Source organism: Enterococcus nangangensis (assembly GCF_005405245.1).
Lineage (GTDB): Bacteria > Bacillota > Bacilli > Lactobacillales > Enterococcaceae > Enterococcus_J > Enterococcus_J nangangensis.
Map to the genome: position 1 here is coordinate 57672 of NZ_BJDR01000004.1, position 40559 is coordinate 98230.

Sequence of the window (40559 nt, forward strand, 5' to 3'; positions counted from 1 at the left end):
ATATTGCAAACTGGTCACCCATTGTCCTTCAAAAAAACGGGCTTTAGGAATGCGGGCTTCTAAGCGCAGTCCAACTTTTTCCATCACGCGGGCGGAATTGACATTTAATTCCAGACAGTCGGCATAGACGTGGACTAAACGTAAGGTGTTAAAGCTGAGGTCTAAAAGAGCGTGGCAGGCTTCTGGCATGATTCCTTGACCCCAATAGTCAGCATTTAAAGCGTAGCCGATTTCAGCTTGGCGATTTTCTTTGACGCGCAAGTCGATGGTGCCGATTAATTGATTCGTTTCTTTAAGGGCAATGGCAAATTTCCCTAAAGGTTCTTTGCCAAAATAATCAGCAGTTCGTTCTAGCGTGTCTGTCAAACTTTCATGAGGTGGAAAAATAAAGCGCGTGTTACTGGTACTCTTAGCGTAACGATAAATGTCGGGGGCATCCCCTAACGTCACCGGGCGCAAAATAAGGCGCTGCGTTTCTAGATGACTATGTTGGGCTAACAAATAATTTATTTTCATGGGGGAAAAAATTTCTTCCATCTTGTTCACAACCTTTTAGATAATTTTTATCAGCATAGACTAAATTTATTTTTTTGACAACTGCTAGTGTCAGGTAACTTTTTCAACTTTTTTTCCCCTATGCTATAATAATGAGTGTAACCGATGATTAAAGGAGGTGGTCTTTTGAGCGAGGATGTCACACAACGGGTCTTACAAGGGATAAACGGTGCGCCGCAACTAAAAGTCGACGAAAAAAATCGTTACCTGAGTAACTTTAAAGAGCGGGTCATTTTTACCGTAGCCAATCAAGAGTTAAGCAATGGTCGAGTCACCAAGCTGGTGGCCCAAGAAGTTGCGCAATATCCAGACGGTCAGTTTTATTTCAATGGGCAAATGTCTAGCGAGCTACAAGGGACGTGGATTGCGCTTGCCACCACTCACCACCGTCCTTTCACCATTATTAATAATCACGTTTCTTCAGAGGCGACAGCGTTAGGTGTGGTCTATGCTGGTTTGACCGCCATAGATTTACCTACAGTTGCCCTCTTAGAAAAATATCCAGTGGAAACTCCGCCGACAAAAAAAGATTCGGTTAAAGAAGACGAAAGTTTTTGGTCACGCTTATTCCACTAAGGAGGAATTAGAATGGATAAAATTGCTTTACGGAGAGATTTAGCCACGGCCTTGACCCTCCACATTCATCTTTTGCAAGAGGTAGAAGAAATCTCAGAGGAAAACATGGAAGCTTTCACCTTTATGATGCGGAGCTTTGGTTTTATGTTGGACCGCGCACCAGCTGTCTTGTATGAAGAAAAAGATGAAGATGATCTCAACTACATGATGTTCCAGTACTATAGTTTGTTAACTGAGCTGAAGTACAATATTTTAATGAGCTTTCCTTACGCGACTTTAAATGGTCGCCGCTTGTTGGAACTGGCTGAAGATTTCCCTACCACCTACGAAAAAGAATTAAAAAATTGGTGGGAAGAAAAGACTGGTCTACACATTGAAGAAACAAAACAAACTATTTTAATTGAAGATTTTTCTTATTAAACAGTACAAATGACTCGTCTTCCCACTTACGGGAGGCGAGTTTTTTTGTCTTGACACTTTTTAGAGACAATGTGAAATAGTTATTTTAAAAATTATTTATTCCGCCGTTTGTTAAGTAAGACGTTTAATCTACAGGCCTTGATTTTCTCATGATAATCTCACAATGTTCGGAATTTATCCCCTTACATTTTTCTCACAAAAATTATTCAGCGATTCACATGGAACAGCTTTCTTTAAGAATTATGAGTATCTCCGGCTGATTCTCTTCAATTTTTTATAATCTCCTTTTAAGATTGTAGGGTATAATATATTCAGTTACTAAATTTTTATGGCGGAGGTCTAGAGTTTAGTAATTTTTTCCAAAAAAATTTGATAATTGGGGTCGTCGTATGATTGAAGTAAACAACTTACAAAAGGTCTATGAAAATGGCTTTGAAGCGTTAAAATCCGTAAACTTTTCCATTGAAAAAGGGGATTTAGTTTGTCTATTGGGTCCTAGTGGTTGCGGCAAGTCGACTATTTTAAATTTAATTGCCGGACTTTTAACGCCTAGTGCTGGCGATATTAAGTTTGCCGGAGAATCCATCGTCAAAACGGAACCAAAAGATCGCAACATCGGCTTTGTTTTCCAAAACTATGCCTTGTATCCACATATGTCAGTGGAACAAAACGTCATGTTTCCTTTAACTGTCGGCAATAAAAAAGTGCCGAAAGAACAAGCGCGGGCTGCCGCTGATAAATTTATGCGCCTCACTAACATCGAGGACTTGAAAGATAAAAAGCCAGGCACTTTATCTGGTGGGCAACAACAACGGGTGGCTATCACGCGGGCACTAGTGCAAAATCCACAAGTTCTTTTACTAGATGAACCTTTAAGTAACTTAGATGCACGTTTGCGTTTACGGATTCGGGAAGAAATTCGCCGTTTAGTCAAAGAAGTGGGCATTACCACGATCTTCGTAACCCACGACCAAGAAGAGGCTTTGTCCATCAGTGATAAAATCATCTTGTTAAATGAAGGGGTCATTCAACAAAACGACGATCCACAAAATTTATATTTAGAGCCAGCCAACTTATTCGTAGCCCAATTTATTGGCAATCCAATTATTAATATCTTGCCAATGCGCTTGGAAAAGGGCGTCTTCCATCACGATAACATCGCCATCCCGCAAGAACGTTTTGTCACGGAGCGCTTTAAAGCCGAAGTAAAAGACGGCAACTATTTCTTAGGGATTCGTCCGGAAGATGTTTTACCAGTAGACGGCATTGGGGCCTTTGCGGCTGTGATTGACGGTGTCGAATTAATCGGACGAGAACGAATTTTAAAATTCGACCTAGGAATTGAACACATGAAAGCCATCGTCAGTGTGGAAGACGCCATCGAAGAAGGGGCTAACTTAAACTTTGACCTGGCGTATCATAAAGCCTTCCTCTTTGACGAAAGCGGAAAGCGAGTCTACTAAGATGAAACGAAGCTATAATCCAGAAAATCAACCGAAAGCGTGGCTCTTCCTTCTTCCCGCGTTAATCGTGATTGCGATTTTTAGTATTTATCCCCTCTTCCGCTCCTTGTACATGAGTTTTTTGCGGGGACCATTGATTAATCAAAGTTGGACAGGGATTGATAACTACAAGCAAGTATTGCAAGATCCCGTCTTTTATAAAGCCATGGGAAACACCGCCCTCTTTGCTTTTACCGTGGTACCCATTGCCTTAATTATTTCCATCGCCTTAGCGTGGATTATTTTTGAAAAAGTAAAACACAAAAGTTTTTTTGAAACGATTTTCTTCATGCCTTATGTCACCAGTACCATTGCCATCGGGATTGTCTTCCGTTACTTCTTTAACGGCTCCTATGGTTTAATCAACTATGCTTTAGGTTTTCTAGGAATTGCGCCGATTAACTGGTTAGATAACGTCCACATGAGCATGACCACTTTAATTATCTTTGGTGTTTGGTCTAGTCTCGCTTTCAACATTATTATTTTGTTAGGGGGCTTTCGGAACATTGATCCTGAGCATTACAAAATTGCTAAAATGTTTGGCGCTAAAGACGGCGAAATTTTTTGGCGCATTACTTTCCCCCAACTAATTCCCACCATTACTTTCTTATTACTAGTCAACATCATTAGTTCCTTTAAAGTGTATACACAAGTGTACGCCTTGTTTAACGGCCAACCAGGGTTAGCTAAAAGTGCCACCACTGCGGTGTACTACATTTACGACAAGTTCATCGTTTCCGGCCGTCCCGGGATTGCCATGGCGGCTACCGTTATCTTATTCTTAGTCATCTTAGTCATTACCTTTATTCAAAATAAAATCATGAAGAAATTGGGGGATTACTAAAATGAAAAAAGTACTCACCATTGTGGCTTATATCTTTTTAATTTTATTAGCCATCATTACTGTCTTTCCTTTCATTTACATGATTTTAGCTGGCCTCATGACCTTCCGGGAAGCGACTAGCATTCCGCCAACTTTGATTCCAGCCAGCTTCCAATGGCAAAACTACACTGAAGTCTTCAGTAAAGCACCTTTCTTACAATACTTCATTAACACCGTGGCTGTTTCTGCCATTACCACGATTGCGACGCTAATTACTTCTCTACTAGCGGCGTTTGCTTTAACGAGCTTGAACTTTAAGTTTAAAGGCGTGGTGATTGCCATCATGATTTCTTTATTGATGGTGCCTTACGAATCCATCATCTTTACCAATTACAACACGATTTCTAAAATGGGCCTTTTAAACTCTTACCCGGCGTTAATTATTCCTTTCTTAACTAGTATCTTTTATATTTACTACTTAAACACGTACCTAAGAAGCATCTCTTCCACCTTTTATAAAGCCGCTAAAATTGACGGCGCTAGTGATTTAGAATACATTCGCAAGATTTTGATTCCTATGTCAAAACCTGCTTTAGTAACGGTGGGAATTTTAACTTTCATTTCCAGTTGGAATTCTTTCTTGTGGCCGTTACTAGTCACCAACGAAAAGAAATACCGTTTATTAAACAATGGGTTATCGGCCTTCACCACCGAAAGTGGCAACGATGTCCACTTACAATTAGCTGCAGCGACGTTAACCGTTATTCCTATTTTGATTATCTATTTAGTCTTTAGAAAAGAAATTATTCGAGGAGTGGCAAAAAATGGTCTCAAAGGGTAAAACTAGCGTTACTTTTCATAGTGGCGTTTTAACCATCGGCGGTACCGTCGTAGAAATTGCTTACGAAGATGCCCATATCTTTTTCGACTTTGGTACCGAGTTTCGACCAGAATTAAATTTACCAAATGACGACTTACAGACTTTAGTCGACAATCGTCTGGTGCCCCAACTGAAAAATATTTATGATCCGCGCCTCAGCTATACCTATGAAGGCGACGAAGAAAAAACGTTTGCCCATACGGCCGTCTTCTTGTCCCACGCGCATTTAGATCATTCTCGCATGGTGAACTACTTAGATCCTGCGATTCCCATGTATACCATGGCAGAAACGGCAGCCATCTTACGCTCTTTAAATCGCAATGGCGACTTTTTAATTCCGAGTCCTTTTGAAAAACAAAATTTCGTCCGGGAAATGATTGGCTTAAAAGCCCATGACGTCGTTCAGGTGGGGAAAATTTCCATTGAAATCTTCCCTGTCGACCACGATGCTTATGGGGCGGCAGCGTTAATTATTCAAACACCAGATACGCAAATTACTTACACCGGTGACTTGCGCTTACACGGCTATGATGCAGAAGATACTTTAAATTTTTGTGTCGCTGCCCGCCATACGGATTGCTTAATTATGGAAGGCGTTAGCATTAGCTTCCCTGAGCGGGAAAAAGATGACGCGACCCCAGAAATTGCTAGTGAACAAGACTTGATTGCTAAAATGAAAGAAATCGTCTTAGCTAATCCTGAGCGCCAATTGACCTTTAACGGTTATCCCGCCAACGTCAAACGCTTTTTAGAAATTGTTCGCAACATCCCCCGCCAAGTAGTTTTAGAAGCCAATATGGCGGCGCTTTTGAAAGAAGTTTTTCAAGTGGATGTTCCTTACTATTATGCGAATCCTCAACAAGCGCCAATCCCGCTTTTAGATGCGACATTGGCACTGCCTTATCCTACGCTATTAGCAGACACGAACAAATATTTCTGGCAAGTAGTGGACCATTTTGAAAACTTGCAGACTGGGGGACTTTACATCCATAGCGATGCCCAACCCCTCGGGGACTTTGATCCCCACTACCAAATTTTTCTCGACTTGTTAGCGGCACACAGCATCGAATTCGTGCGGCTAGCTTGCTCCGGTCATGCGGTACCCAACGATTTAAATAAAATCGTCGCTTTGATCGAGCCTAAACTTTTGATTCCAATCCATTCGTACCATCCAGAACTTTTGGAGAATCCGTTTGGTGAAAGAATACTTCCGCAACGCGGAGAAAAAATACTTTTTTAAAGGAGAGTCAAAATGAAGTTCAAAAAATTGGCAGGTCTTATGTTGGTTGCCTCTGCTGCCCTAGCCTTAGGTGCATGTGGAAATTCCAAAGATTCAGATAAAGGGAGCGCAGATAAGAGTGATATCGTTACGGATGTAACAGAAGATACCACAATTACTTTCTGGCATGCCATGAACGGCGCGCAAGAAGAAGCGTTAACAAAATTAACGGACGATTTCATGGCCGCTAATCCCAAAATCAAAGTAGAATTGCAAAACCAAGGTTCCTACGGCGATATGCAAGCCAAAATTACTTCGACAATGCAATCACCAAAAGATTTACCAACGATTACCCAAGCTTACCCAGGTTGGTTATGGGATGCTTCCCAAGGAGATTTGTTAGTTGATCTTGGGGAATACATGGATAACGATAAAATTGGTTGGGGCGACCAAGCTCCTATCAAAGAAGATTTATTAGCTGGCGCCCAAATTGAAGGCACACAATATGGTATGCCTTTCAACAAATCAACAGAAGCACTATTCTACAACCAAGATATTTTGACTGAATATGGCGTTGAAGTGCCAACAAACTTAGATGAATTAAAAGAAGCTTCAAAAACTATTTACGAAAAATCTGACGGTAAAGTAACTGGTGTTGGTTTTGACTCCTTAAATAACTACTACGTTATCGGCTTGAAAAACCAAGACGAAGACTTTACAAAAGATTTAGATATCGCTGACGATGCTTCTAAAGAAGTCATCAACTACTACGCTGAAGGCGTCAAAGACGGTTACTTCCGGATTGCCGGTTCTGATGGCTACCTTTCTGGTCCATTTGCCAACGGTCAAGTGGCAATGTTTGTAGGTTCTACCGCTGGTGAATCTTATGTGGCTAAAGATGCAACGTTTGAATACGGTGTTGCTCCTCGTCCAGAAAAAATTAACATCCAACAAGGTACTGATCTTTACATGTTCACTTCCGCCGATGCTAACCAACGGACAGCAGCTTACTTGTTAATGAAATACTTAACTTCTGAAGATGCACAATTATACTGGGCGCAAAACACTGGTTACATGCCTGTTTTAGATAAAGTTATCGAATCTGATGCTTATCAAAAATCTGAAAACACTAAAATCCCTGCTATCTTAGCAGAAAACACCGAGCATTTAACTTCTATTCCGGTGAAACAAAACGCTGACGCTGCTTATAACGAAATGAAAGCCATCATGGAAAACATTTTATCTAACCCAACACAAGATGTAGATAAAATGATTGAAGATGGCAAAGCTTCCCTAGACAGCGCTTGGAATCAATAAGCTTGAACTAAGGAAAAACCGTTGGCTACTCGCCAACGGTTTTTTATTTTGCCAGCCTTTGGTAAAATGAAAGTGAAACCTAAAGAAGTGAGGAAGACCAATGGAATTAAAAATTTTAGCTACGAGTGATATGCACGGTTACTTAAATCCTACTAACTTTGCAGAAAGAAATTTATCTTTACCTTTTGGCACGACACGCGTTGCCAGTTTATTTAAAGCAGTGCGGCAAAAAGCTACTGGTCCAGTTGTTGCTATTGAAAATGGCGACTTTATTCAAGGCTCCCCCTTAAGTTATTACGTCGCCAAAATGCCCCACCATGAAGTGAACACTTTAACCCAAGTCATTAATCGACTGCACTACGACTGTGGAATTATCGGCAATCACGAGTTTAACTATGGCTTACCGTATTTAAAAGCGGCTTTAAAGAGCTACCAACATCCTGTAGTCTGCGCTAATTTATTAAACGATCAAGGCGAACCTTTCTTTGGTCAGCCTTATTATCTATTAGAAAAAGAAGGCGTGAAAATTGCCGTCTTAGGTCTGACTACCCAATACATTCCCCATTGGGAACAACCTGCCACAATTCAAGGGATTACCTTTGAAAGCATCGTCACGTGTGCGAAACGTTACGTCCCTCAATTGCGAAAACTAGCGGATGTGGTGATTGTCGCCTACCATGGGGGCTTTGAACGCGACTTAAACGACGGCGAGCCTACCGAAGCATTAACTGGCGAAAACGAAGGCTACGCGTTACTGAAAGAAGTACCTGGAATTGACGCTTTAGTTACTGGACACCAACATCGGGAAATTGCTACCAAACTTTTTGGCGTGCCGGTAATTCAACCAGGCTACCGCGGTGCTTTTGTAGGAGAAATTACCTTACAACTAAAAAAAACAGCGCAAGGGTACGCCGTAACGGATAGTTCTAGCCAATTGTTAGCCACCAAAGACTACGCGCCAGATGCTGAACTAGTGGCAAGTATCGCAGAACTAAGTAGCGAGGTAGAAACTTGGTTAGATCAACCTTGCGGAAAAGTTGAAGGTGACATGTTGATTCACGACCCGATGGCCGCTCGTTTAACGGAACATCCTTACATTGAGTTGATTAATAAAGTCCAAATGGCAGCTTCAGGTGCCAAAATTTCCGGTGCAGCCCTTTTCAACAATGAAGGACGCGGCTTTAATCCCACCATCACCATGCGAGATATTATCACCAACTATATTTATCCGAACACTTTGGCGGTCCTAAAAATTTCTGGGGCCGATTTAAAAGCTGCCCTAGAAAAAACCGCCACCTTCTTAAGCTTAGTAGATGGACAAGTCATCTTCAATCCCCGCTACGTCAATCCGAAGCCCCAATACTATAACTATGACATGTATGAAGGCATCGAGTATACTATCGATTTACGCTTGCCAGAAGGTCAACGAGTTACGCGCTTAATGTTTGACAGCGCCCCAGTAGAGCCCACTGCCAGCTATGAAGTAGTCATGAATCAATACCGTGGCGTTGGTGGGGGCAACTACGCAATGTTTTCCCCAACTAAAATCGTCAAAGAAATCCAAGTCGATATGACGGAATTGATTGCCGAATACTTGAAAAAACACCCCGTAATCGAAGCTACCGTCAATAACAATTTCACTATTTTATTTTAAAATAAATCTTTGGAGGCTCCTATGAAAACACAAATTCTCAAGCGCCATTTGCGCGGCATTCCGTTATTGGAAGTTTTTCCAGAAGCTGCATTAAGTCAACCTTTACCCTTGATTATTTACTACCACGGCTGGCAATCGCAAAAAGAATTAGTGTTAACTCAAGGCCGCAAGTTAGCCCAACAAGGCTTTCGCGTTTTATTGCCAGATAGTTTGAATCACGGGGCCCGCCGTCAAAAAGCCTCGCAGGTTCCTAGCTTAACTTTCTTTCAAAGCATTCAAGGCAACTTGGCGGAATTTCCTTTACTGGTGGCCGAGTATCAACGACGCGGTTTAATTTTGAATAACTGGCTTGGTGTCGGTGGTGTCTCCATGGGAGGAATTACCACCAGCATGCTCTTAACGGCTCATCCTGAGATTAAAGCCGGCGCTTGTCTTATGGGCAGTCCTCAACCATGGAAATACTTAGAACGCATTCAAGAGCGCGCCCAAGCCGAAAAATTATCTTTAGGCGCTGACTATCCGCAATTAGTCAGTTGGCTTAAATATTACGACTTAAGTATGGCACCAGAAAAAATTAACGGTCGCCCCTTCTACCTTTGGCATGGCACCAAAGACCAACGAATTCCCTATATCGATGTAGCTAGCTTCTATCAAGCGATTAAGAATGAACCTTACGCTAAGCGCACAATTTTTGTTACTGGCGAAGGCCAAGACCACTTAGTCGAACCAGATTTGATGACTGATACAGCTGATTTTTTTACCCACGCATATGAGCTTTAAAGACGCGTAGCGGAAGAATGGGGAAAAGATTGCACGACTTCCAGTAAAAGAAAGAACGATGCAAAATCTTTTGCGAGATTTTGCATCGTTCTTTTTTTAGAAGAGAAACTTGCTCAACTCAATCTTTTAAAATGCCCATTAAAATAAATGTAGAAAAATGTACTGCATTTTTTATAATTTTTGGGGTAGCCTATATGAGGTGCGACACAAAATCCCCAGAAGTGAAAATATTGCACATCTGATTTCAATCCACGCACCTCATGCGAGGTGCGACTTTCATTCTGTTGCTCCAGCTCCTCAATTTCATCAATTTCAATCCACGCACCTCATGCGAGGTGCGACTTGTAACGTGCGTGTATATCTTATTTGTAATCTTGATTTCAATCCACGCACCTCATGCGAGGTGCGACAGGAACCAATGAGCCAATGAGATTAATCACTTTTATTTCAATCCACGCACCTCATGCGAGGTGCGACGAGGAGTTCCTGGAGGATGAGAACAATCTGATTGATTTCAATCCACGCACCTCATGCGAGGTGCGACTCTAATTATTTTAAGCTGCAAAATTATGATGTTATTTCAATCCACGCACCTCATGCGAGGTGCGACTTAGTCAACGTGTGGATTACGCTAGAAAGGTTTTATTTCAATCCACGCACCTCATGCGAGGTGCGACGAACGAGCCATAATTGATGTGGCTTGTAGCATGATTTCAATCCACGCACCTCATGCGAGGTGCGACTATGGCTTAACTGTTCATAAATCTCAAGGAAGTATTTCAATCCACGCACCTCATGCGAGGTGCGACAAGGAGGAAGCGGAATGAAGAATAAAGAGTGGTTATTTCAATCCACGCACCTCATGCGAGGTGCGACAATGACGAAAGCAGAAGAAATACTTATTGATATTATTTCAATCCACGCACCTCATGCGAGGTGCGACCTTAATGCTGACAACTACGATTTTTTAAGCAAAATATTTCAATCCACGCACCTCATGCGAGGTGCGACGGGCCGAATACAGCGACACCAGTCCGACGGGCACATTTCAATCCACGCACCTCATGCGAGGTGCGACAAAAGCAATGCAAGACTTTAACAATGATTACGTGATTTCAATCCACGCACCTCATGCGAGGTGCGACGTGTTCACGCTTTGCTTAAATTTTTCTACTTTTTTAATTTCAATCCACGCACCTCATGCGAGGTGCGACAGTAACGCTCGCCTTTGGCTTTGATTTCCTTTTTAGTATTTCAATCCACGCACCTCATGCGAGGTGCGACATACTTTATATTTATTTTTAAACCCTCCCTGAAAAATTTCAATCCACGCACCTCATGCGAGGTGTGTGGTTACTAGCATGTGAACACAGTTTATTATCCTCGTCACTTGCTTGTGAACGCAAATCGGTACTCATTGTAACAATGTCATTTGACTTCTTCGCATTCTTTCGTTTCGGTTTAAACTTACCGCCATTTTGGCTGTCTGTCAATCCTGTTTTGTATATGAAGACGAGTTTGTATGGGTCAATCGTGCCATCTTCTTCGACACCACCCACAATTACTTTTTCGACAATACTTTCAAAAACATAGCGGTCAAATTCATCAAGGACTTGGTTATTTTGCAACGTCTTTCTAAATTCAGCCAATCGCTTTTTCATGGTATATTCGTTATCCAAGGAATTTTCTAAAGATGTACGTTCCTTTAACAATTCATCTAGCTTCAAGGTTATTTCAGTGAATTTCATCTCATAAGTTTCTTTGTCGATTTTTTCATCTAATCTCATATCAACGAGATTATTTTTTTTCTTATCTAAGGTCGCAATCTTCTTTTGAATTTTATTGAATTGCTTCTCGACACTACTTTCATTCAGTGTTTCATCTAGCTTTTTCAAGAAATCTTCCATTATATCCTTATTGCCATTGCACAACTGGCGATAGCTTTCAACAAAGGCTTTCTCTATGGCTTCTTCTGGGATTCCCTTACTATGAGGACAGTGTTTCTTTCCTTTTTTAGTAGCTACAACACATTGCCAAATATCTTTTTTATATTGGCTACTACTGTGCCATTTTCTTCGTGTGAGTGTTCCACCACAAAATCCACATTCCAGCATACAACTAAAGGCATATTTACGACTATACTTTTGCCGTTTTAAAGTACCATCATTTGAAGCTTGTAATCCTCTTGGAATACTACGCTTCTTTAGTATCTCTTGAGCTTTCTCAAAAACTTCTTCTGTGATAATTGGTTCATGATGATTTCTCAAATAGAACTGGTCTTCTTCGCCATAATTTGCAAGTCGGCGTTTAGAGATAGGATCAACTGTAAATGTCTTACCCAGTAATATATCTCCCTTGTACTTTTCATTTTTGATAATTCCTAAAACCGTTGATTCAGCCCAGTTACTACTACCACGCTTTGTTTTATATCCAAGATTCTCAAGCTCTCTACCAATGACACTTCCGCCTGCTCCCTCGATATATCTATTAAAAATATATTTTACGATTACAGCTTCTTCTTCATTGACAGTGATACTTTTATCCTCTGGGTGATAATCATAACCAAGGCAACCTTGAAATCCAACCAACTCGCCACGGCTCATCTTCATTTTCAAACCCTTTTTAACATTGGCAGATATGTTTTCTACTTCCTGTTGTGCCACTGAACTTAGAACTACAAGTAGTAATTCACCATCCATAGTTAAGGTATTGATTTTTTCATCTTCAAAATAAACCGCAATATTCCTTTCCTTTAACATACGAACGTATTTCAATGTATCAAGTGTATTCCTAGCAAACCTTGAAATAGACTTAGTTATCACCATATCAAGTTCGCCATTCATACAATCGTTAATCAGCCGTTGAAAGTCTGTCCGCTTGTCAACTTGTGTTCCTGTGATAGCTTCATCAGCATAAATATCAGCAAATACCCAATCCTTATTCTTCTTGATTAATTTTGTATAATAGGTAACCTGTGATTTATAACTGTTTAGCTGGTCTTCAGAATCGGTACTAACACGGCAATAAGCTCCTACTCTTAATAATTGTAGACTATGGGTTTTGTTTCTATCTGTTATTGTACGATTCGCTTTAATAATTTCTATTTCTGTCATGTACTTTCACCTCTCTTTTTGTATTCCTTTTATAGTGTTTATTGTAATGCGAATCAAGATACAATTCAAGTAGTAATATTAGAAACAATTCCATAGTCCTTTTTTATTCGTTGTTCCATCTTCTGATATTCTTTATCGCTTATTAGACCATTTTTGTAAAGCTGTTTTAACATAGCCAATTGCATACTATATTCTAACAACTGCATTTTCATAAATCAGCTCCTTTCATTTCAGTAGTCTTCATACATAGCCAGATGGTCTAGGAAAACCCACAGGAATTTCACCTCTGCTCAAACTTGGAGTAGCTACCCAATGCGGTGAAGCGTTCAAGGTAGGAGTATCATTATGGCAATCTATAAATCACGGCTACTTCAATTTCCAAGATTGAAGATTGTAGGTCAAATAGATATCGCTCGTTCAAGAGAAGTCATGGCGCTTTTGCTTACACAGCTTGTTACAGATTGAATGTGTCTGGCTATGCTATTCAGTTGTCAAAGAACGAATCGGCGTTTATTTGCCTATCAAGGATCACAATGGTTTGTGGAACTTGATAGACAAATAATTTTTAAGAGTTCCCCATGCACCAACGCATTTTCTCGATACATGGGGAGGAGATAATTGTTAAATCAGCTCAAAATTTAGAATCGCCATAATTAGCTTGGTTTCCAATGCCCGTTTGATTTCTGACTCTACATGAATGTAGGGATTGCCAAATTCATCAAATAAGGTTTTCTGCGAGAGTTTAATCATGTAGTGTTCAAAGTGTTTTAAAATCTGGTTCATAGCTATAACATCGCCTTGAACCGCCAGCACAATGATTGGGAATGGTAATACGTTCTGCTTATTCATTTGTGTGTTCCTCCATAAATTTCCGTAATTCGTCCAAAGCATTTTCCTTGTGATAATGCACGGTACTTTGAGCAAGATTCATCATTGAAGCAATATCCATTTCTTTCATATCCAGAAAATACGAAAGCAGGATAATGTCTTGCCGTCTTTTTGAAAGTGATTCAATTGCCTGTGCAATCAGAATATTTTCAATCGGTATCTCGTAATCAAACACTCTAAAAAAGATACATTCGGCTTCGTAATTATCCAGACTACATAGCTTTACTAAATCATCTGGTGTCAGTGCTTCTAAAGAAATGAAGCGGTTTTGCCAGCGTCGATTATCTTCATAAATGGTTCTCGCTTGATTCCGCAGGACTGTTTTACAGAAGCTATCAAATTGATGTTCGATAGTCTTTTCATAATCAGAAGTATTCGCCATAAGATTCACCCCCTTTCCGCTTTGCAAAGGCGAGCTATCCTTTGCTCACTCCTATCACTGACGGGAGGGGGTAAAATATCGAAAAATCAGAAAAAAAATTCAAAAAAAATACACATTCGATCCTTGCGGAAAAAATGTGTATCTGAAACTTGTATTCAGTTTTAATTTTAATCACTTCACACATAGGCATAATGGCTCCTCCTTGCTGCCACTACACCAATAACTGCGTGTCTAGTTTTATGTCCATCAATCAAAAAAAGCCGATAATTGGAAGTTTGTTTCAACTCCTTAATTATCGGCTCTGCGTCTTAGCGTCTGGCTCTTTTATGATTGTTGTAGCTAATTTTTTTATGTTTATCATAGTTTCTTGTTTGCATTTAGGACAAAATATGGGAAGGTTGTTTATGATAGTATCCTCACATATTTTGATTCTCGTTTTGCTCTTACATATTGGACAAAGAATCCATTCTTGCTTTACCAATAATCTACCTCCCATTTCCTACGTTCTGCACTAATGCTCAAACGCAACATCCTTTGTTCATCAGCAAATTCTAAACTACTTTATTAAGCTTAATAAATAAGGTATTATTGCTACCGTAAATACACCTATCGGCAAAATATACTTTCTTGGGTTTTTCCACACCTCCTGTTTTGTCTGCCAAGAGCGAATTGGATATTTCCTTTCTAACAACAAAGTTATGACTGTTTCAAATATTACAAGGACTGTCCCTGTTACAATAACGACGATACTTAGTTTTCCCATAGCCGCAAAGAGCAGTAGGGCAAAGGAATTTGCAATGGCAAAGTAAGTCATTACAAACAAACCATAAATGCCATACATCAAATGACTGCACTGCGGAAGCATTTTTTCGTGCCGCGAAAGATATTTATCCCCTGAAAACATTGTTGATACTGGTGTATTTACGGCAACAATACACCAAACCATATTTGATAAAATTGGTGTTTCTTTAGACATCGCCATAAAAACGCTTGCAAATATAAATACAAACACTGTATTTATCAATGTACTTTTCTCGCGCAAAAGCACAATAAAAAAATAGTTCATTTGACGCAAGCGATTATTTCTAACTTTGCCCTCTCTATTCACGGCAAGATTTTTGGGATTTGCTTTCAATAGGCAAACTGTACCGATTAAAAATATGCATAACAACACCCAAAAATTAAGAACATGATTTCGTGATAATATGAGTAAAGTATATAATCCTGCAACTAGAACAACGAAACAGCACAAGTAAAATGTTTGCTTCTTATTCATACTTATTAAGATAGCTGTATCTAAAACAACCGCAACAATTGCGCTGATGATTAGGTAAGTTATATTCAAAACTGGCATTTTTACAAAAAGCGCCACCACTATGATAACAAAGCTCATGCGTTCCAAAAGCAAGACAAAAAGTTGAGCAAAGATAAATGAAAAAAACACTTCTGATTTTTTGTAAGGTAGCATAAGATAGGCTCTAATTCTATTCATAGTCGAGTATGACAATATGCTGTATAAAGTTGTCAAAAAAGCCATTGATAAACCAATGCTTGACATTACACCTGTGCTAATCATAAATGCTGGATTACTTGAATGGTAATAAAAAGAAATAGCAAAAAACAGTATAATTTCAATTCCTGTTCTGATAATTTTTCTCTTTGTCACAAAATCAAAAAGGAATAGTTCTGCCTTATTCATTAAGCCACCCCTCAAGCTGAGTACGAATATCTATGCCTCTTTCAATATTTCGGCTATCTATTACACCACCATTCAAAAGCAAAACATAATCGCAAGTTTTTTCAAAACTTTCTGCTATATGTGAGGACATCAGAATCGAGCCATACTTTTTATATCCGGTAATTGCTTCATATAAAAACTCGGAAGAACTAAAGTCTAAACCATCTAATGGCTCGTCTAAAATAAGGAGAGGTAAGCCCAAAGAAAAGCCAGTTATTAAAAACACTTTTTTCTTGTTACCAGTGGATAGGTCTTTAATCTCATAGTTTTTGAATTTGCCAAAATTAAAACCATTTATCAAATAGTTAAGATAATCTTGGTCGAGTTTCCTCTTATAGGCTTTTGCAATAAATGAAATATAATCTTCACATCGCCAGTACATAAATGCCTGTTCGTCGGTGAAAACAGTATAGCGCTCCAACTTAAATGCTTCATCAGAAAATGCAACCGACTCTCCTCTGAATGAAATTGCTGTTGCGGTATATTTTTCGTGGACATCAGAAATCGTATTGATTAAAGTTGACTTCCCTGCTCCGTTAAATCCGAGCAAACCGACAACGGTATTTTCACTGATTGACAAACTTGCTTCTTTGATAATATTCTTATCAGCTTTATACCATATTTTGATATTTTTAATCGTTAGCATTTTATTCCTTCTTCCCTTTCCTCTTAAACAGTACAGAAACGATAAATGCTACTCCTGCTAATGCCGTAATAGCAGCTATAAGATACTCACTACTATCAAAATATTTAATGCTAGCTATCAGCATAACAAGTCCTATACCTACTCTGAAAACTATCTGTGTTTTTCCCTTTAACATTGAATTACCTCCTAATTTATTTTGCGAATTACAAAGTAGCAAACCAAATAAATACACAAAAGAATACTACAGAAATGCGATACCTGTTCAAACAATGGTGAACCATTTAGCAAAAGGTAAAGTGAATAAACGTAAGCACCCATAGTAGATACTATAAATGCGGCACTACCTGCCTTACATGACAGCAATAAAACTCTTTCATCGGCCATTTGGGTTTCTATTTTTTCAAGTTTCTTTTTATTTCTCAAAGCAGGTATATAGCGGATTGCCCTAAGTATTCCAATTAAGAACAATCCCACACCGTTTATTAAAAACATTTCTATTCCGGCATATCCGCTACCTTTTGTAAGAGATACTGCAATCAGCATAATTCCGAATAGAATACATAGAAAACCAAAAGCAAGGTTTAACTTTATTCGAGTTTTAATCTTCATTATCATAGTCCTCCACAATAAAAATTTCATCCACAGGTACACCAAAAAAGCGCGATATTTTAATCGCTAGGATAACGGATGGATTGAACTTTCCGTTTTCGATAGCGATAATTGTTTGCCTTGTGACTTTCATTTTTTCGCCTAACTCTTGTTGCGTAAGTTTATGCTGTTTTCGTAGTTTTTGCAGATAATTTTTCATGTCCTCCACACCCTAAAAATGTTAAGTCTTATTTACATTCTATCACAATCCCAAATTTTGTAAACAATTATTTTCCCTTATTATGCAAATTTGAGAGGGCTTAATGACTAAAGCAAAATCATGACAAACAAAGCGTTTAAGTTTTTCTCTGTGATAGAATTATGGATATTTCAGAATGTCAATGCTATATATCTAAGCCAAGACAAGGGCTTCTAAATTATTCAACAAACATATTTAAGCCTGAAAATGCTACGGATTTTGAAGCACAAATATCAAATAAAGGAGTAGATCTACTTTATAAATAAAATTATCCGTCTGTGGAATTTAGTTAACTGTGATGGACAATATAAAATAAGAATATTCTACAATGTAGGTGAAGAAAGATTAATTGCTTATTATTTCCTCACATATGGTAAATTGATTAATTCTATCTAGAACAGTTAAAATTCCTCGTATTAGAACGTGGAAAGGAACTGTACCAGTATTATGAGAATCTATAATAATAAAGCATACAATGTTGAGAGCTGTACGCCATAAGTGTTATTTTATGATTTTCCAATTCTCGGCTTTCTCTAGCACCAATTCATACTGTGATAACTGTGTCACTTTGGTTTCTTGGTCTAAGTATTTCACAGTCACAACCACCGTTACTTTGTCATCTTTCATAGCGTAGACAGGATTCACCAGCTCTTCAAATACATAGTCCTTATTGATGGTAGGTAAAGCATTATTGCTGACATAGTATGCCAGTTCCTTATCGGTAGCTTTTGGATAAAGTTTGAAGAACGTTTCTAAAAAGCTGTTGATTTCTTCACCCATCATAGCGTTCACTGTACCGTCACTTTCTACCTGCTTTGGTTTGAAGTCGGATTTTTCTGGTTTGCTACTCATGGTTGGATTCTGCACAATTACCATGTCACCAGCCTTATCCATGTGAACAATTACGGTATAGGTAGATAGCACATTCTTCTTTGCTTCCCCCTCGGTTAATTGTTGTTCCACCGAGAATAACACCTTAAAGTCAGTATCGTTTATTTCCGATACATTCCATATCTGAACTTTTCTAACGGCAGAGCTGGTGGGAATATCCACTCGCACCATATCGGTATTTAATAGCTGTAAATCCTCGGTGAGATAATGTTTTAGCCGTTCGTTTCGCTTACCAATGGATTCTTGGCTTTGTTGCCACGAAAAATATTCGCTGGCGAAAGATTCCACGTAGCTTTCTACCTTATTGGTATCAACTATCTGCTTTTCAATGACATCTTTCTCATGGATGGTGTGCATATCAATAGCGGTGAAGTTCTTATACACCCCAAAGCAGGTACTACCAATCAGCAGTACCCATAGAGCTATTGTCAGCTTCTTATGCGTTCCCACCTTGATAGTGTGGGGCTTTTTTTGTTTCTTTGGTTTTGGCTCTTTTTTGGTTCGTTCGATTTTTAATTTCATCTTATCAAATCCTTTCTTATCGGTTTATCACTCGACCAGCTCCAATTAAATGAGCTTGCCAATAACTACTGTTCAAGTCGGCATAACCAATCGGATCACCTGCGTGAAACATTTGGTTATTGCCTACATAAATGCCTACATGTGTCACATAACTACCTGCGTTATAGGTAGAGTGGAAAAATACCAAGTCGCCAGCTTTGGCCTCGGACATGGAAATATGTGTTGTTGCGTCGTATTGAGATTGGGCGACACGAGGTAACTGGATTCCAGCTTTGCCATAACACCACTGAACAATGCCAGAACAATCAAAGCTGGTACTTGGTGACGCACCTCCAAAGACATACGGAAAGCCCTCATACTTTAGAGCTTCGTTCATGATGGATTGAACGGTTTCATCATCAAAGTGCGCTGGACGTAGGTATTGTTTTACCAGCATGACATAAAACATATTGCCGTAGTTGTACCGCCAGCCCCCATTGATGGGGATTGCGATTGGGTTAGGGTAATCCACTTTCTTGCCACCAGCCTTATCCCTTGAAAAACTCTCTGCCAGTGCAAAGGTGTATTTCTTACCTTTTTTTGCTACATAGTTTAGAACTCCGACACCATAGTTATAACTTTGAATCACAGAATCAATATCACAGCCAAGGCTTTCCGCACTGGCTAATAATTCGCTGAAATATTTACAACCTTGTTTGATGGATTCTTCGGTACTTAAACTATTGGGCGGTAGCCCAAGGGATTCACTGGATTGCATAACATCGACCGCAGTACCGCCAGATTCCACCTGCATAATTGCCAGAATGTAATTGACGTATTCCTCAATGCCAAACTCCTTACAATATTTCACTACCATAGGTTTGTGTTTTAACACTTCCGCTGATACGTTCAGACCACCATTTTCTAAATCAAAACCACCGCTAGAACTATCGTCGGAATCCGCAAATACAATCACCATAAAAAACAATAGACCAAAGAACAGGGAGAATACCACACCAGAGATAGCCACGTATTTTAGCTTCATTTCTTACGCCCTCTAGTGGTTGTTGTTTTCTTCGTCGTTCTGGTTGTCTGTTTCTTAGTCGATTGGTTCTCCTTTACTCTGGTTGGCTCTTTGGGTAGAATTGTCCGATTGTCATATGGACGATTCTTAATGACTGGCGGTTTTGGTGGGTGCTTGTCAACCTGTACATTTTCACGGCTAATCGTTGGTGTCCGACCAGAGCTTTCCGTTTTTGGCGTTGGTGGTGTCGCCGTCACAGGTCTAGTCGGTTTGGTTTCCATAGTTGCTGGTTTGGTTTGCCTAGTTTCTGTTGGTGCTACTGGCTTATTGCGATTCTCATAATCACGCTGGTACTCTCGTTGACGCATAGAATACATAGATTCAGTCTTATCTTTATCCTTCTTTTCCTTATCCAGTTCAAGGCGTTTTTGTGCAAGATTGGCTCGTTTCTGGTTGCGGTTCTCGGCTCGTTCTTCTTGCTTATGTTTTCTGGTTTCACTTACCGATTGGGTGAAGTCCGACGCATTTTGCACAAGGTCACGCTTACCCTTATGAAGTGCATACTTCACATTGGTAGGAGCGTTTTTTACTTGCTCGGTCATATCCTTGGCTTTGTCTACCACACGATTTTTGGTGTCCATGACTTGACCTGTTTTCTCACCGACTTTTTGTCCCATAGAGCGAGGTTCAGTGGTTGGCTTCGTCGGATTTCCTCTTGTGGTTGAACCGCCGCCAGCAGTAGAGCCGTTTGTCCGTTCATGGTTGGCTTTGGTTGTTTTTGCCGTGGTATCTTTGGGCGACTTACTACTTGGAGATTTCTCAATGGCGTGATTGACGCTTCGTTGTAACTTCCTTGCTTGGCGGTTCATAAACATACGAGGTCTACGGAACATACGCCGTCCGACATTCTGGGAATCGTTGCCTTGTAAGGCAAACATACTCATGATGTCGCCTAGCTTAAAGTAGATACCAGCGAACGTAACTATCTGTAAAAACATAATCATAAAGAATGGTGAGCTGGCAGAAATGGAGTACAACATAGTAGAAATACTAAATGCTACGGTAATAATCAGCGTAATACCAGCTCGTGTCATAATTACATTGAATAACTTAGTAATGGCTCGTTTGCCTATGCCCTCAAAACTCGGAATCATACTAAGTAAAAAGCTAATCGGTAGAAACATGGCAAAGATGATAAAGAGTACCTGCGAAAATATCATGATTCCAGTCAGCAGGAATACAAATATCGAGATTCCGATATTGAAGATAAAGAGGAAGAATACCGTACCAAGTCTGGATATGGTATTCGTAATGGTTAAGTTCTTATTGTTTTTATCCTCGATTTCCTCAATGACTATATCTTCTCTATCTTCGCCGTTGTTGGTGTCTGGACTGGTCGATAATAAATTCTCTACTCGATCAGCACCAAGAGCGTCAACGTCGGTTGAGCCAAATTGTAAGAGTAACCACGGTTGTTTCACTTGCACTGAAAACAAGCTGTCACGAATCATATACACGCTATCTTTGCCTTGGCTGTTGGTATCTGGTAAGACAATCTTTGTACCCACATCAAGGCTGGCGTTACTCACATCCTTGGAAAAGTCGTTAATCTTGCCAATGTAGTCCGGAGCATAAGCAATGAATGAAGTCGATACGATAAAGACCACCACAAAGTTTAAGACTGCTCGGACAGCTTTGGTAGTTTCACGCTTCAATAACCCTGTGTAAGCAACATAGATTCCCAATACTAAAATAAGTATCAATAGGAATCCTACATAAAAGCCAGAACTGGAAAATCCTGACCTTGTTACACCTACAATGGTTTGTATATTTTTACCGATTGAATCAGCGGTCTTGCATACGAAATCTAGGCTGTATGCTTCTTGTACCAAGTAGCCTGTGGCATTAGATAAGTACAATGAGATTGTCCAGATAAAGTTGGTGATGGCATAAAGCCCATACATCACGGATTTACCTAAACCGTCCGACCAGTTCCACGGTAGCCAGCCCCAGCTATTATCAACATAAAAATCGAGCTGATAATTGGATAGCCCATACTTGGAATACTCATTGGCGGTATTGATGGTATCGTCTACTAAGCCAGTCGCATGAGCCACCGTACCGACACTAGCAAGCATAAAGATAATCGCAACTACGGCGACCACCGCTAAACTTGCGAATCGTAAAATCTTCTTGGGTAAGGGCTGTTGTTTTCGTGCTTGCTTTTTCTCGGCTTTCTTTTGTCGTTTAATTAGCTTTTCCTTTCGTTTTGTTTCTTTATCACGCATTATTCCACCTCATTTCTCACTGGTGGTCTGGTATCAAAGGCATGGAGTAGTTCTTCAAAGATTGGGTGGAACTGCATTACTCCAACACGTCCATAAAGGTCACTGATAAGGCATTGTCCATTTTCCAGTTCTCGTAGCCGTTTTTGGTTGCTTTCATCTTCTTTATCCACACCGAAAAATTCTAGCGTTTTCTTGATTTCCACTAAGTCCGTAGAACGGAACGCAAATTTCAGACCGATATTGTTTTTCATCTTTTCGTCCAATAAATCGTCGGCATTTTGGGTAACAAAATAGACCCCAGCGTTCATGGCTCGTCCAGCTCGGACTAGCTTCATGGATAAGGTCTTTCCTTGGGCGACTTGTAAGAAGCTCCACGCTTCGTCAAGGTCTACGATTTTAAAGATGGAACGGTCAGAGTGAATAAAGTCTAAGGCAAAGGTACTAATGACAATGAGCATTGCCACACTAAGTAGTTCCATTGTTGTGTATTCCTCAAAAGAGGTGTCTGCGTCTGGTAATACCAAGTCGGCTACTTGAATGATGTTCAGTTGTTTTTCTAAGCTGATGGACTGTTTCACATTGCCATCACTAAAGAGTAGGTGTGCAAAGTCATAGTCCACAAAACTTTCGATATGGTCGGCAATGCTATTACTGATGGTGGTATCTTCTTTTCGGAGTTCACCAATTACCAGTAGTAGCCCTCGTTGCTTACTTTGGGTGACGTTACGAATGGCTTTTCTAAGCACAGGGAATTTTTCACTATCCCTTGATGAAATACCAGTAAGGAACGTGAGAATATCAATCGCCAGACTTTCCGAATCTTTCTTGCGTTTGAGAATCACGTAAGGGTCAAGTAAGCCTTTGTTTTCTTCGTCACTGGTAAGGTTCACGATATTAATTTCATGGGCGATTTCTGGTAGAGTTTCTTTCCAGTTGCCACGTTCGGCTTTGGGGTCAACAATCACCACTTGACCGCCGAATAATACAGCGTAGTAAACCAGCATATTGTTACTAAAGGATTTACCACCACCAAGCGAACCAAGAAACGCCGACGCTAACGCATTGGTGACTGAACCTTTTACCCCTTGACTGGCAAGGCTTGGTTTGAGGTAAATATTGCGTCCAGTATCAAGGTTATAACCGACATAGATTCCCTCGGTTTCCCCTAACATTTGGGTCGCACCGAAACCAAGTCCAGCCAAAAAATCAGAAGTCACGTACTGGATATAATCGTTTAGGTAGCGTTTGGACGCTGGGATAAATTCGCCGTGCAATCCTAACATATCCCCAAAGGGACGAACGAGTTTGATAGATAAGTCGTCGTAGAAGTCCTTGACTTCATCACACCGTCTTTTCAACTCGTCGAGATCCTTTGCGGACACTCGGATAACATAGCTCAACTTATACATGGATTCTTTGCTTTGGTCTAAGCTACTTTCCAGCTCATTGACGGAATCCAAAGCGTCTACGACATTAGAACTGGTTTCGTTATCACTTTCCCAAGCGTGGCTGTCTAAATCTTTGAGTTCCTTTTTCTTGTTGCGAACTGTCGTTAAGGCTTTCTTATTAGCGACGATTTCCACGTTCATACTGGTGTCGATTGGGAACGTGAATTGTTGTTGCTGGTAGTAAAAGATTTCACTACTTGGAAAGTCCAGCTCACCCACAATCGAGTTAATGGTGAAGTAGGCAACATAGGTTGTCATGTCCTCATGTTCCAATCGCAAGTACCGCTGATTTTCCTCAATCAAGCAACGAGTAGGTTTAAGAATATCGTATTTTTTTACCAGAACCTCTTTATTGCGGTAGCGTTTTGGCAAGGGATATTCGTATTCCTCATAGGGTGTTCCAGTTTGACCGTAGAGATGTTCAATGATGTAACCAAAGTCGTTTTTATCCAGCTTGCGGATTTTAAACCGTCTGGATATTTTACTTTCCAACAAGTGTTCCATCTTTGAGAAGCGGTCAATTTCATCATTGCTCATAGATACAAAATCGCCCATGAGTTTGTGATTGACACCGTGGATAAATTCTTCAAAGGCTTTCTTAATTTCTGCACCAATGCTTTTGATAGATACTTCTTGGTCGTTCAGCAATAACTTAAAACCAATAAAAAAACGATAGTCTACTTGATTGTCACCAATCATAGAAACTAACGCTTCGGTTTGTTCATCTATTTTTTTGTGAGCTACATCTTTTAGCCGTCCAGTCACTTCCTGCTTAGAGCGTTCCTGTGTCGCTCGAATACTAGATTCCGTCGCCAGTTGTATGGCATGGATTTTGCCATCACGGTTTTGGGCGATAAGCTGACGGAAGTTATCATGAACTTGGTACTTTTCGTCTGGACTTAAAAAGCTGTAATTGTAAGGTATCAACTCATAGTAGGCGAAGCATTCGCCGTCATGGTTGAACACCAGGTTGTTTTCAATATATTTAATTGGGTACGCCATAATACATTTCACTCCTTACTATGGTGATGGTTTCATCGAACCGTTGATTGTGTAGTTTTAGTGGTTTTCCAACATAAGTAACTTTAGGCTTCACCATGTAGGTGATAATTGATTTTAGGAATCCATAGGGCTTTTTACCATCAAAGGTTTTCTGGCTCATGAACCATGTCAGTCCAACAGGGATTCCCACGTATTTAAGTAATGCACCGTCAATCATAGATAGCGGTGGTAAGTTTCCAAAGAGTATCACTAAGAATAGTGACACCACAAACCATGTCATTTGGGTAAAGGTGACAGGGAATGGGAGCTGTAAATCATTGATAGCATAAATTACTTTTTCCACCGACCAGATAGAGGTATAGCTTTTAATTTTCTTCATTTCATCACGTCCTTTCTGTTTTGTTGCATAGAAAAAGAGCAATCGACTATAATAGCTGATTGCTCTAAATATTAGATATTTATTTGTTGTTATCCTTTTTTAGTGGTGCAAGAATAGCAAGTCCATAACTTATAAGAAATTCGATGTTTTCCTTTAGGGATTCACGTTCTGCCAAACTATCTACGGAACTATGTCTGAAACATTGAATCTTTTTCCGATAAGCGGTAATTTGTTCATTGCTGATGAATCCGCAATATATAGTTTCTGTATCTAACGTAATAAACTTCTTGCCGTCTTTGAGTAAATACTCAAGTAGGTTAGCTATTTCTTTTAGCTTTTCTTCATTTGTCATATCTTGAAATTCCGCACTTCTCGTAGATACTATTTGGAATAGTTGATTAATTTCAGATTGAACATAAAAATTCTCAAGTATTTTAAATTTTAACGTATTAATCAAGTTTCTGCGGTCTTGCCACGCAACCTTACTAGAATCACCTATACCATGAGCAATTAAATATGTTCGCACTTGTCCAGTTGCAAAATCGTTCAATGATACAGGATTTTCCAGTAACTCTGGAAATTCTTCAATGACATATTTATTTTTATACAAGTAATGACAAATAAGTATGAACTTGCAGTTATCTTCCAAGCCGTATGAACTTTGAGGTTGAGTTAAACTGCGAAATTTGTTTATGGCTTCTTTGCTTGAACTTACATATAATTTTTCATATGGCGCAGGAGTATCTTCAAATAAATTCACCTGTCCATTTTCAATTTCTTCTCTAAATTGATAGTATGGGTTGCTTACATCAACTTCTTTCAAAAAATATTCTAATAGTTCCATTTTTATCCCCCCCACTAATTTATATTATAACAAGAATTATAAGCGGAGGGTGAATAAGTTTATCTACCCACAGTATTCAAACACACCATGCGAAGTGACGAGGTAGTTGCCCTCGATTTCCATATCACGACCAAGGGATTGATAGTCAATATAGTTTTGTAGGTTGCTTGGTACTTCCCCAAGCTGTCCAGTTTCTTCCACGTAGTAGCGAGCAATATCTTCCATAGAATCACAATCGCTATAACAATGAATGTCGTCTACGTGTTCCAGCAATTCTTCTAAAGAGCCAAACCACATACCTTGAATTTCTTTCAATTCTCCCAAGATAGGTGAACCCTCTAATTCCATAACCAGTTCACATAGGCGGTTGATTTCATTAATGGAAGTATACTCGCTGATTTCAAAAGGTAACTCGTAATCGTGAATGGCGTATTCTTCATATTCACCATTCAAGCCGATACGTTCTTCCACTTCTTCAAAATCAATAGGTGGGGTGAACCATGCTCCTACCAGTTCACCCTCATTGTACTTGCCAAGATTGGCAATATAAACTTGCATTTCCATAGTAATACCTCCTACGCACCGATAATCTGGTTGAATAGACGAAGTAGTACATCTTTCACACCACCAGCGTTGAATACCAGACCTACGGCAATCAAGGCGATAATCACAAAACCAATCAGCTTTGAGAACTCACGCTTGAAGCCTAAATACAGACCAATCACCACAATAGCGAGTAGCACCAGTGATTGGGCGTTGCTTAAAAACCAGTTGTATAAGTTTTGTCCAAAATTCATTTAGCATTCCTCCTTTGAATTTCTTCTAGTTGTTTGTCTGCTTGTTTACTAATTTGCATTAGGCACATCAAGGTAACGCCAATGAGGACACCTAAGCCAATTAGTAGAAAACGGCTAAGTAGTAGCCACATAAAATCCTCCTTTCATCAAAAAAGCGACCTCTGTTTTAGAAGTCTCAAGCTAAGTCTTTATTTTGTTTGATAGTTCTGCTAGGTATTGTTGGCGGTTTTCCAAGTAGCGTTCTACTCGTTCCAACAATTCCACCGCAGTCATGTTTTCCCCATACACCGTTGTCTGATTAGGATAACGTGGGTAAAAGGTTTTCTTATAAAAATCGTATCGGTAAATATCACCCCCTTTATATTCATTCTCGATAATGAGGGAAGTGTACTTGCCAGTATCTTGAATATAGATTTCCAATTCGATACCGCAAAGAAAGCCAAGCTCGTAGAGCTTTTCAGTCAATAGGCTACTCATACGATAACGTCCTCAACTGACAAGTTCTGTTGTTCAATCAACCTTTCGTGTTTCTCGGTTAGTTTGGCTTCCTTTATCATTTCTGGCAGGACATTAGTTTCATTTAACACATCAAGAATACTGGTTACTTTCAAAGTAGGTGCTACTTGATGGCGTAACCAGTTTAGTGTCCGCTCGTAGCTGTATGGCTCTGGTTTGGTAGTTAAAGGTAATTCACCTCGATTCTTTCCAATGAACCATTCCCAGCGTTCGTTTGTCTGCCAGTCGCTACGACGTTTGGTATCGTCTTTGTCCGCAAAACGTAGATACCGATTGATAATTTTAAATGTCGTTCGCTCGGCATTTTCAAATTTCAGTAAATCCTCAATGGCTTTACTGGCTCGCTCATTTTTCAAGCGAATCTCAAAGCGGTTCTTCACGTCCGCTTCATCAAGAGGAATATCATTCTTGACGTATTGCTCGTAGTCTTTTTCATAGATACAGAAGTAGACCTCACTTTTCATTGAACCAATGTAGAGGGTATTTCCCATATCTGGTTTTTCGTCACGGTGGACTAACTCACCACTACGGTAATTCTTGAAGCTACGAAAGACCGAGATACATTCTTCTTCATCACACTTTTTTGCCAGTTCTGGAATATCTAAGATTCCTACCTTGTCATTGATGGCAAGGTCTACTCGCTTGAATACAGCTTTGACATTTAAGCAATCTCGGAAGAAGTCATACCAGCTACGGTGTTGTGCCAGCAGGAAGTTTTCGTACTGGCGACAACCTTTTCCTTTGAGTTCCAGCAACACACCTTTGGTTAAGTCGTGGGAACAAAGTACCACCACATCACCGAAGCGGTAATGTTCTGGATAGGAGTAATAACCGAAATCCTCATGAATCATGTAGTCAATATTCAGCCGTAAAATATCATGAATGACAAAGGCGACATCATCTGTGGGAAACCGAATCCGCACATAGTCGAATAACATTTCTAAGGGGTTATCTGGATTGAATCGTTCTAGGGATTCCAGTAAGGCTTCTTGAACTTGGGAAGTGGGAATCACTTTTCCTGTTTCAATATCTGAAAGATACTGTCTAGTGATTCCAGAAGCTATTGCCAGTTTATTTTGCGATAGTCCATAAGTCAGCCTTTTGTCCTTTAATTCTTCAATCCAAGTGGGTTGTTTCAATCGCATTCCTCCAATCAAAAAGGCAGGTGTCAACTTTTGGGGTCTAGTTGACATCTGCCGAAAAATCGCAAATCCCTTGTACTATCTGGGATTTTCTTATTAAAATCACTGTTTCTTGTTGTTTTTGTGCCCCCCTGTTAGGTATAGGGGGCTAGTCGCTTGGCGTGGCTTACGCCACACCAAGTCAACGCTCGTCTGTACCTGTGGCTTGCACTTCGTCCGCCACTGGCACAGTCGGCGTTCTGGCTGTTAGGTTTCCTATGTTTTTTAGGAAGTCATATTTCTTTGGTACAAGTGGGGTGTAAAATTCACTGATGACACTTGTTCCAACGTCTACATAGCCACGCCCTTTGATGGGCTTTAGGAAAAACTGCTTTTGCACGTCTGAACCAAACATCATGCCATAGCCTAGCTCACTCATACGCCCAAGGGCAACACGGAAGTTGAACTGGTCACGGATTCCGTCGCCTAAGTATTTTGCATCTGGACGCTGGCACGCTAAGATTAAAAAGAATCCTGCTTGTCGTCCAAGCATGACGATCTGTTTTAACTTATCGACCACCTTGGTACTTTCTTTTCCCAGCATATCCATAAAGGCGACGTATTCATCAAAGATTAGAAAGTTCGCTGGTAAGCCTAAATAGGCGTAGTTTTCCCCAGTTTTATAATTGGGGTCGCGTTTCATTTCTTCACTGCGTGCCAGCATATCTTCGTAGAACTGTTCAATACACGCCAGCATATCGTCTTTGCGATAGTAGACATTATCCATGATAGTTTCTAGGTCTGCCAAGTCAGCGTTCTTTGGGTCTAAGACATAGAGCTTGGAATCGGTGTGAAGCAAGGCTTCAATGAGGGTCAAAATGAAGTAAGTTTTCCCTCCACCAGTACCGCCGGCAATCAACATATGTGGCAGTGAATCATACGCCCAATAGACGTTATTCATCAGTTTCAAGCGTCCATCTTTGGCAACCACTTCATCAATTGTGATACGGCTGGCGATTGTGTCATAGAGCAACGTATATTCAATGTAGGATTCCTTTAGCTCTTTATCGACTAGTTCGCAGAACAAGCCAGTTTCCAGCTTCTTTTCTAACTGTAGGAGCTGGTCTTGGTATTTTCCCATAGTGATTTCCACGTTAATATGGATAAGACCATCTTTCAAGTAATAATACAGCTTAGGAAAGTGGCTGATTTTCTCTTTCGTCTTAGAGCTTGGCAGGTCTTTAAAGAAGCCATCATCTTGAATCTGCTCTGCTTCATACCAGCCGTTTTGTAATACCATATGTGCCAGCTTTTGGCGGTGTTGCAGTTGCTTCACGGAATCAATGCGGTATCGGTAATACAAGAGTCCGAATAGTAGGCATACAAAAAGGGCAGTGATTACACTACCCCAGAAGTATGGTCTATGAAGTTGCCTAATAAGGCTATCTATAGTAACGGTATTCCAATCCACCGCCATGAGTGATGATAAATGAAACAGAATCATCACCAGTAAGAATATGAAGCTGAATCCTGCTAGTGCGGTGTTGTAGAATAGGCTTTTGTCGCTGGCATGGATTCGTTTGCCTTTGTATTTAAAGATTGTATCACTCCTTTCATAAAGCAATGTTTCTTAATTAATCATCAAACTCACTTTCAATTTTTGAGAAAAGTAATTCCTCTATTACTTGCTGAACTTTTTGTTTAATTGTTCGTGCATTTTCACCTTGAGTTGAAATTAATGGACTAACCGCTTCATAAATATCATCAGAAGTGAGTAAATTTGAATATTCATCAGCTCTATCAGCAATTTCTTTTAAAGTAATATCACGAATGGTATCACAATCAAAATCATTGAACGGAATAAACTTATCAATTCTATAATATATAGGCAGTCCTAAATTATCCATCATCTGTTTTTTGTCCAGATAGTTAGCTGTTAAAATGATAAACATACCTGACGTACTCACTTCATAGGAAGCATCTTTAAAGACTTCACTATCGAATAATGTATAAAAAGCCGAATAAAAGTAGTCTGGACATTTATCCAATTCATCAAGAAATATCAAATTTGAATTCCGTTCTAATAAATCAAATCCCAGTGTTTTTCGATTAGGTTGTTCCCCAAAAAAGTAATCTGAATATGTGGTATTTTTAAACATAGATAAATGTTTTTCAACAAATTTATCACCATAAAATTTATTTGCAATTTCCCTAACAATTTCAGTTTTCCCTAAACTACTGTTTCCATATAACATAATTACGTATGGTTTCTTTCGTTCTACTTTTGTCAAATACCACATGGATTTTGTGATTTCTTTCAGTGCTTGTTCTTGACCGAAAATATTTGTTGAAATAGAATGCATATTTTCAACAAAATCTTCCTCATTCATATCAGTTGTATATATTTCTGAAGAATATTCAACTTCACAATCTTCATTTTCTTTTACATATGCAAGATATTCTTTTAATCTAATTGGAGGATTGTGAATGTATATCGTAGAATCTTCATTACTCAGTTCATCAATCAGAACACCTATCCTATCATGTGCTTGTTCAGTAATCCCACTATAATTATCATTATAAACAATGAGTATGTCTGCATGATTCTCAAAAGGAATCCCTTGAGTTTTCCTTTCATCAGATTCTTTAACTAAATCTAAAAAAGTGGCAACATTATCATCATCTTCCCAATTAGGGAGCTGGCTCTCAAGTTGACTCTTAAAATAGGTTTTAGAACCGATAGAAACGATATATTTCCTGTTATTACTCATCTGTCCCTCCTGTACCATTATCCGCAGAAATAGAAGCATAAACCACGTCATATAATTCTACTGTTTTTTCATCTAGAATGTTTGTAGAATCATCATTAGTAACAGCGTCAACGTCAAATGTCTTTTTCTTAGAGGGATATTTTTCAGCTAATGTAGAAGCTGTTTCTACGCCAGATATTAAAGTTTGCATTTTTGTAATCTGTTTGATGAAATCAAATTGTCCAGTTTCAAATGTTCCAACTGGAATACAATATACGTCCATAATTGTAGTAATTACGTCATTTCTTTTATAGTTACTCACAAAAGCGGAGTTATTAAAACGAATATAACGATTATCATCAATTTTGTATGTGTCATATCCATCAAAGTCATTCATTACAGCATTAAATTCTTTCACATTAACACCATCTACACCACCTTGTACCATATTTAAATAACCACCTGCAACCCGAAAAAAGGTTGAAGAATTCTCAATATCATCTAACTTTACCCCCGTTATAGGGGTGAGATTAGATTTAAGCGATTCAAACTCTGAAATTTCAGTTGATGTGATAGTGGTAGTTTTATCCCTTTGTAGAATATATAAAGCAGACATTTTACCTGAAAAAAGGAAGCCTAACCTTTGAATGAAAGGAACGCCTAGTTTTATTGAAGTATCTGCGGAAACTTCACCGCTCCCTTTTATACTAGAGCTAACGCCAGTTTGTGTTGATTTTTCACCTTTATTTGATTCTTGCAGAATATTGCTTATTGTCTCTTTATCAAAATAGATGATTTTATTTATAGTGTTCATACATACTCCTTTCAAAATAGAACAAGTGGTAAATAACTAATTCCTTGTTCTAATTCCTAATCTTCTAAAGACGATTGGAAAATTTCGTTTAATTTTTCTGCAATTTCATCAGGTGTCATCATACTTGTGTTCATAGCAAGTTTACCAGCTAAGGTTGGGCTGAAATCTTGTATTTCTTTTTTAGTAATGTCGTGCCAAATTGGTAAAATGACTTTTCCTCCATTGGATTCAATCTGAAAGAGAGCTTCTAGCTCATAATTTGTCCAATACTTCTTGATGTAATTTCTCGATAAGATTACTACACCAAATTTTGATTTTTTTAGCCCTTTATCAATTTCAGCCCTAATACTATCACCCCATTTTATGGAGATACTATCATACCAAACTTTTAGTCCGTGCTTTTCTTGGAGAATAGCTGAAAATTCATCACAAAAACTTTCTTTATCTTCCGCCGCATGAGATAGAAACACGTCAAATTCTTCTGTACCATCAGAGTTAAATACATTATCTGATGAAGTGGCAATAGCTGATTGTTCAGTTACTTGCTTTGTTAAATCTGAAATTTGTTTCTCATAGGTAGCATAGACTTTTTCTTGTTGTTTAACTAAAGACTTGGCTTGCGTTGATTCTTCCTTTTGTAACTTTAAGGTTGCGTCTGATAATCTTTTTCTCTTATCAGCCATTTTTTTGTTAATATCAGCTTTATCAGAAAGGACTTTTGCAAGTTCTTTTTGATAACCCTCAATTTGACGTGATTTTGTTCTTAGCATAGAAGCAGAAGTGTTTTTTGTAATACTTCGTTGAGTTGTTCCAATTTTCTTTGTTCTGTCAGCTTCTTTTTTTACTAAGTCAGCCATCTTTTTTTCTAGTGAAGCTATGTCCTTATTTAGTTGATTCACTGTTCTTTGTGCTTGTCCAACGCTCATTTACTATCCTCCATATGTTTGATTTCTCTTATATTATAGCAAAGGGAGAGATAATATAACATGCATTTATTTTTTGTCTAAGTTCTGTTTCTGTGAGTTTGAATGATTGCCAACAGGCTTTTTCAATACAATATCGTCAGCTTTGATATACCAGTCCACATCAGCACCCATATAGGTGGCAGACGCTACCGTATCCGCTACTGGATTGATAAGTTCCACTTCGGCGTTATACTCAAAGTTTTTCTCGCCAGCAGAAGCAGGAATACTAACTTGAATCATACGACCTTGTTCTTTCGATTTAAGGTCATAAGTCCGTTCTTTTATCTGTTCTGTAACATTGCCCTCCTCATCAGTGATACGAACTTCACGACGCAAGGCTGAAAACTTCAATAATCCAAATGTCTTTTCTTTTTCAATGACAATTCCTTGTGCTAATCTCATATTTTTTACCTGTCCTTTCTTATGCCTTTACCATATCATCAGCGTGCATGATATAGTTTGTAAATCCTCGATTGCCAATCTTATAACCTTCGGCAGTAATCTTTGGGTTAATCAAACAAATTTTATCTTCTGATTCAAAATGCTTTTCGCCTGCTTCGGCAGGTAAGACGACTACAATATCATCTGCACGCTGAACCGTTGAATATAAATTGTAGCTTCGTGAGAGAATGGTCTGTCTGCCATTGATACGTCGTTGTTCGGCCTTGCCCTCGCCAGCGTATTCTAATATTCCAAATGTCTTTTCCATATTGGGAATGACGTGTTTTAATTCCATATAGTTTTACCTCGTTTCTTTCTGTTTTTATATAGTTGGTTATTCAGTTGTTAGTGACAGTCTTTTACTGTCGGTGAACGGATAGGATACATACATTCTCAATCCTTTCTGTTGTTAAAGTGGCTGTTTCCTTTTTGGAAAGAACCACGAATCCTTTATTTTGGGATAGAAAAACGCAAGGGGTAGTCATTGTTCATGACTGATCCTTGCGTAAGACGTTTCCTTTATTCTGCTTTTGCTTTTTTACGGCGGAAATATAAGACACCAATTGCCGTTGCCGAAACTGCTAAACCAATCAATGCGAAACCGATATTGCTGGTATCACCAGTTTTTGGTAATGAGCGGTCTGGTGTTGATGGTGTTTCAATTTTCTTATTTGTCATAACGCAAGTCACAACCTTTCCATTTTCTTTGATTTCAAACGGTATAGGGGTTTCGTCCAACTCATAACCTTTCGGAGCGTCAAACTCTTGGAAATAGTAGATTCCCTTTGGTAACTGCTTGAAAGTAAAGATTCCTTTGTCATTGGTACGCCCCTCAACAATCACGTTCTTTTCTTTGTCTAAGATACGAACACCTGTATCTGGTAAAAGTTCCCCAGTGGATACATCTTTTTTGGTTAATTCTGCTGTTCCTTTGATAAGGTAGTTCTTGACTTCAAATAGAATCGTAGCTTCGGTTTCTTCTAATGAAACAGGCTGTTCGCCAAGCAATTCATTTTCGGCATTAAAAGCCTTGATACCCTCTTTGGTCGATTCAATACGAATCACATCTTTGGATACCAAGTATTGGTCAGAAGATGGTGCTTTTTCTTTTAGGTAGAATGTGCCTACTGGAATATTGGTAAAGACACCTAGACCATCTTTTGTGATAGTGACCTCCTGTAAAACTTCGCCATCTTTGTTTTCTAATGCGAATACTGCACCAGTACCCAAAGCGTCATAAGCAAATTCCACGCCAGTTTCTTTGTCAAAGTGAGCTGTTTCATTCACTTTCTTGATGGTAAATTCATTGAAATGCAATTTGTTTAAAATAGGATTGCGTGTAATCTTTTGCATGGTTTCACGACCATAAGCTACCGTATCTTGATAGATATGGATTGGGAATGTCACATGGTTGTTTTCGGCTGTAAATTCAAAGTCATATTCGGTATCATCAGCCACATGGGAAGAACCAGCGTCAATCTCTTTTAAGTAGAATTTTCCTTGTGGTAACTGCAAGGAAAAGGTTGCTTTCCCATCTTTAACAGCTTGATAAGCAATCAAGGTATTTTCTGGTACTTGGATAGTTTCGGATACGTTTTGAGTTTCACGAGTGAAAACACCAAAGACCTTGTTATTCCCTTTGATAGCTTCAATCTCTGGCTGGTTATTGTTCCAGCTAGAAATAGATTCTTCATTCTTAAATAATTGAATATCTAAGGATTGGAAATCATTGGTTGCCGTAATAGAAGTAGAAGTCAGCTCTACTAATTGTCCAGCATATTTTAATTCAAATGGAATCGGTCTATCATCTAAGATAAAACCATTTGGAGCTGATACTTCAATCGCTTGGTATTTTCCAAGGTATAATTCTGGCGATTGCCATTCGCCGTTTTTATCAGTGGTAATGGTAGCGACTGTTTCGCCTTTTTTCGCACGAACTGTACCATCATTGGTTTTAATTTCCTCAACGGCTTCAATACGGTAGGTAACATCAGCGATTGGTTTATACTCATAGACAAACTCATGGACTTTTCCATAATCGGATTCTTTTACAGTGACATCAATTGGTGTCTGTCCAGTCTTTTCAAGAGTCACGATTCCTTTTTGGGATTTATCCTCAAATCGGATTTCAATTAACCCATTATTTGAACCATCAACTTTGAATTTGGCTGGCTCTTTGGCTAAAACATATCCCTCTGGTGCTTGGACTTCGATTAGTTCGTAATCGCCATATGGTAAGGCTTCTGGGGTAATTAAGTAACCCTCTTCGTTGGTAAAGAATGTATCCGTTTCGCCATCTTCATTGAATTTTGACATAGATAGTATTTGTTTAACATAGCAGAACCGAACTCTTTACCCGTCTTAGTTAATAGCACCTGTCCAAGTTGTTCCTTGTTGTTCAAGGTCACGGACACGGTAGTATTTGGTTTGATAACGACTTTCTTGATTTCTCCTTTATTAAAATAGCCGTTAGGTGCGGTTACTTCGCTTACAGTAACAGTTGTTCCCTCTGGAATATCATTGATAGTAGCCAAGCCGTTTGAATCCGTCACGATCTCTTTAGACGTGCCGTTGTATTCAAACTTCAATTTGGCATTAGGTAAAGGCTTGCCAGTTTCTTCATCAATTTTTGTAGCTTGGATATTTCCAAGATGAATCACATCAACCTTGACTGTAGCTTGCTTAGAACTTTCCAAGTGGAATTCAACCATAGACTGTTCATGAGGTTTCTTGTAGACAATCGACGTACCGACTTCATTTTGAGGTACTTTACGGAATGTGATAGTACCATCATTGGAATTAGCACTTGGTGTAATTTTCAAGCTGTTTCCGTTGTGGCTCGTTGGTGCATTGGTAGTGTTGGATTCCATAGTCATATCACGCAGGACACCATTTGAATCGGTTAACGTGAGACTATCGCCAACCGTTACAGATACCGACTGACCGTTAAATGAGGGTAAGGTATCATGCTTATTTACCAATGCCATGATTTCAGCTTTTCGTTGATGGTAATTGGGAATTGTGGACGAAACATACTGGTCGCCTAATTGTTCCCATATCATCAATTGGGTTACGGCATAATCATAATGGCTCTGACCTGTAGTGGTATAGCCATAGTAGGCAATCTTAGACAGCAACTCTTTCTTTGCATTAACGTAAGTTTCTGGAACAAATCCCTCGCCACTATTAGCAGGCACACCAGATTTAATACAGAATACTTTTTTGCCGTCCATTTTTAACACATATACATTATGGGTAATGGCATAACCAGTGTTAGGGCTGACACCTGTATAATAGTATTGCGTTGGTTCATCTAAATTTAATGAACTGGCATGAACAGGTATCGCATTTGAGAATAATGTTCCGCATAGTGTCACTAAGACCATAACGAAACTCAATACTTTTTGTGGTATTTTTGATTTTGTTTTCATACTCATTCCTTTCATTGTTTTTCTCTTTTAATTTTGGGTACAAAAAAAGACGCTTCCTTTTATAGAAACGCCTTATTCTAACGAGTAAATAGATACTATCTACTCTAATATTTAGTTTTCATTTGTTGTGTTCCCACTTACTAGGTCTATGACTACTGACACATTGATGTAGTCTCGAATCTCCTTATTTCGTACTTTATCCCCCTCGCCAGTGAAAACGATATGCTTGTAAAACTGCCTAAAATTAAGGATTTCCAGCCTTAGTGTCGTTGTAGCAACACTATTGTCTCCACATGCGACGAAGAGGTAAACAAATCAAAGGAGGAAACAAAAATATTTCAATCCACGCACCTCATGCGAGGTGCGACACGGATAGCGGAAGCGCTAGATATTGATTTAACGATTTCAATCCACGCACCTCATGCGAGGTGCGACTTCTCAAACTGTCGTACCTTTCACACTATTTTTATTTCAATCCACGCACCTCATGCGAGGTGCGACATTTTGAAAACAGGAAAGGGGAATAGATGACTTTATTTCAATCCACGCACCTCATGCGAGGTGCGACTTCCTTGGCGGGTTGAAATCTGCTTATGAAGGCGTTAAATTTCAATCCACGCACCTCATGCGAGGTGCGACTTACTATAGCTAGGAGGAAATTATATGGCAGGAATTTCAATCCACGCACCTCATGCGAGGTGCGACTTGGCATCTATACTTTAATCGGCACAACGTGGACGATTTCAATCCACGCACCTCATGCGAGGTGCGACGACTGGGTGACAGATTCACCAACCACTCAACCCGGGATTTCAATCCACGCACCTCATGCGAGGTGCGACCGTGAAATCTATCCAAAATAAGTTGATTTCACAAAAAAGTACGAGAAATATAGCACTGGTATGATAAAATACTAAATTTTACTGCTAAATGCTTATAATCTAGCCAAAATTTTGGTGCGAATCTACTAGTCAATAATTGTTTACCTGACACTCGCACCTCTAAAATAAATATAACGCTTAAAGATCATTTTTACACCTACATATTTCAATCTGTCGTAATTTCCAATAAATTTCCTTCCGGATCTTGAATAACAGCTTCATAGTAACCATCACCAGTAGTTCGCGGTCCATTCAATAACGGAAAACCATCTGCGAGTACTTTTGTCACAAAGCTATCTACATCTTCTTTCGTCCCTACAGAAATAGCCAAGTGGGAATAACCCACCGCGTCCACTGCACGTTCCAAGAGAAACTTTTTGTTAGTTAACTCCAAGTGACTACCACTAGCAAAGCTCAAAAAATAAGAACGAAAGCCTGTTTTTTCATTTACATATAACGCTGAGCTTTCTGCTGCAAAATATTTTTCGTAAAAACCCTTCATTTGTTCTAGATCTTTGGTCCACAATGCAATGTGTTCAATTTTCATTTGATTTCCTCCTTAATGAACTCCTACAAGTATTTTACCATCTAATTTCGTTTCAGCGGCTTGACATAAATTTTTACGGAAGTTTTTTGTCGTTAATTTCTCTAGCACATCAAATTTAATTATCGCAAAACGATAATTACTTATTGCTTATCGAAAAGTTTATGGCTATAATAAAGAAAAACATTTCTTTTGGAGGGGTTTTCATGAGGCAAAAAAATTTCTTGCGTTTAACTCGTCTATTGCAGATTTTCTTTACAATTGCTGCTGTTTTTTGCTTATTCGGTGTTGCCTTTTTTCTCCTATTATTTTTCAGTAATGCTGATGCCAGTTTTGAGTTTCAGCCTCACCTTATTATTCTTTTTAATTATGCTATCAGTGCTGCTACTGCGGCCCGACCACAGTTGGAGGAAACATTTGGTTTAATTTTTGGCCTGCTTAGTCTACTTATTGGTAGTTTTACTTATTTTAAAGTGAGTCGCTTTTTTGCTGAGCTAACTACTGGGGAGTCGCCTTTTTCTTTAGAGAAAGTAAATGAACTGCGGAACATCGGTTTTCTTTTTTGTATCTTAGGTGTGCTCCCCGGTTTAGGGTATTATCCTCTGCTTTTCTTGGCTAAAGCTGGCGGTAGTTTTATTTTTGGCTTTACTTATGAATTGATCGTGGGCTTAATTTTACTAGTAGTAGCCGAAACGTTTCGCTATGGCGTGTCCTTACAAGCCTTTAATGATGAAGTAGTGTAAACAAAAGAAAGGTAGACTTCCTATGCAAACAAAAAATTATTTTGCCATGACCAATTTTTTAGCTATCCTTTTTAAAGTTATCTTATTTATTTTGCTTTTCACCATTCCTCTTGCCTGGACTATCTTTTTCTTAAAAGGAGATAATTTACTTTCATTTGAACCGAATTTCTTTTTTTCTATCGGTTATACCCAAACGATTCTGCCTTTATCCACAACAGAAATCTTTTTAAAAAATATTTCCTTACTCTTGGCAAACAGCGTCGCCCTTCTTTCAGGGAGTCGGTGTCTCTATCTGGCATCAAGTTTATTTAAAACTTTATCGTTAGGTGAAATTCCTTTTACTTTGAATAATGTGCGCCAACTCACCAAAATTACGCAATTACTTTTTTTCATCGGCTTATTACCGCAATTGCTGTATTATCCACTGCTGATTTTAACTATTCAAGAAACTTATCTGTTAGTTGGCTTGAATCTTTTTTTAATTATCAGTGGCGTTTTATTCGTGGTCAAAGAGATCTTTCGTTACGGTGTTCAGTTACAAACTTTTTCTGAAGACGTCGTCTAAAAGGCTGCGCGTATCTAAGGAGGGAAAATCATGGAAACAAAAAAGTTTTTACGTCTCACTAGTGTGCTGGCTTTCTTTTTCAAAGTCACTGCTTTATTTGGCTTTGCGGCTAGTCTTCCTGCCCTCACTACTCTTTTCACTCAACAAAAAAATTGGCTATCTTATCAACCACAATATTTCTCTTTTTTCACTTACTCAAAAGTCCACACACCCCTTAGCGGGCAAGAGGAACGTTTCAAAGAAATCATCACAATGTTTGTTGCAGTTTTCGCTGCCTTCATTTTTGGCCTAGCTTTTCTTAAAATCAGTCAGCTCTTTAAATGCTTAGCACAAGGCGAAACTCCTTTTGCCCTTAGCAAAGTAAAAATTTTAAAAAAAGTTGGTTGGCTCTTCGTACTTTTGGGGCTGACTCCGCAGCTACTTTATTATCCATTATTAGCCCTCATGACTCATGATATTTACGTAACTTTTGGCTTAAGTAGCGAACTAATTATCGGTCTGATTTTATTAGTAGTCGCTGAGGTCTTTCGTTACGGTTTACATTTGCAAGAGTTCTCGGAGGATGTTGTTTAGGAGGTTGGCGCATGCCTTTAATTATTCGTTTAGACCGCGTCATGGCTGATCGCAAAATTTCTTTAAAAGAGTTGGCCGATGAAGTCGGGATTACCAACGTGAATCTTTCCAAGTTAAAGACGGGCAAAGTCACGGCGATTCGCTTTTCAACTTTAGAAGCGCTTTGTCGGTTCTTAGACTGTCAGCCGGGAGATTTAATTGAATATGAAGAGGAAACTTAAGAAAAAATCAGAGGGCGATTAAGGCTTACTGACAAGGATAAAAGTTTTTTATTAATCGTAAATTTTTTCGCAAAAGCTATTGTAAACGCTAACAAATTATTCTATACTGAAAATGTAAAGAAGAGAGAAAATAATAAAAGTCTTCGGCTAAAAAGCTTTTATTTCAGCTTCTCTCGTCAGATAAATTTTTGCGTGCATCAAAAGTTTATCGTGATATTTCTTCCAAAAACACTCTTATGAAAAAAGGGCTCTTTGTCAAATCGGACTGATAGGTCTGAAAATGGAACACTTAAAGTAGATATCAAGTCTGCTTTAGGTGTTTTTTATTTTATTTCAATTAAATGATTGAGTAGAAAAATTCGAGTACGCATATTTTTAAAACTTTTGAACCCGTAAAGGGTTCTTTTCAAGTTTTTAATATGGGTGTGAAGGTTCTCTAATTTGGCATTATTATAAGGGAGCTGCATTGCAAGAGTGATT

44 protein-coding genes, 1 pseudogene and 2 CRISPR repeat arrays (1 of these 47 only partly in view) are annotated in these 40559 nt (G+C 39.0%); of the genes and pseudogenes, 13 read left to right on the top strand and 32 right to left on the bottom strand.

Annotated features, from left to right (window positions below; all coding sequences use genetic code 11):
• Window positions 1–537: the 5' portion of a GNAT family N-acetyltransferase gene (locus tag FFM57_RS02565; RefSeq protein WP_137598943.1), read on the bottom strand. Its footprint begins 57 nt before the window's first position; the window shows 537 of its 594 coding nt (coding positions 1–537); its start codon is at window positions 535–537; the stop codon falls past the left edge of the window.
• A 144-nt stretch (window positions 538–681) separates the two neighbouring features.
• Between FFM57_RS02565 and FFM57_RS02570 the strand changes: the two genes are divergently transcribed.
• The 9 genes from FFM57_RS02570 (at window position 682) to FFM57_RS02610 (ending at window position 9726) form a co-directional block, all read left to right on the top strand.
• Complete coding sequence (locus tag FFM57_RS02570; RefSeq protein WP_170999862.1) at window positions 682–1131, top strand: DUF1694 domain-containing protein; 450 nt, start codon at window positions 682–684, stop codon at window positions 1129–1131.
• Window positions 1132–1143: 12 nt separating this feature from the next.
• Complete coding sequence (locus FFM57_RS02575) at window positions 1144–1551, top strand: hypothetical protein (RefSeq protein ID WP_137598945.1); 408 nt, start codon at window positions 1144–1146, stop codon at window positions 1549–1551.
• Window positions 1552–1940: 389 nt separating this feature from the next.
• Complete coding sequence (locus FFM57_RS02580; protein ID WP_137598946.1) at window positions 1941–3014, top strand: ABC transporter ATP-binding protein; 1074 nt, start codon at window positions 1941–1943, stop codon at window positions 3012–3014.
• Window position 3015: 1 nt separating this feature from the next.
• Window positions 3016–3897: a carbohydrate ABC transporter permease gene (locus FFM57_RS02585; RefSeq protein ID WP_137598947.1), complete on the top strand. Its 882-nt coding sequence runs from the start codon at window positions 3016–3018 to the stop codon at window positions 3895–3897.
• Between the two features lies 1 nt (window position 3898).
• Window positions 3899–4717, top strand: coding sequence for a carbohydrate ABC transporter permease (locus tag FFM57_RS02590; protein WP_137598948.1), 819 nt, complete (start codon window positions 3899–3901; stop codon window positions 4715–4717).
• Entirely contained in the window at window positions 4701–5996 is a 1296-nt protein-coding gene (locus tag FFM57_RS02595) for an MBL fold metallo-hydrolase (RefSeq protein WP_137598949.1), read from the top strand. The genes FFM57_RS02590 and FFM57_RS02595 overlap by 17 nt, the downstream gene beginning before the upstream one ends.
• Before the next feature lie 12 nt (window positions 5997–6008).
• Window positions 6009–7292, top strand: a complete 1284-nt coding sequence (locus tag FFM57_RS02600; RefSeq protein WP_137598950.1) for an extracellular solute-binding protein — start codon at window positions 6009–6011, stop codon at window positions 7290–7292.
• A 100-nt stretch (window positions 7293–7392) separates the two neighbouring features.
• On the top strand, window positions 7393–8946 hold the full coding sequence (locus FFM57_RS02605; RefSeq protein ID WP_137598951.1) for a bifunctional metallophosphatase/5'-nucleotidase: 1554 nt from the start codon (window positions 7393–7395) through the stop codon (window positions 8944–8946).
• 21 nt (window positions 8947–8967) lie between these two features.
• A complete protein-coding gene (locus FFM57_RS02610; protein ID WP_137598952.1) occupies window positions 8968–9726 on the top strand; it encodes an alpha/beta fold hydrolase in 759 nt (252 codons plus the stop codon).
• Between the two features lie 241 nt (window positions 9727–9967).
• Window positions 9968–11078: a CRISPR direct-repeat array (repeat unit 33 nt; unit sequence ATTTCAATCCACGCACCTCATGCGAGGTGCGAC).
• 597 nt (window positions 11079–11675) lie between these two features.
• Here FFM57_RS02610 and FFM57_RS09945 read toward each other — a convergent pair.
• The 30 genes and pseudogenes from FFM57_RS09945 to FFM57_RS02760 form a co-directional block, all read right to left on the bottom strand.
• Window positions 11676–12839, bottom strand: a pseudogene (locus FFM57_RS09945) (recombinase family protein); the annotation flags it as partial.
• 65 nt (window positions 12840–12904) lie between these two features.
• Entirely contained in the window at window positions 12905–13051 is a 147-nt protein-coding gene (locus FFM57_RS02620; RefSeq protein ID WP_137598953.1) for an SHOCT domain-containing protein, read from the bottom strand.
• A gap of 409 nt (window positions 13052–13460) precedes the next feature.
• Window positions 13461–13688, bottom strand: coding sequence for a helix-turn-helix domain-containing protein (locus tag FFM57_RS02625; RefSeq protein ID WP_137598954.1), 228 nt, complete (start codon window positions 13686–13688; stop codon window positions 13461–13463).
• Window positions 13681–14109: a sigma-70 family RNA polymerase sigma factor gene (locus FFM57_RS02630; RefSeq protein WP_137598955.1), complete on the bottom strand. Its 429-nt coding sequence runs from the start codon at window positions 14107–14109 to the stop codon at window positions 13681–13683. Before FFM57_RS02630 ends, FFM57_RS02625 begins: the two co-directional genes overlap by 8 nt.
• A 292-nt stretch (window positions 14110–14401) precedes the next feature.
• The gene (locus tag FFM57_RS02635) at window positions 14402–14605 is read right to left on the bottom strand and encodes a cysteine-rich KTR domain-containing protein (RefSeq protein WP_212741477.1); all 204 of its coding nucleotides are present in this window, start codon (window positions 14603–14605) and stop codon (window positions 14402–14404) included.
• 60 nt (window positions 14606–14665) lie between these two features.
• Complete coding sequence (locus FFM57_RS02640; protein WP_137598957.1) at window positions 14666–15808, bottom strand: hypothetical protein; 1143 nt, start codon at window positions 15806–15808, stop codon at window positions 14666–14668.
• Window positions 15801–16493, bottom strand: coding sequence for an ATP-binding cassette domain-containing protein (locus FFM57_RS02645; RefSeq protein WP_137598958.1), 693 nt, complete (start codon window positions 16491–16493; stop codon window positions 15801–15803). The genes FFM57_RS02640 and FFM57_RS02645 overlap by 8 nt, the downstream gene beginning before the upstream one ends.
• Before the next feature lies 1 nt (window position 16494).
• Window positions 16495–16668, bottom strand: coding sequence for a hypothetical protein (locus FFM57_RS09820; RefSeq protein WP_170999863.1), 174 nt, complete (start codon window positions 16666–16668; stop codon window positions 16495–16497).
• Between the two features lie 11 nt (window positions 16669–16679).
• Complete coding sequence (locus tag FFM57_RS02650; protein WP_137598959.1) at window positions 16680–17102, bottom strand: hypothetical protein; 423 nt, start codon at window positions 17100–17102, stop codon at window positions 16680–16682.
• A complete protein-coding gene (locus FFM57_RS02655) occupies window positions 17092–17301 on the bottom strand; it encodes a helix-turn-helix transcriptional regulator (protein WP_137598960.1) in 210 nt (69 codons plus the stop codon). The genes FFM57_RS02650 and FFM57_RS02655 overlap by 11 nt, the downstream gene beginning before the upstream one ends.
• A 540-nt stretch (window positions 17302–17841) precedes the next feature.
• Window positions 17842–18753, bottom strand: coding sequence for a conjugal transfer protein (locus FFM57_RS02665; RefSeq protein WP_137598961.1), 912 nt, complete (start codon window positions 18751–18753; stop codon window positions 17842–17844).
• Between the two features lie 16 nt (window positions 18754–18769).
• On the bottom strand, window positions 18770–19777 hold the full coding sequence (locus tag FFM57_RS02670) for a bifunctional lytic transglycosylase/C40 family peptidase (protein WP_137598962.1): 1008 nt from the start codon (window positions 19775–19777) through the stop codon (window positions 18770–18772).
• Window positions 19774–21894: a CD3337/EF1877 family mobilome membrane protein gene (locus tag FFM57_RS02675; RefSeq protein WP_246023364.1), complete on the bottom strand. Its 2121-nt coding sequence runs from the start codon at window positions 21892–21894 to the stop codon at window positions 19774–19776. Before FFM57_RS02675 ends, FFM57_RS02670 begins: the two co-directional genes overlap by 4 nt.
• 149 nt (window positions 21895–22043) lie before the next feature.
• On the bottom strand, window positions 22044–24494 hold the full coding sequence (gene tcpF, locus FFM57_RS02680; protein ID WP_137598964.1) for a conjugal transfer ATPase TcpF: 2451 nt from the start codon (window positions 24492–24494) through the stop codon (window positions 22044–22046).
• A complete protein-coding gene (locus tag FFM57_RS02685) occupies window positions 24478–24873 on the bottom strand; it encodes a conjugal transfer protein (RefSeq protein WP_137598965.1) in 396 nt (131 codons plus the stop codon). Before FFM57_RS02685 ends, tcpF begins: the two co-directional genes overlap by 17 nt.
• Window positions 24874–24952: 79 nt before the next feature.
• A complete protein-coding gene (locus FFM57_RS02690; protein WP_137598966.1) occupies window positions 24953–25717 on the bottom strand; it encodes a hypothetical protein in 765 nt (254 codons plus the stop codon).
• A gap of 63 nt (window positions 25718–25780) precedes the next feature.
• The gene (locus tag FFM57_RS02695; protein ID WP_137598967.1) at window positions 25781–26281 is read right to left on the bottom strand and encodes an antirestriction protein ArdA; all 501 of its coding nucleotides are present in this window, start codon (window positions 26279–26281) and stop codon (window positions 25781–25783) included.
• A gap of 11 nt (window positions 26282–26292) precedes the next feature.
• A complete protein-coding gene (locus tag FFM57_RS02700; RefSeq protein WP_137598968.1) occupies window positions 26293–26514 on the bottom strand; it encodes a hypothetical protein in 222 nt (73 codons plus the stop codon).
• On the bottom strand, window positions 26511–26645 hold the full coding sequence (locus tag FFM57_RS02705) for a DUF3789 domain-containing protein (protein WP_137598969.1): 135 nt from the start codon (window positions 26643–26645) through the stop codon (window positions 26511–26513). Before FFM57_RS02705 ends, FFM57_RS02700 begins: the two co-directional genes overlap by 4 nt.
• Before the next feature lie 49 nt (window positions 26646–26694).
• The gene (locus FFM57_RS02710) at window positions 26695–26991 is read right to left on the bottom strand and encodes a hypothetical protein (protein WP_137598970.1); all 297 of its coding nucleotides are present in this window, start codon (window positions 26989–26991) and stop codon (window positions 26695–26697) included.
• Entirely contained in the window at window positions 26988–28184 is a 1197-nt protein-coding gene (gene mobT / locus FFM57_RS02715) for a MobT family relaxase (protein ID WP_212741479.1), read from the bottom strand. The genes FFM57_RS02710 and mobT overlap by 4 nt, the downstream gene beginning before the upstream one ends.
• Before the next feature lie 169 nt (window positions 28185–28353).
• On the bottom strand, window positions 28354–29751 hold the full coding sequence (locus FFM57_RS02720) for an FtsK/SpoIIIE domain-containing protein (RefSeq protein WP_137598993.1): 1398 nt from the start codon (window positions 29749–29751) through the stop codon (window positions 28354–28356).
• 34 nt (window positions 29752–29785) lie between these two features.
• The gene (locus FFM57_RS02725) at window positions 29786–30922 is read right to left on the bottom strand and encodes an AAA family ATPase (RefSeq protein WP_137598972.1); all 1137 of its coding nucleotides are present in this window, start codon (window positions 30920–30922) and stop codon (window positions 29786–29788) included.
• Window positions 30915–31715 carry a DUF6414 family protein gene (locus tag FFM57_RS02730; RefSeq protein WP_137598973.1) on the bottom strand — a complete coding sequence of 267 codons (801 nt, stop codon included), beginning with the start codon at window positions 31713–31715 and terminating at the stop codon, window positions 30915–30917. The genes FFM57_RS02725 and FFM57_RS02730 overlap by 8 nt, the downstream gene beginning before the upstream one ends.
• Before the next feature lie 56 nt (window positions 31716–31771).
• On the bottom strand, window positions 31772–32641 hold the full coding sequence (locus FFM57_RS02735; RefSeq protein WP_137598974.1) for a TIR domain-containing protein: 870 nt from the start codon (window positions 32639–32641) through the stop codon (window positions 31772–31774).
• 66 nt (window positions 32642–32707) lie between these two features.
• Window positions 32708–33082, bottom strand: a complete 375-nt coding sequence (locus FFM57_RS02740) for a YdcP family protein (protein WP_137598975.1) — start codon at window positions 33080–33082, stop codon at window positions 32708–32710.
• 19 nt (window positions 33083–33101) lie between these two features.
• Window positions 33102–33416 carry a YdcP family protein gene (locus FFM57_RS02745; RefSeq protein ID WP_137598976.1) on the bottom strand — a complete coding sequence of 105 codons (315 nt, stop codon included), beginning with the start codon at window positions 33414–33416 and terminating at the stop codon, window positions 33102–33104.
• 224 nt (window positions 33417–33640) lie between these two features.
• A complete protein-coding gene (locus FFM57_RS02750) occupies window positions 33641–35437 on the bottom strand; it encodes a SpaA isopeptide-forming pilin-related protein (protein ID WP_137598977.1) in 1797 nt (598 codons plus the stop codon).
• Window positions 35374–36567, bottom strand: a complete 1194-nt coding sequence (locus tag FFM57_RS02755; RefSeq protein WP_137598978.1) for a SpaA isopeptide-forming pilin-related protein — start codon at window positions 36565–36567, stop codon at window positions 35374–35376. The genes FFM57_RS02750 and FFM57_RS02755 overlap by 64 nt, the downstream gene beginning before the upstream one ends.
• A 320-nt stretch (window positions 36568–36887) precedes the next feature.
• A CRISPR array of direct repeats spans window positions 36888–37394; the repeat unit is 33 nt; unit sequence ATTTCAATCCACGCACCTCATGCGAGGTGCGAC.
• Between the two features lie 205 nt (window positions 37395–37599).
• On the bottom strand, window positions 37600–37980 hold the full coding sequence (locus FFM57_RS02760; RefSeq protein ID WP_137598979.1) for a VOC family protein: 381 nt from the start codon (window positions 37978–37980) through the stop codon (window positions 37600–37602).
• 203 nt (window positions 37981–38183) lie between these two features.
• Between FFM57_RS02760 and FFM57_RS02765 the strand changes: the two genes are divergently transcribed.
• The 4 genes from FFM57_RS02765 to FFM57_RS02780 are packed head-to-tail and all read left to right on the top strand — an operon-like array spanning window position 38184 to window position 40079.
• Entirely contained in the window at window positions 38184–38720 is a 537-nt protein-coding gene (locus tag FFM57_RS02765) for a DUF2975 domain-containing protein (protein WP_170999864.1), read from the top strand.
• 22 nt (window positions 38721–38742) lie between these two features.
• On the top strand, window positions 38743–39285 hold the full coding sequence (locus FFM57_RS02770) for a hypothetical protein (protein ID WP_137598981.1): 543 nt from the start codon (window positions 38743–38745) through the stop codon (window positions 39283–39285).
• 30 nt (window positions 39286–39315) lie between these two features.
• On the top strand, window positions 39316–39858 hold the full coding sequence (locus FFM57_RS02775) for a DUF2975 domain-containing protein (protein WP_137598982.1): 543 nt from the start codon (window positions 39316–39318) through the stop codon (window positions 39856–39858).
• An 11-nt stretch (window positions 39859–39869) separates the two neighbouring features.
• The gene (locus FFM57_RS02780; RefSeq protein WP_137598983.1) at window positions 39870–40079 is read left to right on the top strand and encodes a helix-turn-helix domain-containing protein; all 210 of its coding nucleotides are present in this window, start codon (window positions 39870–39872) and stop codon (window positions 40077–40079) included.
• Between the two features lie 323 nt (window positions 40080–40402).
• Here the strand turns inward: FFM57_RS02780 and FFM57_RS02785 are convergent.
• Window positions 40403–40559: transposase (locus tag FFM57_RS02785; protein ID WP_137598984.1), on the bottom strand; the 157-nt coding region annotated here is incomplete at its 5' end.

Coding starts and splice junctions, on each gene's coding strand:
- FFM57_RS02575 (WP_137598945.1), top strand. CDS start 1,144: ATGGATAAAATTGCTTTACGGAGAGATTTAGCCACGGCCTTGACCCTC.
- FFM57_RS02580 (WP_137598946.1), top strand. CDS start 1,941: ATGATTGAAGTAAACAACTTACAAAAGGTCTATGAAAATGGCTTTGAA.
- FFM57_RS02585 (WP_137598947.1), top strand. CDS start 3,016: ATGAAACGAAGCTATAATCCAGAAAATCAACCGAAAGCGTGGCTCTTC.
- FFM57_RS02590 (WP_137598948.1), top strand. CDS start 3,899: ATGAAAAAAGTACTCACCATTGTGGCTTATATCTTTTTAATTTTATTA.
- FFM57_RS02595 (WP_137598949.1), top strand. CDS start 4,701: ATGGTCTCAAAGGGTAAAACTAGCGTTACTTTTCATAGTGGCGTTTTA.
- FFM57_RS02600 (WP_137598950.1), top strand. CDS start 6,009: ATGAAGTTCAAAAAATTGGCAGGTCTTATGTTGGTTGCCTCTGCTGCC.
- FFM57_RS02605 (WP_137598951.1), top strand. CDS start 7,393: ATGGAATTAAAAATTTTAGCTACGAGTGATATGCACGGTTACTTAAAT.
- FFM57_RS02610 (WP_137598952.1), top strand. CDS start 8,968: ATGAAAACACAAATTCTCAAGCGCCATTTGCGCGGCATTCCGTTATTG.
- FFM57_RS02620 (WP_137598953.1), bottom strand. CDS start 13,051: ATGAAAATGCAGTTGTTAGAATATAGTATGCAATTGGCTATGTTAAAA.
- FFM57_RS02625 (WP_137598954.1), bottom strand. CDS start 13,688: ATGAATAAGCAGAACGTATTACCATTCCCAATCATTGTGCTGGCGGTT.
- FFM57_RS02630 (WP_137598955.1), bottom strand. CDS start 14,109: ATGGCGAATACTTCTGATTATGAAAAGACTATCGAACATCAATTTGAT.
- FFM57_RS02635 (WP_212741477.1), bottom strand. CDS start 14,605: ATGGGAGGTAGATTATTGGTAAAGCAAGAATGGATTCTTTGTCCAATA.
- FFM57_RS02640 (WP_137598957.1), bottom strand. CDS start 15,808: ATGAATAAGGCAGAACTATTCCTTTTTGATTTTGTGACAAAGAGAAAA.
- FFM57_RS02645 (WP_137598958.1), bottom strand. CDS start 16,493: ATGCTAACGATTAAAAATATCAAAATATGGTATAAAGCTGATAAGAAT.
- FFM57_RS09820 (WP_170999863.1), bottom strand. CDS start 16,668: ATGTTAAAGGGAAAAACACAGATAGTTTTCAGAGTAGGTATAGGACTT.
- FFM57_RS02650 (WP_137598959.1), bottom strand. CDS start 17,102: ATGAAGATTAAAACTCGAATAAAGTTAAACCTTGCTTTTGGTTTTCTA.
- FFM57_RS02655 (WP_137598960.1), bottom strand. CDS start 17,301: ATGAAAAATTATCTGCAAAAACTACGAAAACAGCATAAACTTACGCAA.
- FFM57_RS02665 (WP_137598961.1), bottom strand. CDS start 18,753: ATGAAATTAAAAATCGAACGAACCAAAAAAGAGCCAAAACCAAAGAAA.
- FFM57_RS02670 (WP_137598962.1), bottom strand. CDS start 19,777: ATGAAGCTAAAATACGTGGCTATCTCTGGTGTGGTATTCTCCCTGTTC.
- FFM57_RS02675 (WP_246023364.1), bottom strand. CDS start 21,894: ATGCTTGCTAGTGTCGGTACGGTGGCTCATGCGACTGGCTTAGTAGAC.
- tcpF (WP_137598964.1), bottom strand. CDS start 24,494: ATGGCGTACCCAATTAAATATATTGAAAACAACCTGGTGTTCAACCAT.
- FFM57_RS02685 (WP_137598965.1), bottom strand. CDS start 24,873: ATGAAGAAAATTAAAAGCTATACCTCTATCTGGTCGGTGGAAAAAGTA.
- FFM57_RS02690 (WP_137598966.1), bottom strand. CDS start 25,717: ATGGAACTATTAGAATATTTTTTGAAAGAAGTTGATGTAAGCAACCCA.
- FFM57_RS02695 (WP_137598967.1), bottom strand. CDS start 26,281: ATGGAAATGCAAGTTTATATTGCCAATCTTGGCAAGTACAATGAGGGT.
- FFM57_RS02700 (WP_137598968.1), bottom strand. CDS start 26,514: ATGAATTTTGGACAAAACTTATACAACTGGTTTTTAAGCAACGCCCAA.
- FFM57_RS02705 (WP_137598969.1), bottom strand. CDS start 26,645: ATGTGGCTACTACTTAGCCGTTTTCTACTAATTGGCTTAGGTGTCCTC.
- FFM57_RS02710 (WP_137598970.1), bottom strand. CDS start 26,991: ATGAGTAGCCTATTGACTGAAAAGCTCTACGAGCTTGGCTTTCTTTGC.
- FFM57_RS02725 (WP_137598972.1), bottom strand. CDS start 30,922: ATGAGTAATAACAGGAAATATATCGTTTCTATCGGTTCTAAAACCTAT.
- FFM57_RS02730 (WP_137598973.1), bottom strand. CDS start 31,715: ATGAACACTATAAATAAAATCATCTATTTTGATAAAGAGACAATAAGC.
- FFM57_RS02735 (WP_137598974.1), bottom strand. CDS start 32,641: ATGAGCGTTGGACAAGCACAAAGAACAGTGAATCAACTAAATAAGGAC.
- FFM57_RS02740 (WP_137598975.1), bottom strand. CDS start 33,082: ATGAGATTAGCACAAGGAATTGTCATTGAAAAAGAAAAGACATTTGGA.
- FFM57_RS02745 (WP_137598976.1), bottom strand. CDS start 33,416: ATGGAATTAAAACACGTCATTCCCAATATGGAAAAGACATTTGGAATA.
- FFM57_RS02750 (WP_137598977.1), bottom strand. CDS start 35,437: ATGTCAAAATTCAATGAAGATGGCGAAACGGATACATTCTTTACCAAC.
- FFM57_RS02755 (WP_137598978.1), bottom strand. CDS start 36,567: ATGAAAGGAATGAGTATGAAAACAAAATCAAAAATACCACAAAAAGTA.
- FFM57_RS02760 (WP_137598979.1), bottom strand. CDS start 37,980: ATGAAAATTGAACACATTGCATTGTGGACCAAAGATCTAGAACAAATG.
- FFM57_RS02765 (WP_170999864.1), top strand. CDS start 38,184: ATGAGGCAAAAAAATTTCTTGCGTTTAACTCGTCTATTGCAGATTTTC.
- FFM57_RS02770 (WP_137598981.1), top strand. CDS start 38,743: ATGCAAACAAAAAATTATTTTGCCATGACCAATTTTTTAGCTATCCTT.
- FFM57_RS02775 (WP_137598982.1), top strand. CDS start 39,316: ATGGAAACAAAAAAGTTTTTACGTCTCACTAGTGTGCTGGCTTTCTTT.
- FFM57_RS02780 (WP_137598983.1), top strand. CDS start 39,870: ATGCCTTTAATTATTCGTTTAGACCGCGTCATGGCTGATCGCAAAATT.